At 72.3% G+C, this 57,311-nt stretch carries 45 protein-coding genes and 3 pseudogenes (2 of these 48 cut by a window edge); 25 read left to right on the top strand and 23 right to left on the bottom strand.

Features of this window, described 5'->3' with window-relative positions:
- Window positions 1–267 carry the final stretch of a class I SAM-dependent methyltransferase gene (locus ACH4S9_RS22100; RefSeq protein ID WP_398373628.1) on the top strand. Its footprint begins 588 nt before the window's first position, so the window shows 267 of its 855 coding nt (coding positions 589–855); the start codon falls outside the window, past its left edge; it ends in the stop codon at window positions 265–267.
- Window positions 264–1,106 (top strand): annotated as a pseudogene (locus tag ACH4S9_RS22095) (lysylphosphatidylglycerol synthase domain-containing protein); the annotation flags it as partial. The gene ACH4S9_RS22100 and the pseudogene ACH4S9_RS22095, both read left to right, overlap by 4 nt.
- A gap of 276 nt (window positions 1,107–1,382) precedes the next feature.
- On the opposite strand, the pseudogene ACH4S9_RS22090 reads toward ACH4S9_RS22095, so the two are convergent.
- A pseudogene (locus ACH4S9_RS22090) lies at window positions 1,383–2,036 on the bottom strand (RibD family protein); the annotation flags it as partial.
- The gene (locus tag ACH4S9_RS22085; RefSeq protein WP_358842391.1) at window positions 2,033–2,782 is read right to left on the bottom strand and encodes a creatininase family protein; all 750 of its coding nucleotides are present in this window, start codon (window positions 2,780–2,782) and stop codon (window positions 2,033–2,035) included. The pseudogene ACH4S9_RS22090 and the gene ACH4S9_RS22085, both read right to left, overlap by 4 nt.
- Window positions 2,783–2,952: 170 nt before the next feature.
- Here ACH4S9_RS22085 and ribA point away from each other — a divergent pair, with 170 nt between their 5' ends.
- The 10 genes from ribA to ACH4S9_RS22035 all read left to right on the top strand — a co-directional run bounded on the left by ribA (window position 2,953) and on the right by ACH4S9_RS22035 (window position 14,849).
- The gene (ribA, locus tag ACH4S9_RS22080; protein ID WP_311728669.1) at window positions 2,953–3,609 is read left to right on the top strand and encodes a GTP cyclohydrolase II; all 657 of its coding nucleotides are present in this window, start codon (window positions 2,953–2,955) and stop codon (window positions 3,607–3,609) included.
- A gap of 345 nt (window positions 3,610–3,954) precedes the next feature.
- Complete coding sequence (locus ACH4S9_RS22075; RefSeq protein WP_311728670.1) at window positions 3,955–4,551, top strand: antibiotic biosynthesis monooxygenase; 597 nt, start codon at window positions 3,955–3,957, stop codon at window positions 4,549–4,551.
- Window positions 4,552–4,621: 70 nt separating this feature from the next.
- Window positions 4,622–6,892 (top strand): aminodeoxychorismate synthase component I, encoded by a 2,271-nt coding sequence (gene pabB / locus ACH4S9_RS22070; RefSeq protein WP_398373627.1) that lies wholly within the window; start codon window positions 4,622–4,624, stop codon window positions 6,890–6,892.
- Window positions 6,889–8,457 carry an AMP-binding protein gene (locus ACH4S9_RS22065; protein ID WP_398373626.1) on the top strand — a complete coding sequence of 523 codons (1,569 nt, stop codon included), beginning with the start codon at window positions 6,889–6,891 and terminating at the stop codon, window positions 8,455–8,457. Before pabB ends, ACH4S9_RS22065 begins: the two co-directional genes overlap by 4 nt.
- 64 nt (window positions 8,458–8,521) lie before the next feature.
- Window positions 8,522–10,120 (top strand): class I adenylate-forming enzyme family protein, encoded by a 1,599-nt coding sequence (locus ACH4S9_RS22060; RefSeq protein ID WP_311728673.1) that lies wholly within the window; start codon window positions 8,522–8,524, stop codon window positions 10,118–10,120.
- 1 nt (window position 10,121) lies between these two features.
- A complete protein-coding gene (locus ACH4S9_RS22055; protein ID WP_311728674.1) occupies window positions 10,122–11,348 on the top strand; it encodes an FAD-dependent monooxygenase in 1,227 nt (408 codons plus the stop codon).
- A 14-nt stretch (window positions 11,349–11,362) separates the two neighbouring features.
- Window positions 11,363–12,229 carry an aminotransferase class IV gene (locus ACH4S9_RS22050; protein ID WP_398373625.1) on the top strand — a complete coding sequence of 289 codons (867 nt, stop codon included), beginning with the start codon at window positions 11,363–11,365 and terminating at the stop codon, window positions 12,227–12,229.
- Window positions 12,230–12,261: 32 nt separating this feature from the next.
- Window positions 12,262–12,699 carry a carboxymuconolactone decarboxylase family protein gene (locus ACH4S9_RS22045; protein ID WP_311728676.1) on the top strand — a complete coding sequence of 146 codons (438 nt, stop codon included), beginning with the start codon at window positions 12,262–12,264 and terminating at the stop codon, window positions 12,697–12,699.
- A gap of 76 nt (window positions 12,700–12,775) precedes the next feature.
- Complete coding sequence (locus ACH4S9_RS22040) at window positions 12,776–13,513, top strand: class I SAM-dependent methyltransferase (RefSeq protein WP_358842397.1); 738 nt, start codon at window positions 12,776–12,778, stop codon at window positions 13,511–13,513.
- A 160-nt stretch (window positions 13,514–13,673) separates the two neighbouring features.
- Window positions 13,674–14,849 carry an AI-2E family transporter gene (locus ACH4S9_RS22035; RefSeq protein WP_385345968.1) on the top strand — a complete coding sequence of 392 codons (1,176 nt, stop codon included), beginning with the start codon at window positions 13,674–13,676 and terminating at the stop codon, window positions 14,847–14,849.
- 7 nt (window positions 14,850–14,856) lie between these two features.
- Here ACH4S9_RS22035 and ACH4S9_RS22030 read toward each other — a convergent pair whose 3' ends face one another.
- The gene (locus tag ACH4S9_RS22030) at window positions 14,857–16,440 is read right to left on the bottom strand and encodes a hypothetical protein (RefSeq protein ID WP_398373624.1); all 1,584 of its coding nucleotides are present in this window, start codon (window positions 16,438–16,440) and stop codon (window positions 14,857–14,859) included.
- Window positions 16,437–17,351, bottom strand: a complete 915-nt coding sequence (locus ACH4S9_RS22025) for an ATP-binding cassette domain-containing protein (RefSeq protein ID WP_311728680.1) — start codon at window positions 17,349–17,351, stop codon at window positions 16,437–16,439. Before ACH4S9_RS22025 ends, ACH4S9_RS22030 begins: the two co-directional genes overlap by 4 nt.
- A 136-nt stretch (window positions 17,352–17,487) precedes the next feature.
- Here ACH4S9_RS22025 and ACH4S9_RS22020 point away from each other — a divergent pair, with 136 nt between their 5' ends.
- From ACH4S9_RS22020 to ACH4S9_RS22010, 3 genes are all read left to right on the top strand, one after another.
- Complete coding sequence (locus ACH4S9_RS22020) at window positions 17,488–18,756, top strand: sensor histidine kinase (RefSeq protein WP_398373623.1); 1,269 nt, start codon at window positions 17,488–17,490, stop codon at window positions 18,754–18,756.
- Window positions 18,753–19,433, top strand: a complete 681-nt coding sequence (locus tag ACH4S9_RS22015; RefSeq protein WP_311728682.1) for a response regulator transcription factor — start codon at window positions 18,753–18,755, stop codon at window positions 19,431–19,433. Before ACH4S9_RS22020 ends, ACH4S9_RS22015 begins: the two co-directional genes overlap by 4 nt.
- Before the next feature lie 209 nt (window positions 19,434–19,642).
- Window positions 19,643–20,824, top strand: coding sequence for a S1 family peptidase (locus ACH4S9_RS22010; protein WP_398373622.1), 1,182 nt, complete (start codon window positions 19,643–19,645; stop codon window positions 20,822–20,824).
- A gap of 71 nt (window positions 20,825–20,895) precedes the next feature.
- Here ACH4S9_RS22010 and ACH4S9_RS22005 read toward each other — a convergent pair whose 3' ends face one another.
- Window positions 20,896–22,239, bottom strand: coding sequence for a Gfo/Idh/MocA family protein (locus ACH4S9_RS22005; protein WP_398373620.1), 1,344 nt, complete (start codon window positions 22,237–22,239; stop codon window positions 20,896–20,898).
- A gap of 286 nt (window positions 22,240–22,525) precedes the next feature.
- Between ACH4S9_RS22005 and ACH4S9_RS22000 the strand changes: the two genes are divergently transcribed.
- Window positions 22,526–24,442, top strand: coding sequence for a glycoside hydrolase family 97 catalytic domain-containing protein (locus ACH4S9_RS22000; RefSeq protein ID WP_398373619.1), 1,917 nt, complete (start codon window positions 22,526–22,528; stop codon window positions 24,440–24,442).
- Between the two features lie 59 nt (window positions 24,443–24,501).
- Here ACH4S9_RS22000 and ACH4S9_RS21995 read toward each other — a convergent pair whose 3' ends face one another.
- From ACH4S9_RS21995 to ACH4S9_RS21960, 8 genes and pseudogenes are all read right to left on the bottom strand, one after another.
- Window positions 24,502–24,726 carry a DUF2277 domain-containing protein gene (locus tag ACH4S9_RS21995; protein WP_311728686.1) on the bottom strand — a complete coding sequence of 75 codons (225 nt, stop codon included), beginning with the start codon at window positions 24,724–24,726 and terminating at the stop codon, window positions 24,502–24,504.
- 37 nt (window positions 24,727–24,763) lie between these two features.
- On the bottom strand, window positions 24,764–26,167 hold the full coding sequence (gene sthA / locus ACH4S9_RS21990) for a Si-specific NAD(P)(+) transhydrogenase (RefSeq protein WP_358842406.1): 1,404 nt from the start codon (window positions 26,165–26,167) through the stop codon (window positions 24,764–24,766).
- Between the two features lie 111 nt (window positions 26,168–26,278).
- Window positions 26,279–28,627: a glycoside hydrolase family 65 protein gene (locus ACH4S9_RS21985; protein WP_385345956.1), complete on the bottom strand. Its 2,349-nt coding sequence runs from the start codon at window positions 28,625–28,627 to the stop codon at window positions 26,279–26,281.
- Window positions 28,624–29,370: a beta-phosphoglucomutase family hydrolase gene (locus ACH4S9_RS21980; protein WP_311728689.1), complete on the bottom strand. Its 747-nt coding sequence runs from the start codon at window positions 29,368–29,370 to the stop codon at window positions 28,624–28,626. The genes ACH4S9_RS21985 and ACH4S9_RS21980 overlap by 4 nt, the downstream gene beginning before the upstream one ends.
- Before the next feature lie 90 nt (window positions 29,371–29,460).
- Window positions 29,461–30,357: a Gfo/Idh/MocA family protein gene (locus tag ACH4S9_RS21975; protein WP_398373658.1), complete on the bottom strand. Its 897-nt coding sequence runs from the start codon at window positions 30,355–30,357 to the stop codon at window positions 29,461–29,463.
- A 209-nt stretch (window positions 30,358–30,566) separates the two neighbouring features.
- Window positions 30,567–31,380 (bottom strand): annotated as a pseudogene (locus tag ACH4S9_RS21970) (RNA-guided endonuclease InsQ/TnpB family protein); the annotation flags it as partial.
- A gap of 142 nt (window positions 31,381–31,522) precedes the next feature.
- Entirely contained in the window at window positions 31,523–31,900 is a 378-nt protein-coding gene (locus ACH4S9_RS21965) for a toxin Doc (protein ID WP_311728691.1), read from the bottom strand.
- Window positions 31,901–31,902: 2 nt separating this feature from the next.
- Window positions 31,903–32,148 carry a hypothetical protein gene (locus tag ACH4S9_RS21960; protein ID WP_014174261.1) on the bottom strand — a complete coding sequence of 82 codons (246 nt, stop codon included), beginning with the start codon at window positions 32,146–32,148 and terminating at the stop codon, window positions 31,903–31,905.
- Between the two features lie 140 nt (window positions 32,149–32,288).
- On the opposite strand from ACH4S9_RS21960, the gene ACH4S9_RS21955 reads away from it, so the two are divergent.
- On the top strand, window positions 32,289–33,272 hold the full coding sequence (locus ACH4S9_RS21955; protein WP_385345953.1) for an aldo/keto reductase: 984 nt from the start codon (window positions 32,289–32,291) through the stop codon (window positions 33,270–33,272).
- Between the two features lie 10 nt (window positions 33,273–33,282).
- Here the strand turns inward: ACH4S9_RS21955 and ACH4S9_RS21950 are convergent, their stop codons facing one another.
- The 3 genes from ACH4S9_RS21950 to ACH4S9_RS21940 form a co-directional block, all read right to left on the bottom strand.
- Window positions 33,283–35,205, bottom strand: a complete 1,923-nt coding sequence (locus ACH4S9_RS21950) for a cellulase family glycosylhydrolase (protein WP_398373618.1) — start codon at window positions 35,203–35,205, stop codon at window positions 33,283–33,285.
- A gap of 210 nt (window positions 35,206–35,415) precedes the next feature.
- Window positions 35,416–36,999 carry a glycosyl hydrolase 53 family protein gene (locus ACH4S9_RS21945; protein ID WP_398373617.1) on the bottom strand — a complete coding sequence of 528 codons (1,584 nt, stop codon included), beginning with the start codon at window positions 36,997–36,999 and terminating at the stop codon, window positions 35,416–35,418.
- A gap of 43 nt (window positions 37,000–37,042) precedes the next feature.
- The gene (locus ACH4S9_RS21940; protein ID WP_398373616.1) at window positions 37,043–39,040 is read right to left on the bottom strand and encodes a beta-galactosidase; all 1,998 of its coding nucleotides are present in this window, start codon (window positions 39,038–39,040) and stop codon (window positions 37,043–37,045) included.
- Between the two features lie 147 nt (window positions 39,041–39,187).
- On the opposite strand from ACH4S9_RS21940, the gene ACH4S9_RS21935 reads away from it, so the two are divergent.
- The 4 genes from ACH4S9_RS21935 to ACH4S9_RS21920 are packed head-to-tail and all read left to right on the top strand — an operon-like array spanning window position 39,188 to window position 43,354.
- Window positions 39,188–40,501, top strand: a complete 1,314-nt coding sequence (locus ACH4S9_RS21935) for an extracellular solute-binding protein (protein ID WP_311728695.1) — start codon at window positions 39,188–39,190, stop codon at window positions 40,499–40,501.
- On the top strand, window positions 40,498–41,433 hold the full coding sequence (locus ACH4S9_RS21930) for a sugar ABC transporter permease (protein ID WP_352131542.1): 936 nt from the start codon (window positions 40,498–40,500) through the stop codon (window positions 41,431–41,433). Before ACH4S9_RS21935 ends, ACH4S9_RS21930 begins: the two co-directional genes overlap by 4 nt.
- Window positions 41,430–42,281: a carbohydrate ABC transporter permease gene (locus ACH4S9_RS21925; RefSeq protein WP_398373615.1), complete on the top strand. Its 852-nt coding sequence runs from the start codon at window positions 41,430–41,432 to the stop codon at window positions 42,279–42,281. The genes ACH4S9_RS21930 and ACH4S9_RS21925 overlap by 4 nt, the downstream gene beginning before the upstream one ends.
- Before the next feature lie 35 nt (window positions 42,282–42,316).
- Window positions 42,317–43,354 carry a LacI family DNA-binding transcriptional regulator gene (locus ACH4S9_RS21920; protein WP_385345943.1) on the top strand — a complete coding sequence of 346 codons (1,038 nt, stop codon included), beginning with the start codon at window positions 42,317–42,319 and terminating at the stop codon, window positions 43,352–43,354.
- Between the two features lie 73 nt (window positions 43,355–43,427).
- Here ACH4S9_RS21920 and ACH4S9_RS21915 read toward each other — a convergent pair whose 3' ends face one another.
- The 3 genes from ACH4S9_RS21915 to ACH4S9_RS21905 form a co-directional block, all read right to left on the bottom strand.
- On the bottom strand, window positions 43,428–44,864 hold the full coding sequence (locus ACH4S9_RS21915; protein ID WP_385349404.1) for an FG-GAP-like repeat-containing protein: 1,437 nt from the start codon (window positions 44,862–44,864) through the stop codon (window positions 43,428–43,430).
- A gap of 87 nt (window positions 44,865–44,951) precedes the next feature.
- Entirely contained in the window at window positions 44,952–46,052 is a 1,101-nt protein-coding gene (locus ACH4S9_RS21910) for a CobW family GTP-binding protein (RefSeq protein WP_398373614.1), read from the bottom strand.
- A 66-nt stretch (window positions 46,053–46,118) separates the two neighbouring features.
- Window positions 46,119–46,766, bottom strand: coding sequence for a TetR/AcrR family transcriptional regulator (locus ACH4S9_RS21905; RefSeq protein WP_398373613.1), 648 nt, complete (start codon window positions 46,764–46,766; stop codon window positions 46,119–46,121).
- A 514-nt stretch (window positions 46,767–47,280) separates the two neighbouring features.
- On the opposite strand from ACH4S9_RS21905, the gene ACH4S9_RS21900 reads away from it, so the two are divergent.
- From ACH4S9_RS21900 to ACH4S9_RS21885, 4 genes are all read left to right on the top strand, one after another.
- Window positions 47,281–48,885, top strand: coding sequence for an amino acid adenylation domain-containing protein (locus ACH4S9_RS21900; RefSeq protein ID WP_398373612.1), 1,605 nt, complete (start codon window positions 47,281–47,283; stop codon window positions 48,883–48,885).
- Window positions 48,882–50,201, top strand: a complete 1,320-nt coding sequence (locus ACH4S9_RS21895; protein WP_398373611.1) for a hypothetical protein — start codon at window positions 48,882–48,884, stop codon at window positions 50,199–50,201. The genes ACH4S9_RS21900 and ACH4S9_RS21895 overlap by 4 nt, the downstream gene beginning before the upstream one ends.
- 9 nt (window positions 50,202–50,210) lie before the next feature.
- Window positions 50,211–50,978 (top strand): enoyl-CoA hydratase-related protein, encoded by a 768-nt coding sequence (locus ACH4S9_RS21890; protein WP_311728704.1) that lies wholly within the window; start codon window positions 50,211–50,213, stop codon window positions 50,976–50,978.
- A 71-nt stretch (window positions 50,979–51,049) separates the two neighbouring features.
- Window positions 51,050–51,853 (top strand): alpha/beta fold hydrolase, encoded by an 804-nt coding sequence (locus ACH4S9_RS21885; protein ID WP_398373610.1) that lies wholly within the window; start codon window positions 51,050–51,052, stop codon window positions 51,851–51,853.
- 73 nt (window positions 51,854–51,926) lie between these two features.
- On the opposite strand, the gene ACH4S9_RS21880 is transcribed toward ACH4S9_RS21885, so the two are convergent.
- The 4 genes from ACH4S9_RS21880 to ACH4S9_RS21865 form a co-directional block, all read right to left on the bottom strand.
- Window positions 51,927–52,934 carry an aldo/keto reductase gene (locus ACH4S9_RS21880; RefSeq protein ID WP_398373609.1) on the bottom strand — a complete coding sequence of 336 codons (1,008 nt, stop codon included), beginning with the start codon at window positions 52,932–52,934 and terminating at the stop codon, window positions 51,927–51,929.
- Window positions 52,935–52,995: 61 nt separating this feature from the next.
- Window positions 52,996–55,539: a beta-L-arabinofuranosidase domain-containing protein gene (locus ACH4S9_RS21875; protein ID WP_398373608.1), complete on the bottom strand. Its 2,544-nt coding sequence runs from the start codon at window positions 55,537–55,539 to the stop codon at window positions 52,996–52,998.
- Window positions 55,540–55,656: 117 nt separating this feature from the next.
- Window positions 55,657–57,105, bottom strand: a complete 1,449-nt coding sequence (locus ACH4S9_RS21870) for an RICIN domain-containing protein (RefSeq protein ID WP_385349422.1) — start codon at window positions 57,103–57,105, stop codon at window positions 55,657–55,659.
- Window positions 57,105–57,311 carry the end of a family 43 glycosylhydrolase gene (locus ACH4S9_RS21865; RefSeq protein WP_398373607.1) on the bottom strand. It continues 906 nt past the right edge of the window, so 207 of the gene's 1,113 nt are visible here — the last part of the coding sequence; its start codon lies beyond the right edge, outside the window; the stop codon is at window positions 57,105–57,107. The genes ACH4S9_RS21870 and ACH4S9_RS21865 overlap by 1 nt, the downstream gene beginning before the upstream one ends.

The following is a 57,311-nucleotide window of genomic DNA, read 5'->3' as shown; positions in this document are numbered from 1 at the left end:
GAGGCCTTCGCGGAACGGGGCGCGACGGTGCGGGTGCACAGCAGCCCGTGGCGGCTCGGCTCGGGTGAGTCCGCGCTGACGGCTCAGTGGCTGCGGGGCTGGGTCGGGGCCGCCGTCGAGCAGCGGCCGGAGCTCGCGCCGCGCGCCGAGGCGTATCTGGAGCGGCGTCTGGCGGAGTGCGCGGCGGGCGAGTTGCGGGTGGTGGTGCACCACAGCGACCTGCTGGCGCTGCCCGGGCCGCTGCCTTACGGGGGCGGGGTCTCATGAAGGCGGGGGCGCTGAAGGCCCGGCTCGGCACGGTCGCGGGAGCGGTCATCCTCGCCGTGGTGCTGTGGCGGGTGGGCACGGGCGCCTTTCTGGACGGCCTGCGCAGGATCGACGCCGTGACGCTCGTGGGCGCGCTCGGTCTCGGCCTGCTCACCACGGTCTTCAGCGCCTGGCGCTGGTGCGTGGTGGCCCGGGCGCTGGGCATCCGGCTGCCGCTGGGCCGGGCCGTCGCCGACTACTACCGGTCCCTGTTCCTGAACGCGGCGCTGCCCGGCGGTGTCCTCGGCGATGTGCACCGCGCGGTGCGGCACGGTCGCGACTCCGGCGACGTCGGCCGGGGGGTGCGCGCGGTGGTGCTGGAGCGGGCCGCGGGCCAGGTGGTTCTGGCCGTGGTCGGGGTGGCGGTCCTGCTGGCCCACCCGTCCGTGGCCGTGGCGGAGATCCGCCGCCTCGCTCACCACGTGGCGACGACGCCGGGCACCCTGGCGGTACTCGCCGTGGTGTGCGCCCTGGCGGTGGTGGCCGCCGTACGGCGGCGTGGCGGTCCGGGTACGTCGCGGTGGCGGCGGGCGGTCCGCGCCGCGCTGGCGGAGGCGCGGCGCGGACTGCTCGCCCGTGGGAGCTGGCCGGGGGTGGCGGTCTCGTCCGTCGTGGTGCTGGCCGGTTATCTGGGGATGTTCCTGCTGGCCGCCCGGGCCGCCGGATCAAGGGCCCCGGTGGCCGAGTTGCTGCCCTTGATGGTGCTGGCGCTGCTCGCCATGGCGCTGCCCCTGAACGTCGGCGGCTGGGGGCCCCGGGAGGGCGTCACCGCCTGGGCCTTCGGCGCCGCGGGACTGGGCGCGGCCCAGGGGCTGACCGTCGCCGTGGTGTACGGAGTGCTCAGCTTCGCGGCGAGCCTGCCCGGCTTCGGCGTGCTCGTGGCGCAGTGGTGTGCCGGGTTGCGCCGTCCGCAGATCGATCTCGAAGAGGGTGTCCTCGCCGAGGTGGGCACGGCGCATCGGCGGGCGGAGCGCCTCCCGCATGACGGTCGTACCGGCGAAGCGCAGCCCGGGGACGCCGTCGCCGAGCAGCACCGGGGCCACCGTGACGTAGAGCCGGTCCAGCGCCCGCTCGTGCAGGAACCGCGACACGGTGACGCCGCCGCCCTCGATCAGCACCCGGCCAAGGCCGCGGCGCGCCAGCGCCTCCACCAGGCGCCGGGGCGCGAACGCCTCGCTGTCCGGGAGGGTGAGTATGTCAACGCCGACGCTGTCGCCGTCGCCGTGCGCCGGGTGCCGGCCGTGGCCGCTGTCCGCGGCCACCACCCACAGGGTGGGAGCTGAGCCATCCGTGAACACCCGGCGTTGCGGTGGCACCCGGCCGTGCGGATCGAGGACGACGCGCACCGGGTTGGTCCCCGTGCAGGCGCGCACCGTGAGTTGGGGGTCGTCCGCGATGGCGGTCCCGGCTCCGACCACCACCGCGTCGGCGAGCGCGCGCAGGTGGTGCAGATGAGCGCGGTCCTCCTCCCCGGTGACATAGTCGGCGTCGCCCGTGCGGGTGGCGATGAAGCCGTCGAGGCTCTGGCCGAGTTGCGCGAAGGTGAGGCGCGGGCCGGCCAGGCACAGCGGCAGATAGCGGTCGGTGAGCGCCCGCGCCGCGGGCGAGGCCTCTTCCCGCCAGCGCCGGGCGCCGTCGGGGCCGCGGACCAGGCCGGCGGCCTCGGCGTCCGCCGCCGACCGGATGGCGCGCAGCCGCTCCCAGGCCGCCGCCTCGTCGAGCACGGTCATCGCGCCTCCTTCTCGGTCAGCAGGGAGAGGTATTCGGCGAAGGAATCGACGAGTGCGGTGAGGAGTTCCTTTCCCTTCCCGGCGGACGCCAGGGAAGGGCGGCCGATGACTCCGGATTCGGTGTAGGCCGGCATACCGAGGGTGAGCAGATGTCTACGGTCGTCGGCGAGGAAATCAGAGGATTCGTATCCGGGGCGGACGAGTTCGGGGTGAGCATGCAGGAGAATGGATGTCTCTACTTCCCCGGCATGCATATCGCTCGGCGCCGGGGTCTGGATTCCGGCCTCGGTGCGCGCGGTGTTCCAGTCCGCGGACCCCGGGAAAAGCGCCATGCGGGTACCGGTGGCGGCGGATTCCTGAACCACGTTGCGCAGCACGTAATTTCCGCCGTGCCCGTTGACCAGAACCAGGGCGTCGACACCGGATCGGCGGAGCGAATCGGCGATGTCCCGCACGACGGCGTGGAGGGTCGCGGCGGAAATGCTGACGGTTCCCGGCCAGGCCGCGTGCTCATGCGAACAAGAGATGGTGAGCGGGGGAAGGAGAAGGACCGGATATGCGGCGGCGATCTCCCGGGCTATGGTGCAGGCGATGACCGTGTCGGTCACCAGGGGCAGAAATGCGCCGTGTTGCTCGAAGCTGCCGATGGGGAGGACGGCGACGCCGGCCTTCCGGGCCCGTATGTCCTCGGTGGTGTCCGGCGGCAGCAGGCCCGGGGCCTGCGGTCGCGTTCCCGAACCGGTCATGTCTCTTTGGCCTTTCGCTCTGCGTTCCGTGTTTGTGCGCGGGATGCCAGGCTACGCGGTCCGGCGCACTTTCATCGACCGAACGTGATGAACCGGACAGCGAGTTGGTTTCCTTTGTCATTTTCGCGCACACCGCGAGTATTTTCCCGTTTTCCAGTTAGGATCAGAACATGACAGAAAGCGATGGCCCGTTCGGCGAGAACACTCGACCGTCAGGCGTCGAACGAGTGGCACAGGTCCAACTGTCCACCGAGTACGGCGTTTTCCGCGCGGTCGGCTACCTGGACTGCATTCGCGGAGACGAACAAGTGGCGCTGGTTTACGGCGATATCCAGGGAGACAGAGCGCTCACCCGCGTGCATTCGGAGTGTCTGACCGGAGACGCCTTCGGCTCACGGCATTGCGAGTGCGGCGATCAGCTGTCCGCGGCGCTGCGCGCGATCGTGAGCGAGGGACGCGGCGTTCTGATCTACCTCCAGGGTCACGAGGGGCGTGGCATCGGGCTGCTGGCCAAGCTCCGCGCGATGCAACTCCAGGCGGAGGGGCTGGACACGGTGGAGGCGAACCTCGCGCTGGGACTCCCGGTCGACGCCCGCGACTACCGGGTGGCGGCGGACATGCTGCACGACCTCGGCGTGCGGTCCGTGCGGCTGCTGTCGAACAACCCGCGCAAGCGGGAGGCGCTGGTACGGCATGGCATCAAGATCGCGGAGCAGGTGCCGCTGCTGATCCCGCCGCGCGAGGAGAACCTCGCCTATCTCCAGGCCAAAGCGGACCGCCTCGACCATCATCTGCCGCATCTGAACGGCATGGCCGAACGCTCCTGACAGAAGCGTGGCCGGGGGGCCGCCGCACGGAAACTCACCCGCCGCGGAAATATACACCGCGCGCCGCCCCTCGGTCCCGAGAAAACCTTTTTTCGCGGGCGGCTATCGCCAGAACCCCGGGTAACGCCCAGGTCACGGCCTTTCCTTCGCTTATTTATATCCGTTGGTGAGCATTTCGCTCGCAAAGCATGTCCGGTGTGCGACACTTCGAGTCGTCCGCAGCAAGGACCCACCGAGAAAGCGTTGTTCCGGCGGGCCGATGCGGCGGAAGAGGCCGTCGGCACGGCCTTTTGGCGACGGCCCGCAGTCGGGCCGTACGCTGCCCGGAAAGGAGTTGCGGCTGGAGTGGACAGTGAACCGGTCACGGTGACTGCCGCATACCGAGTGGACCCCGGCCAGGAGAGCGAGTTCTACGCCTGGGCCATTGCGATGCTGAATGTCACGGCCCGCCTTCCCGGTTATCTGGGCGGCGGCGTGCTGGGCTCCGGGCAGGGCCGCGCGGAGTGGCATGTCATCTACCGATTCGACAGAGAAGAATCCGCCCAGGCCTGGGAGTACTCGATGGAACGCGCCCGCTGGGCGGCCCGGGCGGGGTCCTTCGTGCAGGAGACCGGGGTGCAGCGCATGGCCGGTCTGAAGAACTGGTTCGAAGGGCCGGTGCGGCCACTGCCGCCGCCCCCCAAATGGAAGCTCTGGCTCGTGAATTTGAGTGCGGTTTTCCCTCCCGTCCTCATGTTCAATGTGTTGGTGATCCCATTTCTGGCCGACACCAATTTCCTGCTGCGGACCCTTGCACTCTGTCTTGGCGTGACCGCGATGGTGACCTGGCTTGTTATGCCGCGTCTGCAAATGCTCCTGAAGAAGTGGCTCTATCCGCCGCTTCAGTCGATTCGGGGGCGTCACAAGCGGGTGGCGGCGAACGGCCCACGTTCGCGCCGGTAAAGCGCGCGGACCACGGGGGCCCTGGCCGAGGCGATGGCCCGGCCGGTCGTAAAGCGAGGAGGCAATACAGATGGACGCGCTGAAGACGCTCCTGATCGACCATCACGACTCTTACACCTACAACCTCTTCCAGCTGCTCACGGAGGTGAACGGCGAGGAGCCGACGGTGGTCCTCCACGACGCGCCGGAGCTCCTGGACCTGGTCGACCGTTCAGCCCTGTCCACGTTCGACAACATCGTGGTGTCGCCCGGCCCCGGCCATCCGGCCGACTCGCGCGACTTCGGGGCCACCGCCCAGGTGATCGACCGGTCCCCGATCCCGGTCCTGGGGGTGTGTCTGGGCCACCAGGGCATCGCGCTCGGCGCCCAGGCCCGGGTGCTGCCGGCCCCCGAGCCCCGCCATGGACATCTCTCCCGGATCCGGCACGGTGAGCGCGGGCTGTTCCGCGGACTCCCCCAGGACTTCACGGCGGTGCGCTACCACTCGCTGTGCGTGGCGGAGCCGCTGCCGCTGCCCCTCCAGGCCATCGCCTGGTCCGAGGACGGTGTGCTGATGGCGCTGCGGCACCGCACCCGGCCGCTGTGGGGTGTGCAGTTCCATCCGGAGTCCGTCCTCACCGGATACGGCCACCGCATCCTGGCCAACTTCCGCGATCTGACCCGCGAATACGCGGCGATGCCCGCGGACGATTCGTCCTCGCCCCCGCGCGCCCGCCCCGCAGCCGGCCCGGTGAAACACCCGGCGTTCTCAGGCACGGCCGCCACGGCCACCACCGCTGCCGCATGCGAGACCACCGGGCAGCCGGTGGCCGCCGAGGACGGCGTCGGCTACCGGCTGCACTCCCGGTGGCTGGCCGTCCCCATCGACGCGGAGGCCGCCTTCACCCGCCTGTACGCGGACGCGCCGCGCGCGTTCTGGCTGGACAGCGCGCGGACGCGATCCGGCGAGGCCCGCTTCTCCTTCCTGGGCGACGGACGGGGCCCGCTGTCCGAGTTCGTCCGCTACGACGTGGACCGGGGCGAGTGCGAGGTCGAGCGGGCCGGGGAGCCCGCGACCCGGGTGCCCGGCAGCGTCTTCGACTACCTCAAGAAGGAGCTGGCGCGCCGCCACGTCGACGCCCCCACCCTCCCGTTCGACTTCGCCGGCGGCTACATCGGGTACTTCGGCTACGAGCTCAAGGCCGACTGCGGCTCCCCCAACCGGCACCGGGCGAAGACCCCCGACGCCTGCTGGCTGTTCGCCGACCGGTTCCTCGCGGTCGACCACCAGGAGGGCGTCACTTACGCCCTGTGTCTGACCGAGGACACCGCCGAGGGCCGGCGCGAGGCCGCCGAGTGGCTGGACGACACCATCACCACGCTCACCGGCATACCGGTGGGCGGCGAGCTCGCCCCGCCCCCGACGCCGTCCGCGGGCGACACCGCCGCCGTCGAGCCCTGGCTGGTGCGGGACCGGGAGCGCTACCTGGCCGACATCGAGGCCTGTCTGCGGGAGCTGCGGGCCGGGACGAGCTACGAGATCTGTCTCACCGACTCGGCCTGGCTGCCCGCTCCGGACGACTCGTACGCCTTCTACCGCGCCCTGCGCCGCGTCAACCCGGCACCCTACGCGGCCTTTCTGCGGTTCGGCGAGGCGGATGTGGCGTGCGCCTCCCCCGAGCGCTTTCTGCGCATCAAGCCCGACAGGACGGCCGAGGCCAGGCCGATCAAGGGAACGGCGCCGCGGGGCCGGAACGCCGACGAGGACGCCCGGGCCCGGGCCACCCTGGCCACCAGCCCGAAGACCCGCGCCGAGAACCTGATGATCGTCGATCTGCTCCGCAACGACCTGGGGCGCGTCTGCAAGCCGGGGACCGTGCGCGTCCCCGATCTGATGCACACCGAGAGCTACGCCACCGTGCACCAGTTGGTGTCCACCGTGCGCGGCCGGCTCCACGAGGACCGGGACGCCGTCGACTGTGTGCGGGCCTGCTTCCCCGGCGGCTCCATGACCGGCGCGCCCAAGACGCGGACCCTGGAGATCATCGACCACCTGGAGACCGAGGCGCGCGGTGTCTACTCCGGGGCGCTCGGCTTCCTCAGCTGCAACGGCGCGGCAGACCTCAACATCGTCATCCGCACCGCCGTGTTCACCGACGGCCGGATGCACATCGGCGCGGGCGGAGCCGTCGTCCTGGCGTCCGACCCGGCGGAGGAGTACCAGGAGATGCTGGTGAAGACGGCCGCGACGATGCGCGCCTACCACGCCGCGGGCGCCCTGCCCCCCGCGGAGCCCGGCCCGGCGCTCCTGGCCGCCGCCGCGCCCGGCGGCCGCACCCCCGCCGAGGAGGCGGACCGGTGACCGCCCCAGCCGCGCCCACGCCCAGGCCCGTGCCGGCGCCCGCACCCGCGCCCGCGCCCGCGCCCGCCAATCTGGCCGAGTACCTCGCGGTGCGCGCCGAGCGGGCGGGTTGGTCGGCCCGGCCCGCCTTCGTGGAGGGCCACCGTGTGTGGACCCACGGCGAGATCCATGACCTGGCCGCACGCGTCGCCACCGTGCTGGCACGGCGGGGAGTGGCGGCGGGCGACCGGATCCTGCTCGCCCTGCCCGACGGGGTCCCCTGGGTGAGCACTTTCCTGGCCACGGCGCGCCTGGGCGCGATCGCGGTCCTGGTCAACCCCGCGCTCACGGCCGACGAGCACCGCTTCATGGCCGAGAACTCCAAGGCGGTGCTCTGTGTCTCCGGGCCCGGCATCGAGGACCACTTCGAGGCGGATCGCTGGCTGGGGGCGGACCACCTGTCGGCGCAGGCCTGCACCGCTCCCCCGGCCACCGCCGCGCAGCCGGTGACCGCCCGCGCCCCGCTGTACATCCAGTACACCTCGGGGACCACCGGGCCGCCCAAGGGTGTGGTGCACTGCCACGGCGACCCGGCCGCCTACTGGGAGCTGATCGGCCAGGACGTCCTGGACATCGGCCCGCAGGACGTGACGTTCTCCGTGTCCAAGCTGTTCTACGCCTACGGGTTCGGCAGCGCCTTCGTCTTCCCCCTCTTCTCCGGGTCGTCCGCGGTGCTGACCGGGGGCCGTCCGGGACCGGCCCTCACCGACGACCTCGTCGCCCGCCACCGGGTGACCGTCCTGTACTCCGTGCCGTCCGCCTACGCGGCGCTGGTGGACGAGCGGGGCGCCGGGCACACGGCCTGCTTCTCCTCGGTGCGCGCGGCCGTCAGCGCCGGTGAGGGGCTGCCCATGACGCTGGGGGAACGGGTCGGCGAACTGCTCGGCGCGCCCGTCCTGGAGCAGATCGGCTCGACCGAGGCCGGGCACGCCTTCTGCGCCAACACGGTCTGGGACAACTCCCCCGGCACCGTGGGCCGTCCGGTGCCCCGGTTCGAACTGGAGGTGCGCGACGGCACCGGCGCCACCGTGCCGGACGGCGCGGACGGCGAACTGTGGGTGCGCGGCCCGACGGTGACCCCCGGCTATCTGGGGCTGCCGGAGGAGTCCAGGGCCCGGCTGGTCGGCGGCTGGCTGGGCACCCGGGACCGGGTGCGCCGTGAGCCGGACGGCAGCTACCGCCATCTGGGGCGGGTCGACGACCTGGAGATGGTCGGCGGGATCACGGTCTCGCCGCTGGAGGTCGAGAACGTGCTGCGGCATCACCCGTCGGTGCGGGAGGTCGCGGTGGCCGCTGTGCCCGACGACCGCGGGGCCACGCGGCTGCACGCGTTCGTGGTCCCCGCCCTGCCCGCGGGGAAGGGCCCGGGGATCGACGGGCGGGCGCTCAGCGCGGATCTGATCGCCCTGGCCCGGCAGCGGCTCGCCTCCTTCAAGGCTCCCCGCGCGGTGCATCTGGTGCCTTCGCTGCCGCGCACGCCGTCGGGCAAGCTCCGCCGCCATCTGGTGCGGCAGGGGTCCTGGTGAACGGCGGGCGCCCCGCGCCTGGGCCCGCCTTCGTGACGTACATCGAACGCGTAAGGAACCGGAAATGTTGCGACAGCTGATTCCCGAACACGGTTTCTACATCGGGCTGATGTTCCGGGAGGCAGCGGCCCGGCACGGCAATGTGCCGGTGACCCTGGACCGCCCCCTGGACATCGCCCCCGGGGCCGGTACGGAGCTGGGCTACGCCGAACTCGCGGACCTGGTCGACGACATGGCCGGGCGGCTGTGGGCGGCCGGCGTGCGGCCGACCGAGCATGTGGCGGTCCACAAGTCGGACAACGTCGACATCGCGCTGCTGGCCTGCGCGGTCTCGCGGATCGGCGCGGTGCCCGCGCTGTTGTCGCCCTCGCTGGACGGTGCGGTCACCGGGGTGCTGCTCGACCGGCTGCACGCGCCGTGGCTGATCACCGACCGCGCGACGCTCGAGGGTCCCCTGAGCGGGCTGGACACCGGGCTGGCGCGCGGTGTGCTGACGGTGGACGAGGCACCGGACGGCCCGGGACACGCCGTCGCGCTGGCGAAGTTCGGCGGGGCGCCGCGGCGGCCCGCCGTACGCCTCCACCCCAGGGAACCCTCCCTGATCACCCACAGCTCGGGGACCACCGGGATCCCGAAGCTGGCGGTGCACTGCCCGTACACCATGTGGAACCGGCTGGTGCCGCAGAAGGCGCTGGGCAGGCCGACCCGTGGCGAGCCCGCCGCGCTCCATATGTCGTATGTGCACTCCCGCTTCTACCATCTGCTGGGTGTGCTGCTGCACTTCGGCAGCCCGCTGCTGCTGCTCGTCGACCCGGACCCGGAGCAGGCCGGCCCGCTGCTCGCGGCGCACCGCCCCGGCATCGTCGAGACCCATCCCAACACCTTTGTGCTGTGGGAGGACCTGGCCACGGCTCCCGGCGCGCCGCTGTCCAACGTCCGGGCCTACGGCTCCACCTTCGACGCGATCCATCCGCGCACCGTACGGCGGCTGCTGGGCGCGTCCCGGCGCCGCGCGCCGCGTCTGGTGCAGCTGTACGGGCAGAGCGAGACGGGGCCGGTGGTGTTCCGCCGGCACACCCGCCGCGGCGTGGAACACGCGAGCGGGCGGCGGGTCGGCAACGCGATCCCCGGGTTCACCCGGATCCGGGTGGTGGACGAGCGCGGGCGCACGTGTCCGCCCGGCACTCCCGGGGCCATCGAGGCGCGCACCCGCGGCCGTATCCTCACCTACCTCGGCGCACCCGAGCAGTACGCCCGGCAAGTCGACCGGGGGTGGTGGCGGATGGGCGACATGGGCTACCGGGACCGGTGGGGCGGGCTGTATCTGATCGACCGGGAGGTCGACCAGATCCCCGAGCTGGACAGCAACCTGGAGATCGAGGACGCGCTGCTGTCGCGGCTCGGCGAGTTGCGCGAGGTGATCATCGTGCCCGGGCCGGACGAGCGGCCCGTGCCGCTGGTGTGCACACGCGGGGACAAGCCGCTGGAGGACGGCCGGTGGCAGCAGGCCACCGGGGACCTGCCGCGGCTGTCCGCGCCGGTGCACTGCCGGTTCCAGGACCTGCCGAGAACCGGCACCTGGAAGATCAAGCGACTGGAGATCGCCCGGCTGCTCGCCTCCGGTGAGCTGCCCACGCTCTCCCCGGCGCGGACCGGGGCCTGACGTGCCGGAGCGGCGGCCGGTCCTGGTGGTGGGCGCCGGGCCGGTGGGGATGACGGCCGCGCTGGCCCTCACCGCCCGCGGAGTGCCGGTCACCGTACTGGAGGCCGGGCCACGAGGGCGGGTGCGGCCCGGCAGCCGGGCGCTGTTCGTGCACCGGCAGTCGCTGCGGTTGCTGGAGCGGGGGCGGCCGGGACTGGGCGCGCGCATCGCGGCGTACGGGACGACCTGGCGCACCCGGCGCACGCTCTACCGCGGCCGCGAGGTGTTCGCGCGGACCAACTCCCCGGCCGCCGACGGCGGGGAACTGCCCGCCTTCGCCAGCCTCCGCCAGGTGGACACCGAGCGGTTTCTGTTCGAGGCGTGTGTCTCGGCGGGCGTGGAGTTCTGCTGGGACGCGGAGGTGAGCGACGCCCGGGTGGCCGGGGATGAGGTGGTGGTGTCCGCGGCCGACGGGCGGCGCTGGACGTCGGGCCATGTGGTGGCCGCCGACGGCGCGCGGTCCGCGGTGCGCCGGGCGCTGTACATCCCGCTGGAGGGCGACCGGTCCGAGGGATACCACGTGGTGGTGGACGTGGCGGAGCCGGGCGACGACGGGCTGCCGGTCGAGCGGGTCTTCCACTACGAGCATCCGGGCGTCGGCGGCCGCAGTGTGCTGCGGGTGCCGTTCACCGGCGGTTTCCAGGTGGATATCCAGTGCCGCGCCGACGACCCGCCGGAGTCCTTCGGCAGCGAGGAGGCGGTGCGCCGGTGGCTGCCGCCGCTGGTCGGCGAGCGGTACGGGGACCAGGTCCTGTGGGTGTCGCGGTATCACTTCCTGCGCAAGGTGGCCGCGTCGTTCGCCGACCCGAAAGGCCGGGTGCTGCTGATCGGAGAGGCGGCCCATCTGTTCCCGCCCTTCGGTGCGCGGGGGATGAACAGCGGGATGGCGGACGCCGTGGCGGCGGCCGAGGCGGTGGCGGCTGCGCGCCGCGATCCGTCGCGGGCGACGGCGGCCGTCGGCGAGTTCGCCGCGGCGCGGCGCGCCGCGGCGGTGTTCAACAGCGCGGCCGCCGGGACGGCGCTGGCGCACCTGCGGCCCCGGCGCTGGGGACGGGTCAGACAGCGCGCCGCGGCGGCGCTGGCCCCCGTGGTGCCCCGCTGCGGATCGTGGCTGGAGCACGCCCCCTACGGGCCGCGCCACGGACCGCCGGGCGCACTGCCCGGCAGCCCCTCGGCCGGTAGATACTGAACCCGGCTCGGATCATGAAGGAGCACGTGAGGATGGAGATGGCCGTGGTGTGGCAAGTCGGCCAGGACGTGGGGAGCGAGCCGGACATCCGGGCGCTGATGTGGTGCGAGGACCGCGGCCTGACGCCGTGCCGGCCTGTCCCGGACACCGCGCTGCTGGCCGCCGATTCATGGCTGGTCGACGAGGGGCGGGTGCGTGGCCTGGAGCGGCATCGCCACCGGTTCGTCGCGGCCTGCGCGGAGGCCACCGGCGACTCCCCGGCGCGGATCGAGAGGTTCTGGCAGGAGGCGATCGGCGCGCTGCCGCGCTCCGGTGCGTGGTTTCCGCGGGTGGAACTCGCCGGCCCCGAACCGGCCCGGCTGTTTCTGCGGATACGGCCCGCGCCGCCGCGTACCGGGAGCGTGGCCGTGTGGGTGGACGAGGAGGCCGACCCGCGGACCCTTCCCCGCCGCAAGGGGCCCGACCTGTCCCTCCTGGCCGAGCTGCGCGGGCGGGCCACCGGGCGCGGGGCGCAGGAGCTGATGCTCACCACGCCGGACGGGCTGGTGCTGGAGGGGACGACGGCGAACGTCCTGTGGTGGGAGGGGGACGTCCTGTGCCGTCCCTCCCCCGAGCTGCCGTTGCTCGCGGGCGTGACAACGGCCCTGATCGAGGAGCGGGCCACGCGGCTGGAGGTGGCGGTGGAGCACCGCCGGCCCACCGCGGCGGACCTGGACGGCCGTGAGGTGTGGTTCGTCAACGCCCTGCACGGCATCCGGCCGGTCACCGAGTGGCTCGGCAGCCCCCTGCGTGCGGGGCCGGCCCGGTACGCGGCCTCCTGGCAGTCCTGGCTCGACACGGCGGCGGAACCGCTGCCCACGACGAATGGAGATTTCCGATGACGATGGCTCCCGGTACGGCACCGACTCCCCGGATGAATCTGAAGCAGCTGACGCCCAAGGTCTCGTCGGCGATGGGCGAACTGCACGCGGCGGCGGCGCTGGCGGCAGCCGAGGCGGGGGTCGAGCCCGAGCTGCTGGAACTGATCAGGATCCGGGCCTCGCAGCTCAACGGCTGCGCCTTCTGCCTTGACCTGCACACCAAGGACGCCCGCGCCCACGGCGAGAGCGACCAGCGGCTCCACACGCTGAGCGCCTGGCGCGAGACGCCGTTCTTCACCGAGCGGGAGCGGGCCGCCCTCGCGCTGACCGAGGCGGTCACCTCGGTCCAGGACGGGCATGTGCCGGACGATGTCCACCGGGCCGCGTGCGAGGTGTGGGACGAGCCGCAGGTGGCGGCGATCATCTGGGCCGCCGTCGTCATCAACGCGTACAACCGCATCGCGATCAGCACCCGGATGATCCCGGGCTAGAGGGTGTCCGGCGGGTCGTCGCGCCCGTGAGGAAAACCAGATGCGGGCCGGGCGTGAGGGCTGGCAGTCTGCCGCGGTGAATCGTGAAAAGATCTCCAGACTCGCCCACGCCGACCACCCGATCGCTTCCCCCGTCGCCGACGACGCGGTGCGCCGGCTGCTCGAAGTGGGCCTGCCGCGCGGCGACGAACGGGTGCTCGACCTCGGCTGCGGCGGCGGGGAGTGGCTGCTGCGCGCGTTGGCCGCGAACCCCAAGGTGCGGGCCGAGGGCGTCGATGTCTCGGAACCCGCCCTGACCGACGCCCGCGCGGCGGCCGAGCGCCTCGGGGTCGCGGACCGGCTCGTCCTCCACCAGCAGGAGGCCGACGGGTTCACCTCCCCGCACTCCTTCGACCTCGTGCTCAGCGTCGGTGCCGCCCACGCCTTCGGCGGGCTGCTCCCCACGCTCGAGGCGGCACGCCGCCATCTGGCCCCCGGTGGGCGCGTCCTGATCGGTGACGGGTACTGGGAGCGCGAGCCGTCCCCGGAGGCCGTCGAGATGCTGGGCGAGTTCGACGACCTGGCGACCACCGTGGACCGGGTCGTCGCCGACGGATGGACCCCCGTCCACGGGCACGTCAGCACGCGCGGGGAGCTGGACGCGTACGAATGGGCCTGGACGGGGTCGCTGGCCGCCTGGGCGCTGGACCACCCCGAGGACCCCAGCAGCGCCCAGGCGCTCGAGACGGCCGCCGAACACCGCACCGAGTGGCTGCGCCACTACCGGGACTCCTTCGGCTTCGTCCATCTGATCCTGCGCAGGACCGAGGCATAACCCGGCGCGCCCGGCCCGCCCGCTCCGCCACGCCGCGGCCGATTGCCGTCATGGGGCGACACGTCCCTGATTGAATCGGCGTACACATCGGCACATACCGGCATGATTCAGATCCGTGCCGGCCGCGCGGGACCGGGACGCAGGAGGCGGTGGCTCCCAGGTGAGCAGCACATCTCGCCCACCGGACGGCCGACGCGCGCGGCGCGTGGTGCGGGGCAGCCGCCCCGGCGGAACGACCCCGGGGGCGGTGGCCCGGGCGCGCGCCGCCGCGCCGGACCGGAGGGCGGCCGGGCAGGGCGGGGGCGAACGCGTACACCCCGCGCTGCGCCTCGCGGCCGGGTACGCGTGGCGGCTGCTGGTGGTCGGGGCGCTCGTCTACGCGGCGTTCAAGGTGCTGGGGCGCTTCGAACTCGTCGCGGTCGCGGTGTTCCTGGGGCTGGTGGTGACCGCGCTGCTGCGGCCGCTGGCCGATCTGTGCGCGCGGGCGCTCCCCCGGCCGCTCGCGGTGGCGGTGGCGCTGATCGGCAGCATCGTCGTGGTGCTCGGTCTGCTGGCGCTGGTGGGCAGCGTGGCGGCCGCGGAGGCGGGCAAGCTGGTGGGCGAGTTCCGCGGCGGGGTGGGCCGGATCAGCCGCTGGCTGGAGCAGCCGCCGTTCCGGATCAGGCACGGCACGCTTCAGGGGCTGCACGAGCGGATCAGCACCTTCGTCTCCGCCCACCGGGGAGCGCTGATCAGCCGGGCGGTCAGCGGCGCCAACCGGGCCGTGGAAGCGCTCACCGGCGCGGCCCTGGCCCTGTTCTGCTCGGTGTTCTTCATCTACGGCGGCGACCGGATGTGGCTGTGGTTCCACGCCCAGCTGCCCGAGTCCGCCCGGTCGGTGTGGGACCGGGGGGCTCGGGCTGCGTGGACCACGTTCGCGGGCTATACGCGCGGCATCATCATCGTGGCGGCCGCCAACGCGACCATGGTGGGCATCGCCCTGTTCCTGCTGCGGGTGCCGCTGGCGCTGCCGCTGACGGTGCTGGTGTTCATCGCCACCTTCATCCCGCTGATCGGCGCGCCCATCGCGCTGGCCGTGGCGACCGTGGTGGCGCTGGCCGGGCGGGGCCCGGTCATCGCCGCGATCGTGCTGGTGCTCATCGTCGTCGTCGGCCAGATCGAGGGCCATGTGCTGCACCCGCTGGTGATGAGCTGGGCGGTGCAGCTGCACCCGGTGGTCGTGGCGATCTCGGTCATCGCCGGCAGCCTCGTCGCCGGGGTGATCGGCGCGATCGTGGCCGTGCCGCTGGTGTCGGTCGTCTGGTCCGTGGTGCGCACGCTGCGCTCCGAGCCCTGACGGCGGCTCAGCCCTTGCCGCGCCGCGCGGCACCGGCCGCGAAGACGGCGCCGAGCAGCAGCGCGGACAGGGCGGCGACGGCCGCCGCGGGCGGTCCGGCCGGGTGGCCGCCGGACCGGACCGCGCCCATGAAGTCGAGCAGCGGCAGTCCGTTGGCGGTCGCGTACCACAGCGGCAGATAGACGGCCTGGAAGAGCCGGTGGGTGCGGCTGAGCGTGCCCAGGGCCAGAGCCAGCGACGGGACGAAGAGCGCGCCACCGGCCCAGGCGCCGGCCCCGGCCCAGTCGGCCGCCGCGACGAACCGCACCAGCGGGGCGAGTGCGGCCAGCGCCGTGACCGCGAGCCCGGACAGCCATTCGGCGAGCGTTCCACGGCGCCGTGCCGGGTAGGCGCCGAGCAGCGACTCCACGCCGTACTCGTGGCGCTGGGTGCCCAGGCGGGACCAGATGAGGACGGGCCAGATCCAGGCCGCCGGGAGGACGAACCGGGGTATCGCCGAGAGCGGCGCCACCAGACCGGCGACCGTGATGGCCGCGGCGACCGCCCACCACCACGGCGGGGTGCCCTGAAGGAGGATGCGGAGCTCGCCGGCCAGCAGCCGCCCGAGGGCGCCGCCCGGGCGCACCGCGGTGCGCGGCGGCCCGGTGAACACCGGCGCCGTCGGGTCCGCCGCGGGCGCGGCCGGGGGTGTGCCGTCCGGCCGGGCCCGCCGGGGCGGCGGTGCCGCGCCGCCGCGGGCGGGGTCGAACCGGCCGAACCAGAGGGCGGGGAGCAGCGCCACCAGAGCCCCCGCCAGGACCAGGGTCAGCCGCGCGGCCACGAACTCCGTGCCCGGGGTGAACCCCTGCCATTCGAAGGTCCGCAGCGGCCGGTCGATGTAGGTCAGGCCCAGGCTGAACTCCTGGCCGGACAGATCGAGGCCACGGGCCGTCATGTCGCCGTGCATCGAGGCGACGACGCCGTGCACCCCGAGGCCGCCGAGCGGTGCGCCGGGCCCCTGGCCGCCGAACGCGACGGCCAGCCACACGAAGAACCAGATGACGTTTCCGAGCCCCTTGCGCAGCAGGGGCGTGGCGTCGAACAGCAGCGCGGCCGCGGCCGTTGCCGCCACCAGGGGGAGGGTGATCAGTGCGAAGGGCAACAGCAGCGGGCCGGGTTCGACGGTGTCGGACTCGCCGCGGGCCAGTTGCATCACCGGCGCGGTGAGCGCGAGCACCGCCGCCATGGAGCCGAGCACCATCGCGTTGCTGAGGAATTTCGCCGCGAGGTAGCCGGAGCCGCGCAGCGGTGTCGCGGCGAGGAGCCGGCCCACGCCGGTGGCCTCGTCCCGGGCGACGGTGCCGCGTACGACGTAGAAGCCGCCGAGCGTCAGCCACAGCGCCCCGGCCAGCGCGGTTGCCATGCCGGTGTAGGCGCTGTTGTAGACGCCGCGGTAGTCGCCGAGCTGCATGATGACCCAGCGGGTGCCGGGGTCCGGCACGGCCAGGTAGCCGAGGCCGACCGCGGCCGCCAGGGTCAGCGCGTAGGCGGGGCGCCGGGCCCGCTCCCGGAAGTCGGCGAGGGCGAGCCTGCCGAGCCGGCCGGCCGTCATCGCCGCGCCTCCCACCGCGGGTCGGCGAGGGGGACGTCCGGTTGGACGTCCGGCTGATGGATGACGGCGAGGTAGGCGTCCTCCAGATCCGGGGCCACCGGTTCCGCGTCCGGGTACGGCGCCTCGGGGGCCAGCAGCCGCAGCCGTACCCCGGCGGCCGTGCGCACGGCGCGGCTGACCGGGTAGCGCGTCTGTGCGGCGGCGGCCTGCTCGGGGCCGACCAGCGCCTCCCACACCTGCCCGGCCACCTCGCCCAGCAGCTCCTCGGGGGTGCCGCGGCGCCGCAGCCGCCCGTGGGCGACCACCGCGATGTCGGACGCCACCGATTCGACGTCGGAGACGATGTGTGTGGACAGCATCACCACCCGGTCGGCGGCCAGTTCGCTGAGCAGGTTGCGGAAGCGCACCCGCTCCTGCGGGTCGAGGCCGGCGGTCGGCTCGTCGACGACGATCACCCGCGGGTCGCCGAGCAGGGTCTGCGCGATGCCCACCCGGCGCAGCATCCCGCCGGAGTATCCGCCCAGGGGGCGTCCGGCCGCCTCGGTGAGGTTGACGAGTTCGAGCAGTTCGTCGATGCGGGCGCGCGCGGCGCGGGCCGCGATGCCCTTCGCCGCGGCGAGGTAGGAGAGGAATTCCCGCGCGGTCAGGTGGGGGTAGACGCCGAAGTCCTGCGGCAGATAGCCGAGCGCCCGGCGCAGGACGTCCGGCCGCGCCACCGCGTCCACCCCGTCGTACAGGACTCTTCCGGCGGTGGGGCGGGTGATGGTGGCGGCCATCCGCATCAGAGAGGACTTTCCTGCGCCGTTGGGGCCCAGCAGACCCAGCAGGCCGGGGCCCAGACGGAGCGTCATGTGGTCGACGGCGCGTTTTCCGCCCCGGTAGACCTTGCTGACATCGATCAGTTCGAGCATGGGGCCACTGTCGCCGGGCGGGGTGTGCGGGCGCTTCGCGGCGGGGAGGGAATTCCGCTTCCCCCGGTCGGGGGAAGGCGTCTCTGGCTCTCAGGGGGGAGGCGGATCGTGTGGGGTGGCCACGATACTTGTGCCCGTGTGGAGAGCGCCCGACTGGAAATGGCCCTGGTGGCAGGCGATCGGCTGTGCGGACACCGTGCGGGGCTGGGCGTACGCGCTGACCGGCGCGGCCTGGAGCCTGCCGCCGATCGCGGTGGCGCTCGCCGTGGCGGCGGGGGCGGCGCGGTCGTGGCCGGCGGGGCTTCGCTGGGTGTGTTTCGGCGCCGTGTTCGCGGCGCTGCTCGCGGCCGCCGGCCGCCTGCGCGCGGTGCGCGCGAGGTGTGTCCGCCTGGCCAACCGGCTGCTTCGCACCGGCCTGCCCGCGCCCGTCGCGTCCCCCGGCGCCGGCCGGCCCGATGTGCTGCGCACCCCGGCGTGGCTGGCGCTGCACATGGCGGTGGGCTGGGCGGTGGTGGCCGTGACGGGTCTGCTGGTGATGGCGGCGGCGGTGCTGCCCGCGGTCTGGCTCGGCGGTGGCGAGCGGATCGCCCTGCTCGGTCTGTCGGTGCGGGTGGCGGGCGGCTGGCGGGGCGGGTGGGCCCCGTTCGCCGCGGTCGGCTTCCTCGCGGTGGCGGCGTGGGTCTGCGCGGGCGCGGTGGCCGTCCTGCGGTCGGCGGCCCCGGCCCTGCTCGGCCCCCGGCCGGCCGAGCGGCTGGCCGCGCTCGAGGAGCGGACGCGCCTGCTGGCCGGGCGCAACCGGCTGGCCCAGGAGTTGCACGACTCCATCGGGCACACCCTCACGGCCGCCACCATCCAGGCCGCCGTGGCGGCGGAGTTGATGGAGCGGGAGCCGGAGGCGGCCCGGCGCGCGCTCAGCAGCATCGAGGAGTCCTCCAGGAGCGCGATGGACGACCTGGACCATGTGCTCGGTGTGCTGCGGGAGGGCAAGGCCCCGACGGCCCCGCAGCACACCCTGGGCGATCTGCACGCCCTGCTGGAGCGGGTGCGGCTGACCGGCACCGAGGTGCGCGCCGACATCGACGGCGACTGGGCGCGGGTCCCGGCGGCCGTGTCCCGGGAGGCCTACCGCATCGTCCAGGAAGGGCTGACGAACGCCCTGCGCCATGCCCACCGGGCGCCGGTGACGCTGCGCGTGGCAGTGACGGACGACTGGCTGGAGGCGGAGCTCAGCAACCCGATGGCGGGCGCCCGCGCGCTCGGGCTCACCCGGCCCGGGCGGCGGGGGCAGGGCCTGGCCGGGATCGCCGAGCGGGTGCGGCTGCTGCGCGGCGAGGTCACCACCGGGCCCGCGCCGGACGGCCGGTGGCGGCTGCTGGCCCGGATACCGCTACGGTCGGCGCCATGAACGACGCGCCCGTGAACGACGCGCCCGTGACCGTGCTCATCGCCGACGACGAGGAGCTGACCCGCACCGGGCTGCGGGCGCTGCTGTCGGCCAAGCCGGACCTGGAGGTGGTGGGCGAGGCGGCGGACGGCGGGGAGGTGCTGCCCCTGGTCCGGGCCACCCGCCCGGATGTGGTGCTGATGGATGTGCGGATGCCCGGGATGGACGGCATCGAGGCGACCCGGCGGCTGCGGTCGGCCCTGGACGACCCGCCGAAGGTCGTGGTGATCACGACCTTCGAGAGCGATGACCACGTCTATGACGCACTGCGGGCGGGCGCCGACGGCTTCCTCCTCAAGCGCACCCCGGCGCAGGCGATCGCCCACGCGATACGGCTGGTGGCCACGGGTGACTCGGTGCTCTTCCCCGACGCCGTGCGCAGGCTGGTGGCGGCCCGTCCGCTGCCCCCGGCCGGCCCGCCCGCCGGCCAGGCGCCGCTGACCGTCCGTGAGACCGAGATCCTGCGGCTCATGGCGACCGGCCTGTCCAACCCGGATATCGCGGGCCACCTGACGGTCAGTCTGGAGACCGTCAAGACGCATGTGAGCAATCTGCTGACCAAGCTGGGCGCCCAGAACCGCACCCAGGCCGTGATCCTGGCCTATGAGTCCGGCCTGGTCGTCCCCGGTGGCCGCTGAGCCGACGGAGGCTCCGGCCGGGACGGGCCGGAGCGCATGGCGCCTGGGAGAACCCCTAGAGGTTTCCCCCGAGCGGCCCCACCGCCCGCCATTGGTATGGACATATCAAGTCCGCGCACTCTAGGCTCCTCCGCGATCGGCCATGAGAGCGCTCTCAGGTCTCCCCCTGTTCTGCCCTCGTCCCGCAGTGCGACAGAAGGAGAACTGCCATGCGACGCACGACCGCCGTCCGTGTCGGCCTGTCCGCCCTACTCGTCCTCGGCTCCCTCTCGGGGGCCGGAGCCGCGCTCTCCACCGCCACGGCGGCTCCGAGCTCCGACTCGTCCGCGCCCTCCACGAAGCTCGTCAGCGCCCTCGGCCGCGATCTGGGGCTGACGGAGGGCCAGGCGCGGACCCGGCTGAGCCAGGAAGCGACGGCCATGAAGCTGGCACCGAAGGCCGAGCGCGCCGCGGGCAAGGCGTTCGGCGGTTCCTGGTTCGACGCGGACACCGGAAAGCTGGTCGTCGGCGTCACCGGCGAGAAGCAGGCCGAGGCCGTGCGGGCGACCGGCGCCACCGCCCAAACCGTCCGGCACACCGCGAAGGAGCTCGACGCGGTGAAGGCGAGACTCGACGACAAGGCCGGGAAGAAGGCAGCCCCGGCCGGGGTGAGCAGCTGGCGCGTCGACCCGAAGGCGGGCAGCGTGGTGATCTCCGTACGCCGGGGGTCCGAGGGCGACGCCGCCGTACGCGCGTTCGTCGACGAGGCGAAGAACCAGGCCGAGCGGGCGGGTTCGGTCCCGGTCGCGGTCGAGAAGGCCGCCGCGCAGGCGCCGGCCACCCTGGCCGCAGGCACGGTCGGCGGCGACCCGTACTACACCGGCAACGTCCGCTGCTCCATCGGCTTCTCGGTGCAGGGCGGCTTCGTCACGGCCGGACACTGTAGCGGGGCCGGCGCCTCCGTCAACGGCTGGGACGGCTCGTACATCGGCAACTTCCGGGGCTCGTCCTTCCCCGGCAACGACTACGCGTGGGTCAGCGTCGGCAGCGGCTGGTGGACCGTCCCGGTGGTGCTCGGCTGGGGCACGGTGCCCGACGCGCTGGTCCGCGGCTCCGCGGAGGCCCCGGTGGGCGCCTCGATCTGCCGCTCCGGGTCCACCACCCACTGGCGCTGCGGCACGGTGCTGGCCAAGAACGAGACGGTGAACTACAGCCAGGGCGCGGTGTACCAGATGACCAAGACCAATGTGTGCGCCGAGGGCGGTGACTCGGGCGGTTCGTTCATCAGCGGCGACCAGGCCCAGGGCGTGACCTCCGGCGGCTGGGGCAACTGCTCCAGCGGCGGCGAGACCTGGTTCCAGCCGGTGAACGAGATCCTGTCGGTGTACGGACTGCGGCTGCACACCGCCTGAGTGCCGAGCGCCTGAGGGCAGACGTGGGAGGCGGGCCGTGTCCGGCCCGCCTCCCACTGTCGGCTATCGGGTCACACCCGCACCACGTCCGCGATGTCCATGGGGAGCCCGGTGGCGAAGGACCGGTTGGCCGCCAGGCCCGCGGCCAGGGCGAGCGCCCCGTCCACCTCGTTCGCCCGCAGCCCGGCCGCGTCGCCGGTGTCGGGCGCGGCCTCGGGGTCGGCGGACCCGTAGAGGGCGTCCAGCATGCGGGCGTCGCCGCCGCCGTGTCCGGCGTGGTCGAAGTCCGTGACGGCCACCTCGTGCGGGGGCTCCCACAGCGGGTGAACGGTGATGCGGTGGCCGCCCGCGTTGGCGAGGGCGGTGTCGCCGTGGACCGCGCCCTTGGCGGAGGCGAGACGGGCCCGGGGCGGCTGCCACAGGCTCTCCTCGACCTGAAGCTCGAGGCGGCCGCGGGTGCCGTTGAACATCACCCGGTAGCCCTCCCACGGCGAGTAGGCGGTGAGGTGGTACGTCATGGTGGCGCCGGTGGAGTAGCGCACGAGGAGCGCCATGTCGTCCTCGATGGTGATGTCGTCGCCGAAGACGTTGCGGTCGCGCAGATAGCCGTCCTCGGCCTCCGCCCGCAGATACAGGGAGTTCAGCGCCTCGTTGTCCTCCAGGTGGACGGCGAAGGGGTCGTCGGCCGCGGCCTGCGCCCCATGGGCCCGGTCGTAGTCGCGCCGGAAGCCGGTGCGCTCCCCCGCCTCCCGGCCGTAGAAGGCGAGCCGCCCGTAGCCGAAGACCTGCTCGGGGCGGGCGCCGAGCCACCAGTTGACGAGGTCGAAGTGGTGGCTGGACTTGTGCACCATCAGGCCGCCGCTGTTGGCCTTCTCGCGGTGCCAGCGGCGGAAGTAGTCGGCGCCGTGGCGCACGTCGAGCAGCCACTCGAAGTGCACGGACAGCACATCGCCGACGGCGCCTTCGGCCAGCAGCCCGCGCACCCGCTCATGGACGGGGTTGAAGCGGTAGTTGAAGGCCACGGAGAGGCTGTTGCCGGTGCGGCGCACCGCCTCCAGGATGCGGGCGCATCGCTCGGCGTCGACGGTCATGGGCTTCTCGGTGACGACGCGCGCGCCGTGCTCCAGGGCGGGGACGATGTAGTGGTCGTGGAGCGCGTCCACGGTGGTGACCAGCACCTCGTCGATGTCCTCGGTGCGCAGCAGCCGTTCGAAGTCCTCAGCGCCGTACGCGGTGGCCGCCGGGCGGCCCGCGGCGGCGAGCAGGTCGTTGTGGTGGGCGATCCGCACCGGGTTGGGGTCGCACAGGGCGGCGACATGCAGTTGCGGGCGGCGGGAGAAGGCTTCGGTGAAGGTCTGTGCTCGGTGGCCGGTGCCGACGATGGCGACGCGCCTGGCTGGGGTGGTGGCGGCCATGCGATTCCTCTCCCGCTGCTGGGCTGATTGAAGATCCAGGGAAGAGTTGCATTCGTTTGCAGACCCGTCAATGGTCATGGGGGAAGTGACGGGGCGTCTGCCGCGGCCATGGGATGAAACGTGTGGGAACGATTGCAGGGATGCCTGCGACGGCGCATACGCATGACTATCGGCCACTATAGATCCGATCTATTGCGCCACCTCTCCCCTTCTTTCCCCTTAACGGCGCCCAACCCCTCCCCAGTTATCGGATGACTGGGTAACGTATCGGGCTCGGGAGGCAATCATGGCGAGATCTGTCAGACGCACCACCCTGGCTCTTCTGCTCAGCGGCGTGCTCTCGATGACGCTGTTCGTCTCGGCACCCGCACATGCCCAGGACTCCGCGTGGACCGTGAGCGGCCCCTCGGCGCGCTCCGGCCCGCAGGCCCGGCTGCAACTCGACTCGGCCACGGGCGCCCTGACGCTCCAGGTGTCGCGGGGCGGCCGTACCGTGCTCGAACCCTCGCCCGTCGGCATCCGCACCGAGAGGGCGGATCTGTCGCGGGGACTGCGTTTCCTGGGGCGCGAGCGCCATGTGGTCGCGGAGCGCTACCGGACCACCGCCGGCAAGGACCGCTCGCGCGACGTACGCATGACCGAGACGAGATTCCGGTTCCGCGGCGGCGAGGGCACCCGGCTCGACGTCGTGGTCCGGGTCTCGGACGACGGCGTCGCCTACCGCTATGTCCTGCCGAAGGGCAGCGGGGACGTCCTCGGCGAGACCTCGGCCTTCACCCTGCCGGCGGACGCGACCGCGTGGCTGGGCGCCTACCGGCGCGACAACGAGAACCTGTTCAACGAGTACCCGGCGGCCACCGCGCCGACCGGCGAGTACATGGCACAGGCGCTGTTCGAGACGCGGGGCGGCTACGCCCTGATCGCCGAGTCCGACCTGACCGGCCGCTACTCCGCCGCCCGCCTGGTGCACGAGGCGGGCCAACCCACCTATCGCATCGGGCTGTGGGACGAGCGCGTGGAGTCCGACGGCGGGCTGAGCACACCGTGGCGGGCGCTGGTCGTGGGCGACCTCGCGACCGTCACGGAGTCCACTTTCACCGACGACCTCGCGCCCGCCTCGCGGGTCGCCGACACCTCGTGGATCCGGCCGGGGCCCGCCCTGTGGACCTGGCTGGCCGGGGGGCGCCCGGCCGGGCAGAGCCTGGCCATGCAGAAGGAGTATGTGGACTACGCGGCCCAGCGCGGCTGGCCGTATGTCGTGGTCGACGCGGGCTGGTACTTCGACCCGGACCAGTGGGACGTGACCGACCCCGACTGGCAGACGAACAGCTGGATGCCGGAGCTCGTCGGGTACGCGCGGGAGCGCGGCGTCGGCATCCAGGTCTGGATGCACCAGCGCGACCTGGACACGGCCGAGGAGCGCGCGCAGTGGCTGCCCGCCCTGGAGCGCTGGGGCGTGAAGGGCGTGAAGATCGACTTCATGGACTCCGAGTCCCAGGCCACGCTGCGCTGGTACGACGAGATCCTCCCGGCCACCGCCGCCCACCACCTGCTCGTCAACTTCCACGGCTCCACGATCCCCAAGGGCATCCAGCGCACCTGGCCGCAGGTGATGACGATGGAGGGGGTCAACGGCGAGGAGAAGCGCGTCAACACCGCGCAGCACCTGGCCATCCTCCCCTTCACCCGCAATGTCATCGGCTCCATGGACTTCACCCCCGGGGCCTTCCACCGCCCGCAGCGCCCGAACGCGGCCTCGGACGCCGGGGAGCTGGGGCTGTCCGTGCTGTACGAGTCGGGCATCCAGAACCTCGCGGGCACCCCCGAGTCGTACGACGCGCGCCCGCTCGCCCGGGGCTTCCTCGAACAGCTCCCCGCGGCCTGGGACCGCACCCGGCTGCTCGCCGGGCGGCCGGGCGACAGCGCGGTGCTGGCCCGGGAGAGCGGCGGGCGGTGGTTCATCGGCGGCACCTTCGCCGGTGCCGCCCGCACCGCCGAGGTGCCGCTGCGGCTGGGGCCGGGCACCTGGCGGGTCGATCTGGTCCTCGACGGCCCGGACGGGCTGGGCGGCCTGGTCCGTGAGTCTCGGGTGGTGCGCGGCGGGGACACCCTGTCCGTACCGGTCGTCGCGGACGGCGGCTTCGCGGCCATCGCCTGCCGCCCGCAGCCCGGCCGCACCAGCTGCGACCGGCCCGCTTCCTGAGCCGGGAGCACGGTACGCGCCCCCGCCCGCCGCGGCGGGCGGGGGCGGCGAGGGGGCGCTCAGCTCGCGCGGCCACCGCCGCCGCGCACCTCGATGCCGTCGAGAAGCCTGCGGGTGGCCTCCGCCACCGCCTCGACGGCCTGGTCGAACGCCTCGCGGTTGTGGGCGGCGGGCGCGCGGAACCCGGACACCTTGCGGACGTACTGGAGGGCGGCCGCCCTGATGTCCTCGTCGTGGAGCTCGGGCGTCATGGGCGGGCGGAGTGTCTTGATGCTGCGGCACATGCCTCCAGTGTGCGCCCCGGCACTGACAACAGGGGCTTCAGTCCCCGAGGTGGTCGATCTCCCGCATCTTGTTGGTCGCGTCCAGGGCCGCGACCTTGTAGGACTCGGCGAAGGTCGGGTAGTTGAACACCGCGTCGACCAGGTAGTCGACGGTGCCGCCGCAGCCCATCACCGCCTGGCCGATGTGGATGAGCTCGGTGGCGCCGGTGCCGAAGCAGTGCACCCCCAGCAGCCGCCGGTCCTCCGGGGACACCAGCAGCTTGAGCATGCCGTGCGAGTCGCCGACGATCTGGCCGCGGGCCAGCTCGCGGTAGCGCGAGACGCCGACCTCGAAGGGCACGCACGCGTCGGTGAGCTGGTCCTCGGTGCGGCCGATGAAGCTGATCTCGGGGATGGTGTAGATGCCGATGGGCTGGAGGTCGTGGATGGGGTTCACCGGCTCGTCGCAGGCGTGGTACGCGGCGCTGCGGCCCTGCTCCATCGAGGTGGCGGCGAGCGCGGGGAAGCCGATGACGTCGCCGACGGCATAGATGTGGGGCACGGCCGTGCGGTAGTGCTCGTCCACCGTGATCCGGCCCCGCTTGTCGGCGGTGAGACCGGCCCGGCCGAGGTCGAGTTCGTCGGTCAGCCCCTGGCGTCCGGCGGAGTACATGACCGCGTCGGCGGGGATCTTCTTCCCGCTCTCCAGCACGGTCAGGGCGCCGCGGGCGTGGCGCTCGACCGCGGCGACCGTCTCGCCGAAGCGGAAGGTGACGGCCAGGTCCCGCAGCCGGTACTTCAGCGCCTCGACCACCTCGACATCGCAGAAGTCCAGCATGCCCTCGCGCTGCTCGACCACCGTGACCTTGCTGCCCAGGGCGGCGAACATGGAGGCGTACTCGATGCCGATCACCCCGGCGCCCACGATGACCATGGAGCGCGGCACCCGCTCCATGTTCAGGACGCTGTCGGAGTCCATGATCGTCCGTTCGTCGAACGCCACGGTCGCCGGGCGCGCCGGCCGGGTGCCGGTGGCGATCACGATGTGCTGCGCGGTCAGCAGCTGTTCGTGGCCGTCGGCGTCGCGGACGGCCACGGTGTGGTCGTCCACGAAGCGTCCGGTCCCCGCGAAGAGCGCGACCCGGTTGCGGGACAACTGGCTGCGGATGACGTCCACTTCGCGGCTGACCACGTGCTGGGTACGGGCGGTCAGGTCGGCGACGGTGATCTCGTCCTTGAGCCGGTAGCTCTGGCCGTACAGATCGCGCTGGGTCAGGCCGGTGAGGTAGAGCACCGCCTCCCGTAGGGTCTTGGAGGGCACGGTCCCGGTGTGTATGGAGACACCGCCGACCATGTCGGGCCGGTCGACCACGGCCACGCGGCGGCCCAGTTTGGCCGCGGCGATGGCGGCTTTCTGGCCACCCGGGCCGGATCCGATCACGAGCATGTCAAAGTCGGGCACCCGAGAAGTCTGGCACCCGCCGCCGCCCGCCCGGAAGAGCGAAGGCCCCGGAAGATCGAGGGCTCCGGCAGATCGAGGGCTCCGGCAGAGCGGGACGCCCGCCCCGCGGCCTCAGGCGCGGCGGTCGGGGCGGCGGCCGGGGGGCTGGCGCGGCTCGGGGCGGGTGGTGGGCTCGGGGATCTTGCGCCTCTGCGACGACTTCTCGGTGACGGTGAGCGGCCGGCCGTAGTGGCGGATCTCCAGCGGGGCGCCGCGCACCATGGTGTAGACGGCGGCGGTCTCGGTGATCTCCACCCGCACACTTCTGCCCAGCCATTGAACGGTGAAGGCCAGCCGGGCCAGCTTCTCCGCCGGCAGCTTGGGGGAGAAGTCGAGGGTGCCCTCGCAGTGGCGCATGCCGCCGAACCCGGCCACCAGCGCGATCCAGGTGCCGGCCAGCGAGGCGATGTGCAGTCCGTCACGGGTGTTGTGCTCCAGGTCCCTGAGGTCCATCAGGGCGGCCTCGCCCAAGTAGTCGTAGGCCAGGCGCAGATGGCCCACCTCCGCGGCCATGACGGCCTGGGCGCAGGCGGACAGGGAGGAGTCGCGGACGTTCAGCCCCTCGTAGTAGGCGAAGTTGCGCGCCTTCTCCTCCACGGTGAAGGCGTCGCCGCGCAGATACATCGCCAGTACCAGGTCGGCCTGTTTGACGACCTGCTTGCGGTACAGGTCGAAGTAGGGGAAGTGCATCATCAGCGGGTACTGGTCGGGGTGTGTGCCCTCGAAGTCCCACACCTGGTGGTCGGTGAAGTCGGCCGACTGCTCATGGACGCCCAGGGTTTTGTTGTACGGGATCGTCATGGCCTCGGCGGCGTCCCGCCAGGCCGCGGCCTCCTCGTCGTCCACCCCCAGCGAGGCGCCCTGGTCCCGGTGGCGTTCGACGATGTCCGCGGCGGCGCGCAGGTTCGACTGGGCCATGAGGTTGGTGTAGACGTTGTCGTCGCCGAGCGCGCTGTACTCGTCGGGACCGGTCACCCCGTCGATGTGGAAGCGGCCGTGGTGGTCGTGGTGGCCCAGCGAGCGCCACAGCCGGGCCGTCTCCACCAGCAGTTCCACCGCGCTGTCGCGTTCGAACTCCTCGTCGCCGGTGGCCGAGACATAGCGCACCACGGCGTCGGCCACATCGGCGTTGACGTGGAAGGCCGCCGTGCCGGCCGGCCAGTACCCGGAGCACTCGGAGCCGTCGATGGTGCGCCAGGGGAAGGCGGCGCCGTGGTGGCCGAGCTGGCGGGCCCGCTCCCGGGCGGCGGGCAGCGTGGACTGCCGCCAGCGCAGGGCCTCGGCGACGGATTCGGGGAAGGTGTAGGTGAGCAGCGGCAGCACGAAGGTGTCGGTGTCCCAGAAGGAGTGTCCGTCGTAGCCCGCCCCGGTGAGGCCCTTGGCGGGGATGGCCCGCTCCTCCGCGCGGGCCCCGGCCTGGAGCACATGGAAAAGGCCGAAGCGCACGGCCTGCTGGATCTCGGCGTCGCCCTCGACCTCGACGTCCGCGCGGTTCCAGAAGTCCTCGAGCCAGCCCCGCTGCTGGTCCACCAGACCGTCCCAGCCGGTGCTCGCGGCGCCGGCCAGCGCGGCCTCCACCTGGTCCCGGACGGCGGGCAGCGAGCGGGCGCCGGACCAGCCGTAGGCGACCAGCTTCTCCAGCCGCAGCACCTCGCCCGGCTGGAGCACCGAGGTGACGGTGAGGCGGGCGACGTCCTCGCTGCTCTCGCCCGAGCTGCGGGTGGGCGGCGGTCCGCTGATGAAGTGGTCGGCGGCGGAGGCTACCCGCAGCCGGCTGGCCTCGGTGCAGTGGATCAGGCGCAGCCGCAGGTCCCAGGCGGCGTGCTCCTCGGGCCGCAGGGGGGACTCCAGGGCGGCGGCGGCCCGGGGGTCGCCGGCCCGCTGCGGCAGTTGCTCGTTGGCGACCAGCTCCGACTGGACGACCACCCGGATCTCGGCGTCCACGGCCTCCACCTGGTAGGCGACGGCGGCGATCGCCCGCTGGGTGAGGGAGACCAGCCGGGTGGAGCGCAGCTTCACGGTGACGCCGGAGGGGGAGGTCCATTCGCAGGTGCGGTGCAGCAGCCCGCCGCGCAGGTCGAGCACGCGCTCGTGGGAGCGCAGCCGCCCGTAGCGCAGGTCGAAGGGCTCGTCGTCCACCAACAGCCTGATGATCTTGCCATTGGTGACGTTGATCATGGTCTGGCCGGACTCGGGGTAGCCGTATCCGGCCTCGGCGTACGGCAGCGGGCGCAGCTCGTGCACGCCGTTGAGATAGGAGCCGGGCAGGCCGTGCGGCTCGCCCTCGTCCAGATTGCCGCGCCAGCCGACGTGCCCGTTGGAGAGCGCGAAGAGGGACTCGCTCTGCGGCAGCACATCGAGGTGGAGCTCGGTCTCGCGCAGCACCCACGGGTCGACGGCGTACCAGGAATCGGTGATCACGAGGCGCCCTCCTCCAGCAGCTCGGCGAGGTCCCGCACCACGATGTCCGCGCCGTGGGCGCGCAGCGCCTCGGCCTGGCCGACCCGGTCGACGCCCACGACCCGGCCGAAGTGTCCGGCGCGGCCGGCCTCCATGCCCGCCAGCGCGTCCTCGAAGACCGCGGCGGCCGCAGGGGCGACGTCCAGTTCACGGGCGGCCGCGAGGAAGGTGTCCGGGTGCGGCTTGCCCGCCAGCCCGCGCTCGGCGGCGACCACGCCGTCGACACGAACCTCGAAGAGGTGCTCAATTTTCGCGGAGATCAGGACATCGCGGCAGTTGGCGCTCGAGGAGACGACCGCGGTGCGCAGGCCCGCGGCGCGGACCGCCTCGACGAAGCGCACCGACCCCGGATACGCCTCGACCCCCTCTTTCCGGATCTTCTCCAGGACCAGGGCGTTCTTGCGGGTGCCCAGGCCGTGCACCGTGTCCAGGCCGGGCGGGTCCTGGTCCGTCCCCTCGGGGAGCTCGATGCCCCGGGAGGCGAGGAAGGTGCGCACCCCGTCGGCGCGGGGCCGCCCGTCGACGTACTCGTCGTAGTCGCCGACCTTGTCGAAGGGGCGGAAGTCAGGGCCCTCGCGGCGGCGGAGGAAGTCGTCGAACATCTCCTTCCACGCCGCCGCGTGGATCACGGCGGTGCGGGTCAGCACCCCGTCGAGGTCGAACAGGCAGGCCCGGACGGTTTGCGGTAGGCGCAGCTCGGTCATGGCTCCCGGTTCCCCAGCAGCCGCCGAAGTATGCGGCGAGCGGGGTGCGGGCGCACGACGGCCGCGGGCGGGCGGCGGACCTGAGGCGGGTCAGCGCGGAGCGACGGTGCGGCCGGTGCGGCGCGAGGCGTCGGCGGCCTCCAGGACGGCCACCACCTCACGGCCGAACCGCACGTCACAGGGGTCGCCGGTCCCGGTGCCGGCGCTGCGCAGCAGCCGGTCCGTGGCCGCGGTGAACGCCTCGACGGCGGTGATCCCGGTGTCGGGCACCTCCGCCACGCCCAGCTCGCCGTAGAAGTCGCAGCTGTGCGCGACGGCGGCGGGCCGGGCGTCGAGGGTGAGCGCGAGCGTGCCGACCGCGCCGGAGCGGTGCCGCAGCAGCACATGCGCCGCGCCGCGCGGCCCGCCGACCGCGGTGACCTCGGCGACCGGGCCCAGGACGGGCAGCAGGACGGACAGGGCGTGCGGGCCGACGTCCCACAGGCCGCCGCGTTCCTTCCGCCACGGGGAGTCCCCGTAGGGGTTGCCGGGCCGGAAGATGGCGGCGAAGGCCGTCGCCCGGCCGCCGTCCCAGCCTCCGGCGGCCGCGGCCCCGGTCAGGAACTCCTCGACGGGTGGCGCGAAGCGGCGGGTGAAGAACACCACGGAGGCCAGCTCGCGCTCCTCGACGGCGCGCACCACGCGGTCGGCTTCCTCGGTGGTGAACGCGAGCGGCTTGTCGAGCAGCAGATGGCACCCGGCGCGGGCGGCGCGCAGCGCCAGGTCGCTCTGGATGTCCGGCGGCAGGGCCACGGCGACCGCGTCGACGTCGGCGATCAGCTCATCGGGCCGGTCGTAGGCCCGGGTGCCGTACCGCTCGGCCAGCGCCCGCGCCTTGGCCGGGTCACGGCCCCAGACGCCCGCCAGCTCCGCCTCGGGGTGCGCGGCGAGGGCCGCGCCCTGTGTCTCGGCCGCCCAGTGGCCGGTGCCCAGCAGTCCGAACCGCAATGCCGCCCCTTTTCTCCCGGTGCCCCGGCCGCCTTCTCCGGGTGCTCCGTCCGTTGCCGGGCGCGATCCTACGCCGCGGGGCGCCGACCGCGGGAGGGGGCTCTCGGGGCCGGCGGCCCGGCCGCGGCGGTGGCAGTGCGAGCCGGTGGACCGCCGGCGGCAGCTCAGGGCTGAGCGCCGCGCTGTACGGCACCGGGCGGACGGTGCTGCGCGACGCCGCCCGGCCTTTGAGGAAGCGCCGTTCGGCAGGAATCCGCCGGGCGCTTCGGGGTCGGACTTCGGTTTGGGCGCACGAACCATGTTCGCGATGTTCAGGCGCTCGTGACCTATCCGGTCGTACCCGCGGACCATCGCAAGCGCGGTCTTGTGCGCGTGGTCGGTGCGCTGACGGCGCACCTTGCGGTGCAGGCCGGCAACCTTCTCCACCGCCCGGCGGTGCCTGGCGCCGCGCTGGTCGCGGCGTCGGTTGCGCGGGAACCCCTTGAGTGCCCGCTGAGCCTCGGCCAGGGCATCGGCGCTGCGCTTCCCGTGTCCGGGGTTTTCGACGTGGGCGCCCTGGGAGGTGGTGAGGAAGTGAGTGACACCCATATCGATGCCGGTCACGGCGCCAGTGGCGGGCAATGGTTCGGCAGGCACGCTGTCGCAGGCGAGGATGACGTACCACTGCCGCCCCTCGCGCTTCACGCTGACGGTCTTGACCCGGCCCTTGACCGCACGGTGCTGGTGCACACGGACGTGCCCGACACCCTGGAAGCGGACACGGGTCACCAGGTCGTGCGGGGTCGAGTCCCACCGGCAGCCGTCCCCGTCCTTCGGGAAGTCCACGGTGTCGAACCAGTTCACCCCCCGGAAACGCGGGTATCCGGGCTTCTCCCCGCCCCTGACCCGGCGGAAGAACGCCTGAAACGCCCTGTCCAGACGGCGAAGCGTGGCCTGCTGCGAGCTGAAGGACCAGCAGCCCTGCCGCTCCGGGTCGAACGCCCGGATCTCCCTCAGCTGCGCCGACTGCTGCCCGTAGCCGATGCCCGTCGTTGCTGATCCACCCGGCGGGCACCTGGTACAACCGCCCCACCGCGGCCACCGCCGTGGCCAACCTCTTCCTCGCCGGGGACTATGTACGGACATGGACCTGGCAACGATGACCTCGGCTGACGGCGGGGGCGGCTCAGATCCGCCAGGAGCGGATGCGGCCCGCCGCGTCGAAGACATCGGCCTTGCCGGACAGGATGTCGCGGACCAGGTCGATCAGCGCGCCGTACGGCGGATCGATGCCCTCGCCGGAGGCGTGCATATAGGCGACGGCCGTGGCGCTGGCGAACCGCGCGTTGCTCCCCGGGAGCGGGCGCAGCAGCGCGATGGTGTGCAGCAGCGCCGCGGCCCGCCACGCGGGGTCCGGGTCGACCCCCAGGCGTGGCGGGTCGACGCGATGCCGGGCCACGGCGGCGACCAGGCCGGAGAAGTCGGAGATGGTCGGCTGTTCCGGCATGACCTCCTCGTGGCGCTGGAGCAGCCAGGGGACGTCGATATGCAGTAGCGGGGCCATGGTCAGGCGGCCTGTCCCGGGTCGTGGGGGCGGTGTTCATCGTCGGGGAACGCGTCGGCGAACGCCTGCGCGTTGTCCGCGAAGAAGCGCCGGAAGACCTCGGCGCCCTCCTGGAGCGCCCGATGGCGGGCGATGTCGGCGACGGTCGCCTCCCGGACGAGGGCCTTCATCGTGGTGCCACGCTCCTTGGCGATCTGGCGGAGGTCCTCAAGTTCCCGATCGCTGAATTCCACGTTGAGAGCTGACATGCTCCCAGCCTACTTGCCAGGTACCCCGACAGCAATCGCCGCAGGTCAAATATTGTTTTTGTAGGTACTTGACAAGGTTGCGGGAGGGTTTGGCGCGGGGTGCGGATACGGTGAGCCGGACCACAGGAGAGAGAGGGACCATGGAGCAGCGTGAGTTCGCCCGGATCGGCCGGACGGTGTCCGTCGTCGGGCTGGGCACCTGGCAGCTGGGCGCGGACTGGGGCGAGGTCCGCGAGGACGACGCGCTGGCCGTGCTGGACGCGGCCGTCGAGTCGGGGGTGACCTTCTTCGACACCGCCGATGTGTACGGGGACGGGCGCAGCGAGCAGCTCATCGGGCGCTATCTGCGAAGCCGCCCGGACGCGCGGATCTTCGTGGCGACCAAGATGGGGCGGCGGCTGCCGCAGGTGGCGGAGAACTACACGCTGGACAACTTCCTGGCCTGGACGGACCGTTCGCGCGCCAACCTCGGGGTGGACACGCTGGATCTGGTGCAGCTGCACTGCCCGCCGTCGTCGGTACACTCCTCCGCCGCCGTCTTCGACGCGCTGGACACTCTGGTGGACCGGGGGCGTGTCGCGGCGTACGGGGTGAGCGTGGAGACCTGCGAGGAGGCGCTGGCGGCGATCGAGCGCCCGGGGACGGCGAGCGTGCAGATCATTCTCAATCCGTTCCGGCTCAAGCCGCTGGAGCGGGTGCTGCCCGCGGCCGCCGCGGCCGGGGTGGGGATCATCGCGCGGGTGCCGCTGGCGTCGGGTCTGCTGTCCGGCCGGTACACCAAGGACACGGTGTTCGCAGAGAACGACCACCGCACGTACAACCGCCATGGCGAGATGTTCGACCAGGGCGAGACCTTCTCGGGCGTGGACTTCGCGGAGGGTGTCGAGGCGGCGGTGGAGTTCGGGGAGCTGGCCCCCGAGGGTGCGACGCCCGCGCAGACCGCGCTGCGGTGGGTCGTCCAGCAGCCGGGGGTGACCTCGGTCATCCCGGGGGCGCGCTCGCCCGAGCAGGCGCGGGCGAACGGCGCGGCGGCGGCGCTGCCCGCGCTGGAGCCGGGCACGCTGGACGCGGTCCGCGAGCTGTACGACCGGCGGATCCGCGCCCAGGTGCACCACCGCTGGTGATGCCGGTGGGTCAGTTCGGGAAGCCGGCGGCCTGCGCCCACCCGCTGAGCTCGCGCTGCGCCGCGGCGCGCAGCTCGGCCGAGGGGGCGGCGGTGCCGTCGGCGACCAGCGCGTAGTGGAGGGTTCCGGCGCCGGGCGGCGCGGAGAGCAGCAGCCGCCGGGCGTCGGTGCCGCCGCTCTCCGCCGCGGTGGCCACGGGGTGGTCGGCGGTGTGTCCGTGCGCGGTGTAGGCGGGCGGGCCGGTGACGGTGCCCAGGTCGGAGACCACGGTGGTGGTGGCGGGGTCGAAGTCGCGGGGCAGATGCAGTTCGGTGGGGGCCTCGGTGGCGCTGTTCTGGCGCCACACCAGCATCCCGTAGCGGCCGGAGCCGACCAGCCGTGCCACATTGGGCAGGCTGCTGGGGACGCGGTCCCAGCTCAGGGTGGTGGAGCCGTCGCGCGAGCGGTCCTCGAAGGTGAAGGCGAGGGTGCGGCCCGCGACCGCGGTCGGGTAGACGCGGTCCAGGAGCCGGGCGTCCTGGCGGAGCACGGCCGCCCCCGTGTCGTCGAGGCGGACGGCCGACAGGTCCTCGTCGTTCCAGGCGTCGCCGTCGGTGAGGATCTTGTCGGGGTTGCCGTTCATCGCCTCGTGGTGGCGCCCGTTGTACAGGTCCCACTGCCACTGGTTGGCGGACAGGACCGGGCCGGAGGCGGCGGCCTTGCTCCACCAGGTGGCGCCGCCGAGCCGGGAGTCCAGCGCCTGGTACAGGCCCTTGACCACGGTCGGCGCCTTGTCGGAGGTGAAGCCGGTCAGCGGGTGTCCGTACTCGCTGACGACGGCGGTGGTGCCGAGCGCGGAGGCGCGGTCGCGCACGGTGGCGAAGTCGGTGGAGTACTGGCCGTCCTGGGCCTTGCCGGGCATGAAGACGCCGGAGATGGCCTTCTGGTCGTAGAAGTGCGTGTTGAACACATAGCGGGAGCCGATGGCGCCGGCGTCGAGCAGTCCGCCCTCGTGGCGCTGGAAGTCGATGTTGGAGTTCCAGAACAGGTTGGGCTCGACGAAGGCGGGCTTGTCGGTCCAGCCGGCGGCGTCCATGCGCGCCCGGAACTTCTCATAGAACGGCCACAGGACGTCCTTCTCCCAGGCGCGGCTGGACTGGCCGCTGTCGTAGCGGCCCGCGTACGGCTCGTTGTACGGATCGAAGCCGACGACGCGGGCGAACTCGTCCGCGGTCAGATGGCCGGCGAGGTAGGCCATCGTCTTCTCGGCGGTGGCCAGGAAGGCGTCCTGGACCCGGACGGGCCCGGCGGAGGTCTCGAGGGTGCGGTTCTTCCAGAAGTCGCGGGTGGCGTCCTGGACGGCCGGGTTCTGGGTGATGTTCTGGCCCCAGTGGACACAGATGCCGCAGGACTCCTTGGCGTAGCCGCCGGCCTTGACGACCCACTGGGGCGCGCCGTCGCCCGAGTACCAGCTGTCCTTGTCGAACAGGTGGCGGGAGTAGAGGTCCTGGTGGAAGTCGGGGTAGATCCGGATCCCGGCGTCCAGGAAGGCCCGCATCTGCTCGGTGGCCCTGCGCAGATACTCCTCGTCGACCTTGCCGGGCTCGGGCTCGGCGTGGGCCCAGGACAGCAGGAAGCGGACGGAGTTGGCGCCGGTGAGGCCGCGCATGGCCTGGGCGGACTTCCGGGCGTCGGCGGCGTCCGCGAACGGCAGGCCGTCGTTCTCCGCCAGCTTGACCTCGCCGGAGACATTGAATCCGCGCAGGACGACCTCGCGCCCGTGGCCGTCGGTGAACCGGCCGCTCTGTACGGAGATCCGGTCCGCGGCCGGGCCGTCGGACCAGGGCGGCTCGGCAGCGGCCGCCGTGCCGCCCGGGGCGGTGACCGCCGCCATCAGCAGCAGGGCGGCCGCCCCGAGCAGTCGTGCGCGGCCCGTTCGGAGACGAACTCTCATCCCGTGCGTCACTGTGGTCGCCATGAACCTACCGTCGGGTAAACATGAGCATCCGTCAACATATTCGGCGCACGAAGGCGGATGAGCCCCTCCTCCCGCTCAGTCCCGGAGCGCTTCTACGCACGGGCTTCCCTCGTCACTGCTCGCTCCTTCGTCGCTGCGCGGCTCCTCAGTCCAGCCCGCGCAGCGCTCCGAAACACGCTCACCCGGTCAGCGGTGGCCGAACCAGTCCATCGCGGGCAGGGCCTTGTCGCCGTAGTCGAACAGCGCCTGGTTCTCCCAGGCGTTACCGGAGCCCGGGTCGGTGGGGTCCCAGCCGCTGCCCTTGACCGCGGTCCAGGCCGGCTCCCAGTAGACGACGCCGAGCCCCCGGCCACCCGGCACCGCCTCCACCACGTTCATCACATCGCGCAGGTTGGCGGCCTGCCCCGCGGGGGTGGCGGGGTAGCCGTCGACGAGCTGGTCGGCGGTGGCGACGTTGTTCGCCAGGCCGTCGTCGTTCGCGAGGGTGTGGGCGTAGGCGGTCTCGGCGACCAGCACCGGCTTGCCGTAGCGGGCCGCCACATCGTCCAGGTTGGCCTGGAGATCGGACAGCGGGCCGTGCCAGTAGCCGTAGTACGACAGGGCGATGACGTCGAACGGCACCTTCTGCGCGACCGCCTGGTCGAACCACCACCTCGTGCCCCCGTTGTCCCCGCCCTTGGCCAGGTGCAGCGCGACCCTGGTGTCGGACGAGACGGCCTTGGCGGCGTTGGCACCGGAGGTGAGCAACCCGGCGAGTTGCGAGAAGTTGCTCGTGGAGCCCTCGGGCCAGAGCATGCCGCCGTTGATCTCGTTGCCGATCTGGACCATGTCGGCCGTGGTGCCCTGCGCCTTGAGCGCGCTGAGCACGTCGTACGTGTGGTCGTACACGTCCTGCTTGAGCCGGCTGTAGTCGTGCCCGGCCCAGGCGGCGGGCTTGGTCTGCTTGCCGGGGTCGGCCCAGCTGTCGGAGTAGTGGAAGTCGATCAGCAGCTTCATGCCCTGGGCCTTGGCACGCTTGGCCGTGGCCGCCACCCTGGCCTTGGTGTTGTAGCCGTCGGCCGGGTTCACCCACACCTTCAGCCGCGCGTAGTTCATACCGGAGGCGCGCAGGATGGCCAGGGCGTCGCCGCTCGTGCCGTTGGCGGAGCGGTAAGTGGCGCCGAAGGCCTCGTTCTTCGCGAGGGTGGACACGTCCCCGCCCTTGATCGCGAGCCCCGTGCCGCCTTTGGTGAAGGTGAGGTCGTCCAGGTTGGCCCACTCCCCCGCGTGGGCGTCGGAGTTGAGGCTGATGGTGCACTGGCCACTGGTGACCGTGACCGAGGTGACCAGGCGGATCCACCTGCCGTTCGGGGTAGGCGGCAGATCGGTACGCTGCTCGGCGCCGCCGCAGTCGCGCAGGGCGAGGTACGCGGCGTTCTGTCCGCCGCTGGAGCGCACCCAGGCAGTGAGGGTGTACGTGCCGTTCGCGAGGCCGGAAAGATACTGGTAGGTCTGCACCTTGTACGCCGAGGAGGACCAGTGGGACAGCCGGTAGCCGCCGCTGTGGCCACCGGCCTCGGAGTAGGAGGCGTTGTTGTTGCCGGTGGCGGAGTAGGTGCTCCAGCCGGACGGGGTGGCGGTGCCGGTGCCGTCGGCCTCGAATCCGGTATTGGCCAGGGTGCTCGCGGCGTGTGCGGCCGGCGCGGGGAGCGCGGTCAGCAGCAGCGCGCCGAGGGCGGGGAGCGCGGCGGTTCGCAGCAGGGTGCGGGTGGTGCTCCGTATGTCGTGCATCGTCGAGTCCCTTCGACAATGAGCGAGTGGGGGTATGGGCAGTTCAGCCGTCCAGGCGCAGCACGCGGACGGTGCCCGCGGGCACCGCGAGGTGTCCGGCGCTGCGCTCGCCGGTGAGCAGTTCGGTGCCGGGCGTGGGGTGGGACACCTTGGCGTCGGTGTCGCCGTGGTTGATCGCGAAGAGGTAGCTGCCGCTGTCGCCGGTGCGGTGCACCACCTCCACGTCGCGGGGCAGGTCGGGGCGGTCCGCGAGGCCCGCGTCGGCGCAGACGGGGGCGAGCAGGGTCGCCAGGTCGTGGGGGGCGAGCCGGGTGGAGAGGTACCAGGCGGTGCCCCGGCCGAGCCGGTGGCGGGTGACGGCGGGGTGGCCGGCGGCGAAGCCGTCGGCGTAGGTCCACACGGTCTCGGCACCGCGCTCCACCACGATCTCGGTCCAGACATCGCCGGTGAGTTCGGCCCCGCCTGGACCGGTCAGGCGCACCCGCCCGCCCTCGGCGAGCGGGGAGAACTCCTCGACCACCAGGCCCAGGACGTCGCGCAGCGCGCCGGGGTAGGGGCCGGGGTGCACGGCGTCGTGTTCGTCGACGATGCCGGAGAAACAGGAGACGATCAGGGTGCCGCCGCCCTCGACATACGCGCGCAGGTTGTCCCCGGCGCGTGCGGTGGCGAGGTAGAGGGCGGGCACGACGACGAGCGGATAGCCGCTCAGGTCGGCCTCGGGGTGGGCGAAGTCGACGGTGAGGTGGCGGTCGTAGAGGGCCTCGTAGAAGCTGTCGGCGCGTTCGCGCGCGTCCAGGTCCTCGCTCGGCCGCCACTCCAGCCGCTGCGCCCACCAGGACTGCCAGTCCCAGACCATCGCCGCGTCGGCCACCGTGCGGCTGCCCCGCACCTCGCCCAGCTTGGCGAGGTCCGCCCCGAGCGCCACGACCTCGCGCCATACGCGGCTGTCGGTGCCGGCGTGCGGGAGCATCGCCGAGTGGAACTTCTCCGCGCCGCGCCGTGACTGGCGCCACTGGAAGAACAGGGCGCCCTCGGAGCCGCGGGCCACGTGCCCCAGGCTGTTGCGGGCCATCTCCCCGGGCCGCTTGGCGGGGTTGCGCGGCTGCCAGCTGACGCCGCTGGTGGAGTGTTCGAGCAGCAGCCAGGGCGCGCCGCCGGCGACGGAGCGGGTCAGGTCGGCGGCCATGGCGAGGTTGACGTGGGTGCGGCGGCCGTCGGTGATCAGATAGTGGTCGTTGGTGACCAGGTCGACCTCCCGGCCCCAGGCCCAGTAGTCGGCCGAGTCGCACTGGCTGAGCGCGGTCATGAAGTTGGTGGTGACCGGGATGCCCGGGGACAGCCGGCGCAGGATGTCGCGCTCGGCGGTGAAGTTGGCGCGCATGGTGGCGTCGGCGAAGCGGGCGTAGTCGAGCCGCTGGGCGGGGTTGGCGACGGTGGGGGTGGCGCGCGGCGGGTTGATCTCCTCGAACGCGCCGTAGCGCTGGCCCCAGAAGGCGGTACCCCAGGCGTCGTTGAGCGCGTCCAGGGTGCCGTAACGCTCGCGCAGCCAGTGGCGGAAGCCGTCCGCGCAGGTGTCGCAGTAGCAGGCGCCCACCGGCACTCCGTACTCGTTGTGCACGTGCCACAGGGCGAGCGCGGGGTGGTCGCCATAGCGCCGGGCGAGCTGTTCGGTGATGGCGGCCGCGGCCCGGCGGTAGGCGGGCGAGCTGTGGCAGATGGCACCGCGTGAGCCGAACTCGTAGCGCACGCCCTCCCGGCTGACCGGCAGGGCCTCGGGGTGGGCGCGGTAGAACCAGGCGGGCGGGGCCACGGTGGGCGTGCCGAGGTCGACGGCGATGCCGGCCTCGTGGAGCAGGGCCAGCAGCCGGTCCAGCCAGCCGAAGTCGTGGCGTCCGGGCTCGGGTTCCAGCAGCGCCCAGGAGAAGATGCCGACGCTGACCATGGTGACCCCGGCCTCGCGCATCAGCCGGATGTCCTCGGGCCAGAGGGATTCGGGCCACTGCTCGGGGTTGTAGTCGCCGCCATAGGCGAGGCCGACCATCAGACCTCCACTCCTGGGAATCACTGGGAACGTGCACAGACCACAGAGCAGCGGCCGCCCCCAGATAACCGCATGGCAACGAGCATTGACAAGCGTCAACCATGTTTCTCTACTGTGAACGCTCACAGATCGCCCAGGGAGGCATTCGTGAACCATCACCCCGTCAACCTTCGCTTCGTCGCGGTATCGGTCGCGGCCGCCTTGTCGGCCACCGGCCTGCTCACCGGCTGCGGTTCGTCCGGTGACTCGGCCGATTCGAACGGTCCGGTCGAGCTGACCTACTGGGCCTGGGCACCCGACCTCGACAAGGTCGCGGCGATCTGGAACCAGGACCACCCGGACATCAAGGTGACGGTCAAGAAGCAGGCGTCCGGCGACGACCTCGTCACCAAGATCATCACAGCCGCCAAGGCACACAAGGCCCCGGACCTGGTGCAGGCCGAGTACCAGGCGCTGCCCACCCTGGTCAGCAACGACGTCCTGGCCGACATATCCGGTCAGGTGGGCGACGCCGAGGGCGAGTTCCCCGCGGGCGTCTGGCGCCAGGTCACCCTCGGCTCGGACGCGGTCTACGCCCTGCCCCAGGACTCCGGGCCGATGATGCTGTACTACCGCAAGGACCTGTTCCGGCAGTACGGCCTCCAGGTCCCCACCACCTGGGAGGAGTTCGCGGCCACCGCCCGCAAGCTCAAGGAGAAGGCCCCCGACAAGGCCCTCACCACCTTCTCCGCCAATGACTCCGGGCTCTTCGCGGGCCTCGCCCAGCAGGCCGGCGCCAGTTGGTGGACCACCCAGGGCGACAAGTGGAAGGTGGCCATCGACGGCGCCGCCACCCGCAAGGTCGCGAACTTCTGGGGCGGCCTGGTCAAGGAGGGGGCCATCGACAACCAGCCGATGTACACCCCGGCCTGGAACAAGGCGCTCAACACCGGCAAGCAGATCGCCTGGGTCAGCGCGGTGTGGGCCCCCGGCACCCTCAAGACCGCGGCCCCCGACACCCAGGGCACATGGGCCATGGCACCCCTCCCCCAGTGGAGCGAGGGCTCGAACTGGACCGGCAGCTGGGGCGGCTCCTCCACCGCCGTCACCAACGACAGCGCGCACAAGGACGCCGCCGCGAAGTTCGCGAAGTGGCTCAACACCGACCCGAAGGCGGTCGCAGCGCTGGTTAAGGAGAGCGACGTCTACCCGGCCGCCACCGCCGCGCAGACCGGCGACGCGCTGAAGAAGGCGCCTGACTTCTTCCCCGGCCAGCCCGACTTCTACGCCGAGGTCGCCAAGATCACCGAGGGCATCGCGCCCGCCGCCTGGGGGCCGAACGTCAACGTCGCGTACGCGTCCTTCAACGACAACTTCGGCAAGGCCGCCAAGAACAAGTCCGATTTCGGCGCCGCGCTGGCGGCCATGCAGCAGGCCACCGTCGCCGATCTGAAGAAGCACGGCTTCGAGGTCGCCGAGTGACCCTGCGCCCTCTGGGGCACGGTCCGCGCCGCGCCCCCTATGTCTTCCTCCTCCCCGCGATCCTGCTCTTCGCAGGCCTGTTCGCGCTGCCCATCGGCTACGCCCTCTACCTCAGCCTCCGCAAGATCGACGTCAAGGGCCTGGGCCTCGGCAAGGGCTCCCGTGAGGAGGTGTGGGCCGGTCTCTCCAACTACACCGACGCGCTGCACGACCCGGAACTGCTCGACGGCGCCCGGCGCGTCCTCGGCTACGGCCTGATCGTCGTGCCCACGATGCTGGGCCTGGCCCTGCTGTTCGCGCTGCTGCTCGACGCCGACCGGCGGGGCCGCAAGGACACCCTGCTGCGCGGCTTCTCACGGCTGGCGATCTTCCTTCCGTACGCGATCCCCGGTGTGGTCGCCGCGCTGCTGTGGGGGTTCCTCTACCTGCCCGATGTGAGCCCGTTCCACTATCTGCTCGGCAAGGCGGGGCTGCCGCGGCCCGAGCTGCTGGACGGCGGCGGACTCTATGCGTCCATGTCCAATATCGCGGTGTGGGGCGGCACCGGCTTCAACATGATCGTGATCTACACCTCGCTGCGCTCCATACCCGCCGAGGTCTACGAGGCGGCCCGGCTCGACGGGTGCTCCCAGCTCCAGATCGCGCTGCGCATCAAGATCCCCATGGTGACCCCGTCCCTGGTGCTCACCTTCTTCTTCTCGATCATCGCCACCATGCAGGTGTTCAACGAGCCGACCACCCTCAAACCGCTCACCAACTCGGTCTCCACCACTTGGAGCCCCCTGATGGTGGTCCATCAGAAGGCCTTCGTCGAGGGCGATGTGTACGCGGCCGCCGCGACCTCGTTGATCATCGCGGTCGTCACCCTGGTCCTGTCCTTCGGTTTCCTGAGGGTCGCGGGCGCCCGCACCCGCCAGGGAGGCTCCCGATGAGCACCACCACGGCCGTCCGCGCCCGCCCCTCCTGGATCCCCACCGCCCTGTTGCTGCTCGGCGCCGTCTACTGTCTGCTGCCGGTCGCCTGGGTCGTGATCGCCTCCACCAAGAGCGGACCCGAGCTCTTCTCCACGTTCACCTTCCTGCCGGGCAGCGGATTCGCGGACAACATCGCCGACCTGTCCGCGTACCGCGACGGCGTGTACTGGAAGTGGATGGCCAACTCGCTGCTGTACGCGGGGCTCGGCGCGCTGCTGTCCTGCGCCGTCTCGGCCCTGTCCGGCTACGCCCTGGCGCGCTACCGGTTCCGTGGCCGCGAGGCCATCTTCAACATCCTGCTGACCGGTGTGCTGATGCCCCCGGTGATCCTCGCCGTGCCGCAGTACCTGCTGCTGGCCAGGGCCGACATGGCCGACACCTATCTGTCGGTGCTGCTGCCGAACATCCTGTCGCCGTACGGGATCTATCTGGCGCGGATCTACGCGTCCGCGGCCGTCCCCGCCGAGATGGTCGAGGCGGGGCGGGTGGACGGCGCGGGAGAGTGGCGGATCTTCCGCTCGGTGGCGCTGCCGATGATGCGGCCCGGCCTGGTCACGGTCTTCCTCTTCCAGTTCGTGACCATCTGGAACAACTTCCTGCTGCCGTACATCATGCTGGGCGACGACGAGAAGTTCCCGGTCACCCTGGGGCTGTTCACCCTGCTGCGGCAGGGCGCCGCCACCCCGGCCCTGTACACCCTCGTCATCACCGGAGCGCTGCTGGCGATCATCCCGCTCATCGCGCTGTTCCTGGTCATCCAGCGGTTCTGGAGTCTGGATCTGCTCTCCGGGGCCGTAAAGTCCTGACCGACGAAGCGATGTCTGGAGAGATAAGAACGCGCATGAGCCGCACCGGCAACAGCACCCCCGGCCGACGACGGCCGCCGACCATCCATGACGTGGCGCGCGAGGCCGGGGTCTCGCGCGGCACCGTCTCGCGCGTCCTCAACGGCGGGCACTATGTGAGCCCGGCGGCGCTGGAGGCGGTCAACGCCGCCATCCGCAGGACCGGCTATGTCGTCAACCGGCACGCCCGTTCGCTGATCACCGGCCGGTCGGACTCGGTGGCCTTCCTGCTCACCGAGCCACAGGAGCGGTTCTTCGAGGACCCCAACTTCAGTGTGCTGCTGCGCGGCTGCACCCAGGCGCTGGCCGCACACGACATCACGCTGCTGCTGATGAGCGCGAGCGACGAGCCGGAGCGACGGCGGATCATGCGCTTTCTCACCGGCGGCCATGTCGACGGGGTGCTGCTGGTCTCCAGCCACTCCGGCGACCCGCTCGCCACCCGGCTGCGGAAGGCCGGGGTGCCGCTGGTGGCCTGCGGCAAACCGCTGGTCCCCAGCCCGGAGATCGCCTACGTCGCCGCCGACGACCGGGCCGGGGCCCGCGACATGGTGCGCCATCTGCTGGACAGCGGGCGCCGCCGCATAGCGACCGTCACCGGCCCGCTGGACACCCCCGGCGGCGTCGACCGGCTCGCCGGATACCGCGAGGAGCTCGCGGCGGCGGGCCTGGCGGCGGACGAGGAGCTGGTGGTCTCCGGCGACTACAGCCGCGCCGGCGGCGAGCGGGCGGCGGCCGAGCTGCTGGAGCGGGCGCCCGACCTGGACGCCGTCTTCGTCGCCTCGGACCTGATGGCCCAGGGCGTGCTGGCCGCGCTGCGGCGGACCGGGCGGCGGGTGCCCCAGGACGTCGCCGTGGCCGGGTTCGACGACTCCCCCGCCGCGCTGGCCGCCAGCCCCGGTCTGACCACGATCCGCCAGCCGTGGGAGCGGATCACCGCCGAGATGGTGCGGGTGCTGCTGGCGCAGATCGGCGGCGAGAAGCCGTCCGGGGTCATCCTCCCCACCGAACTCGTGATCCGGGAATCGGCCTGAGGCGCTGAGGCGCGGGCGCCGTGTGTACCGCGGCGCCCGCGCCCCTCCCGCTGTGCGGCCGTGTGGCGGCGCGCTACCGCGCGAAGCCGCGGCCCAGCTGCGCGCCCGCCTCGGGGCCGCCCAGCGCGTTCGGCCCGAAGGAGACGACCCCGGTGGTGGTCAGCCCGCCCGTACCGCCGCGCAGCACCCAGGCCGCGCCGCTCGAGGTGTAGGTGCCGTCCTCGTCGGGCGCGCCGACGGCCAGGTCGTCCTTGCCGTCGCCGTCGGTGTCCCCGAGCCGCACGGCCGCACCGAAGTGGTCCCCGGCCTCCGCGACGCCCGGGACGCCCGCGGTGTCCTGGGTGAAGGCCTGGGCGCCGGTGCCGCTGAGCCCGCCCGCGCCGCCGTAGAGCTGGACGACGCTGCCCGCGTCCACGCCGCCGTCCAGGTCCTCGTACGGGATGCCGACCGCGATGTCCGCGTATCCGTCGCCGTTGACGTCACCGGCGCTCAGCGAGTAGCCGAACTGGTCGCCGTCCTCGTTCACCCCGGGCACGCCCGCGGTGTTCTGGTCGATGACCTTGGTGCGGGTGGCGCCGGGGCCGCTCGCGGAGCCGTAGAGGACCTTGATGGTGCCGTGGTCGTACGGGAGGTTCTCCACCACGTTGCCGGGGACGGTCCGGATGATCAGGTCGGCGTAGCCGTCCTTGTCGACGTCGCCGATGGTGCCCGAGGCTGCGTGGTCGATCCGGGTCGGTGCCGAGCCCAGGCCACTCGCGCCGCCCTTCCAGTACAGGCTCGCCTCGGACATCTCCTCGAAGGCGTGGTTGGTGACCAGGTCGTCGGAGCCGTCGCCGTTGATGTCGCCCGCGACCATCTCGGTCGGGCCGAAGGTGCGGCCCGTGTTCAGGGTGTTCGCGGTGGCCGCGGCGCCCTGGCGGGTGAACGGGCCGTACAGGACGCGCAGTTCGCCCTCGCCGGTGCCCTCCGCGACCAGGTCGGCGTGGCCGTCGCCGTTGAAGTCGCCTCCGGTCAGGCCAGGGCCGTCGGTGCTGGTCTGGTCGGACAGCGCGGTGCCGCCCGTCAGCCCGCCCGCCGAGCCCCACAGGACGGTGACGGGCGAGTCGCCCTGGGACTGCACGGCCAGGTCGGTGTAGCCGTCGCCGTCCAGGTCCCGGGCGACCGTGCGGTAGCCGAACCAGGCCCCGTCCGCCGGGTCGCCGGGGACACCCGCGGTCGCCCGGCTGATGATCTGCCGGTGGGTGGTATCCGCCCCGGTGGCCGAGCCGTAGACCACCGCGACATAGCCGGCGCGGGTCTTGCCGCCGACCGTGGCGGCGGGGGCCGAGACGACGAGGTCCGGGTGGCCGTCCTTGTTGAAGTCGGCCCGCGGCGCGGCCCCGGCGAGGGAGGTGCCGGTGGCGCCCCGCTCGGCGGCGCCCGCGGCCGAAGCGGACAGTAAGGCCGGGGTGGTCACAAGTGCGGCCACCATCGCGCAGCGCACGGCGGTGGCAATGGAGCGATGACGCACAAGTCCTCCTGCTGTTGGTACAGGTTTCATCTCGGGTACACCCTGGAGGACTGCCGATCGGCGGCGACGGTTGTGCGCCGGGCGCGATCAATCTGTGTGTGACGCGTCGGCCGGCACGGGCTCCTCGACGTCCGGCTCATCCGCGCCCAGCTCGTCCGTCCGCTCCTGGACGTACCGCAGGATGCCCATCATGTGCTGGTCGGCGATGGTCTCCGGGGCGGCGGCCACACAGTCCGTCAGCTCCTTGGTGAGGGCCTCGGCGTCGATTCCGGCGCCGATCATCACCAGTTGGGTCATCCGCGCCTCGCCGGGCGCCCACTCCGAGGGATGGAAGCGGAGGTAGGAGCCGACCGCGTGCAAGGCGAACTTCCGGTCGTGGCCCGGGGCGGCGAAGTGGATGAACCCCTTCATCCGGTAGAGCCCGGCGGGCCGGCCGTCGAGGAACTCCAGGAACCGGCGTGGGTCGAGCGGCCGGTCGGCGGTGAATTCCACGCTCTGGTACGCGTGGTGGAGGTGTTCGTGCCAGTCGTGCTCGTCCGTGCACACCTCGGCGAAGGAGAGCTGGCGGTAGCGCTCCCCGCCCGGTGCGCCGGGGCCGCGGTCGAAGAGGAAGCCGGGGTCCACGCGCCCGTGTTCGGCGGTGACCACGGGGGCGCCCGGGGCGATGCGGGCCAGCGTCTCCAGCACCCGGGCGCGCTCCTGCTCCGAAACGCGGTCGGCCTTGTTGAGCACCACCGCGTCGGCGGCGCGCACATGGCGGTCGAGCTCCGGGTGGCGCTCGCGGGTGTTCTCGAACTCCGCGGCGTCGACGACCTCGATCAGCCCGCCGTACAGGATGTGCTCGTTCTCGCTGGAGAGCAGCGTACGGATCATGCTCTGCGGCTCGGCCAGACCGCTGGCCTCGATCACGATGACCTCGATGCCGAGCGACGGCTCGGTGAGCCGGGCCAGCATCTCGTCCATCTCGGTGGAGTCCGCGGCGCAGCACAGACAGCCGTTCTCGATCGGGATCATGGAGTCGACCTGGCCGGCGACGGCCATCGCGTCGATGTTGATGCTCCCGAAGTCGTTGACGATGACCCCGATGCGGGTGTCCACGCTGCCGCGCAGCAGGTGGTTGAGCATGGTGGTCTTTCCGGAGCCCAGGAAACCAGTGACGAGAACGACCGGGATCCGCCTGGTGGTCAAGGTTGCGACTCCGTTGCAGCGATGCGTGTGCGGCGACTCATGGGGGGGTGGTTGAGGCCGCTCATCCTATCCGGCGTACGGGGCGAGCCCGGACCGCAGCATGGCGAAGGCCCGGTCGGCGGCGGCCACCGCGCCCGGGTGGACCTCGTCCGCGGTCGCACCGGCGTCGATCCGGCGCCAGTTGTCCAGGGCGAGGATCCGCTGGACCGCGATGATCTGCCCCGCCGCGAGCCGCGGCGTCAGGTCGTCCGGCTCGCCGCCCCCCGTCGGCGCCACGCCCAGCGCCGCGGCCAGCGCCGCCTCCGATCTGCTGACGTAGTCGAACAGCCGGGCCACCAGGCTGGGCGTGCCGTACAGCAGCCGGTGGTACGCCAGGACACCCTCCGCGTCGCTCAGGCCGGTGACCGGGTCGCGCCGCTCCAACCCGGTCAGGAAGTGCTGCCGCAGCGCGGCCAGAGGCGACTGCCCCGCCGGGCGCTCCCGCACCACCCGGCCCGCCTCGTCCTCGTGGTCGGCGAACCGGTGCAGCACCAGGTCCTCCTTGGTCGGGAAGTAGCGGAAGAGGGTGGGCTTGGACACCTCGGCCGCGGCGGCCACATCGGCGACGGACACCTGGTCGAAGCCGTGCCGCAGAAACAGGGAGATCGCCGTTTCGGAGATCGTCCGGTACGTCCGCTGCTTCTTGCGTTCCCGCAGGCCCGTCTCACCGCTCATGGGACGCAACCGTAACCCCCGCAGGGGCGATGACCAGTCTCGGCCACGCGCGCCGCCCCGGCGGTCGAACGGTTCCTCGTCCGCAGCCGTGCTCGCTCCACCGCCAGGTCGGCATCAACTCCGCAAGCCATACCATTCCGCGCCACTGGACTCTAGTGGGATCCTGGCCGACTTGCGCCTGTCAGCCGTCTTCCGCAGCCACCCGCCGGGTCCTTAAGCTCTCAACAAGAGAGACGGCTGATGCACCTGCGCCACACGATGCCCGTGTGACCCGGGCCGGGCCCCGCGCACCACGATCAGCGCCGAGCGCCGACTCTTCGACACACACGGCTCGTCGCCTGCCCCACACCCGCCGCCCCTGGCGAGCTCCGGCACGTTCAGTCGAATTTCAAGTCGAACACTGCACGATATACCGAACATCTGGCTTGGCACGCCGGCCACGTGCGCCCCCATGCCCGGACAAAGCGGCACACACCGGCGGTTGGCCCCCATCACCGCGGAGGGAATCGACACCATGCACCAGGAACCGAGCGAACGGGCCGCGGCACCGGCCTGGTCCGCACACCCGCTGCACGAGCTGTCCGAGGACGACCGCCACCTCTTCCAGAGATTCGGCCGGGGCCCGGTGGCGGCGGTGCCCCACGCCTGTGTCCACCACGCCTTCGAACGGCACGCCGCCACCGATCCGTTCGCCCTCGCGGCCGAACACCTCGGCGCCACCATCACCTACGGAGAGCTGGACCGGCAGGCGAACCGGCTGGCGGCACATCTGGCCGGGCTCGGTGTGCGCCCCGGCGACCATGTCGCGTTATGCGTGCGGCGCTCCATCCCCATGCTGGTCGGCCTGCTGGCCGTGCTGAAGGCCGGAGCCGCGTACGTACCGCAGGACGCCGGGCTCACCCCACGCCCCCAGCTGGACCATGTCATCCGCACCTCCCGGGCCCGGGTGATCCTCACGACGTCCGGCTTCGCGGAGCGGATACCGGTGCCCGAGGGCCATGTCCTCGTCGCGATCGACACCGTGATGGCGGAGCCGCTGGACCGCGCCCGGGACACCGTCGCGTTCCGGCCCGCCCGGCCGCCGCGGGGCGACGACGGGTGCTATGTGCTGTTCACCTCCGGCACCACCGGACGGCCCAACGGGGTCACCGTCACCCACCGCAACGTCTGCAACATCCTGCTGACCGCCCCCGGCGACCTCGGCATGCGACCGGGAACGCGGGTGGGCCAGATCCTCAATGTGGCGTTCGACATGGCCGCGTGGGAGATCCTGGGCTGCCTGAGCCACGGCGCCACGCTGGTCATCCGCGGCAAGGACATCGCCGAGACCGTACGGCGGGTGGACGTGGTCATCGCCACCCCGACCGTGCTCAGCCGGCTCGACCCCGACCAGTGCCGGCAGGTGCGGGTGGCGGCCGTGGCCGGGGAGCCGTGCCCGCGCCGGCTCGCCGACCGGTGGGCCCGCTTCTGCGCCTTCTACAACGCGTGCGGCCCGACCGAGACCACCATCGTCAACACCATGCAGCGCCACGACCCGGCCGCGCTGCGGCTGACCATCGGCCGTCCCACCCCCAACAACACCGTGTACGTCCTGGGCCCCGACCGCCGGCCCTGCGCCATCGGCGAGACGGGCGAGATGTGGGCGGGCGGCGACGGGGTGTCCGCCGGGTACCTCCGCAACCCCGAGCTGAACGCCGAGCGCTATGTGCCCGACCCCTTCCTGGGTGGGGGCCGGATGATGTTCCGCACCCGCGATCTGGGCCGCTGGACACCCGACGGCGAGCTGGAACACCTGGGCAGAACCGATGACCAGGTGAAGGTGCGCGGGTTCCGCGTGGAGTTGGACTCCGTCTCGGCGGTACTGGAGTCACTGCCCGGCTGCGCCCGCGCGGTGACGCTGAAGCCGGACGACACCGGCCTGGTGTCCTTTGTCTCGCCCGCCCACCTCGACCCCGAGGCGGCGCGGCGTGCCGTCGCCACGGCCCTCCCCTACTACTGCGTGCCGCGGGCGGTGCACCCGATGGCGGCGCTGCCGCTCACCAGCCGCGGCAAGGTCGACAAGGTGGCGCTGCTGCGGCTGGCCGCCGAGCGCCGGACGAGTGGCGAGGTGGCGTCGTGACCACTGCCCGCACCGCGGCCCCGGCGCACCAGGCACAGGTGGCGCTGCCGCCGCCGACCTCGCTGCCGCGACGGCTCCTCAAGCATCCGCGCCTGATGCACTACAACCGGCTGATCCTGCTGGTGTGGACGGTCAACCTGGCCTTTCTCGCCACTCGCCCGGACGGGGGCCTCGGGCCGCGGACCCTCTCCCACGCCGCGCTGGCGAACTTCCTGCTGGCGATCGTGGTCCGCCAGCAGTACGTCATCAATCTGCTGTTCCGGCTCGCCACCGCGGCGCCCACCAGCTGGCCGCTGCGGATCCGTTGGGCCCTGGCCAAGGTCTACCACTTCGGCGGGCTGCACGTCGGCGGGGCCACCGCCGGCGCCCTGTGGTTCCTGGCCCTGGTCGGCTCCCTCACCCGGCACGGGGCGCCGGCCGCCACGCTCGCCGTCTCGTACGCGCTGCTCGGGCTGCTGGTGGCCATCGTGGCCACCGCGCTGCCGCCCTTCCGGGCGCGGTTCCACGACCACTTCGAGAAGGCACACCGCTTCGGCGGCTGGGCGGCGCTCGCGCTGCTGTGGGCGCAGACCGTGCTGACCACGCTCGACGAGCGGGGCGGCGGCTCCGCCGCGGACGCCCTGCTGACGGCCCCCGAGCTGTGGACCGTGGCCGTGCTGACCTTCAGCGTGGCCCTGCCGTGGCTGCGGCTGCGCCGGGTGCCGGTGGCCATCGAGCGCCCCTCCTCGCATGTGGCGCTCGTCCGCTTCGACCACGGCGTGACACCGTTCGCCGGGTCGTCCACGGCCGTCAGCCGCAACCCGCTGCTGGAGTGGCACTCGTTCGCCAATGTGCCCGCCCCCGGCCAGGCGGGGTTCCGCCTCACCATCTCCCGCGCCGGGGACTGGACCGGGAAGTTCATCGACGACCTGCCCTCCCACGTCTGGGTCAAGGGCATCACCACGGCGGGCGTGGCCAACATCGAGACCCTGTTCACCAAGGTGATCTATGTGGCCACCGGCAGCGGCATCGGCCCGTGCCTGCCCCATCTGCTGGCCCGCGAGGTCCCGGCCCGCCTGGTCTGGGCCACCCGCGATCCGCGCCGGACCTACGGCGACGGGCTGGTCGACGAGATCCTCGCGGTCCAGCCCGACGCCCTGATCTGGGACACCTCCGAACACGGCAAGCCCGACATGGTCGAGCTGGCCTACGCCGCGTACGCCGAGTTCGGGGCGGAGGCGGTGATCTGCATCTCCAACAAGAAGCTGACCTGGCAGGTCGTCCACGGCATGGAGCGCCGCGGGATCCCCGCGTACGGCGCCATCTGGGACTCGTAGGGAGACACCATGGATGTCATCAAGATCGAACAGCATGGGCGTGTGGTCACCGCGCGGCTGCACCGCCCCACCGTGCTCAACGCGCTGAACAGCGAGGTGATGACGGAGCTGGTCGCGGCGCTGTCACCGCTGGACCTCGACCCGGACGTCGGCTGCTTCGTGATCACCGGGTCCGAGCGGGCCTTCGCCGCGGGGGCCGACATCAAGGAGATGGCGGCCAAGTCCTTCGCCGAGATGGCCGAGGAGGACTTCTTCGCGGGCTGGGAGGGGTTCGCCGCGCTGCGCACCCCGAAGATCGCCGCCGTCCGCGGCTATGCCCTGGGCGGCGGCTGCGAGCTGGCCATGATGTGCGATCTGATCCTGGCGGGCGAGTCCGCGGTGTTCGGCCAGCCGGAGATCAAGCTGGGCGTGATCCCGGGCATCGGCGGCACGCAGCGGCTGACCGGTCTGGTGGGCAAGGCCAAGGCGATGGATCTGATCCTCACCGGCCGGACGATGGACGCCCGGGAGGCCGAGCGCTGCGGACTGGTCTCCCGCGTGGTGCCGGACGAACGCCTCGCGCAGGAGGTGGCGGAGGCGGCCGCGGCCATCGCGTCGTACGGCAGGACCGCGGTCAGGGCCGCCCGCGAGGCGGTGGAGCGGGCCCTGGAGGTGGGGCTGCGCGAGGGGCTGCTGTTCGAACGGCGGACGTTCCACGCCCTGTTCGCCACCGAGGACCAGTCCGAGGGCATGCGGGCGTTTCTCGACAAGCGGGCCCCGCGCTTCACCGGCCACTGAGCCGGCAGCGCGGGCGAAAGCGCTTTCTGGCAGGATCTGCCGCAGCCGTCCCCGACCAGAAGGAAGCCAGCATGACCACGCGCCCGTCCGCCGTGCCGCTCCACTGCGACCGGGGCGGTACGGGCGCTCCCCCGCTGCTGCTGGTGCACGGCTGGGGCGGCGACGCCGGGGAGTGGGCACCGCACCTGGCCGCGTGGTCGCGCCGGCACCGTGTGCTCGCCCCGGACCTGCGCGGCCACGGTCGCTCCCCCGCGCCCCGCGAGGGCTACGGGCCGCGGGACTTCGCCGCCGATCTCGCGGCCCTGCTGCACCGCCTGGACACCGGTCCGGTCGTCGCCGTCGGCCACTCGATGGGCGGGCAGATCGTCACCGCCCTGGCCGTCGAGCACCCCGCGCTGGTACGGGCCGTGGTGGTGCTGGACCCGGCGTACGGCGCGGACGAGGCGGAGCTGGCCCGGGTGCCCGCCGAGCAGGAGGCGCTGCGCGCCGAGGGGGCCGGGTGGGCGCTGAAGTTCGTCCGCGGGGCTTTCGGGCCGCACACCCCGCCCGGGGTGCGGGCCCGCCATGAGCGGCTGATGGCGGCCATGGACCCGGAGGTGCTCGCCCGCTGCCGCGACGGGATGTATCTGGCGCCGGACGCCTTCGGGGCGCGGGCGGCGGCGCGGGCGTATCTGACGCGCCGCCGCTGCCCGGTGCTGGGCGTGTACTCGAGCGAGGCGGCGGCCGACTGGGAGCGCGCCGCGCTCGCCCACCCGTACTCCCGCGTCGAGGCATGGCCGGAGTGCGGCCACTATCTGCACGAGGACCGGCCGGAGGCGTTGATCGAGCTGGTCGAGGAGTGGACCGCCGGGCTCGGCGGGCCCGGGGCCGCGTAGCCCCTGTCCGGGCGGGTCCGGCCGGCGCCCCGTCCGGGCGGCTGAGGGGCGCCGGCCGGACGGGGCGGGGCGGTCAGGGGATCGCGACGCCGTTCTCGGCCGAGAGCCGGTCGATCTCGGCCAGTTCGGCGTCGGTGAACGCCGGCGAGTCGAGCACCGCCACGTTCTGCTCCAGCTGGGCGACGCTGCTCGCGCCGATCAGCACGGACACCACCCGCGGATCGCGCAGCACCCAGGCCAGCGCCAGCTGGGCGAGGGTCTGGCCACGGCCCTCGGCGAGCTTGTTGAGGGCGTGCAGCAGAGCGAGCCGCTGCTGGGTGAGCACCTCGCGCTTGAGGAAGTGGCCGACCGCCATGCGGGAGTCGGCGGGCACCCCGTTGAGATAGCGGTCGGTGAGCTGTCCCTGGGCGAGCGGCGAGAAGGCGATCACGCCGACCCCCGCCCGCTCGGAGGCCTCCAGTACCCCGCCCTCCACGTCGCGGTGGAGGAGGGAGTACGGGTGCTGGTTGATCAGGTACGGGGTGCGCAGCTCCTTCAGGATGGCGGTGGCCCGCTCGATGGCCTCGGGCGGATAGTTGGACAGGCCCGCGTAGAGCGCCTTGCCCTGCCGCACCGCGGTGTCCAGCGCGCCCATCGTCTCCTCGAGGGGCGTGTCCGGGTCGAAGCGGTGGGAGTAGAAGACGTCGACGTAGTCCAGGCCCATCCGGGTCAGGGACTGGTCGAGGCTGGCCAGGACGTACTTGCGCGAGCCGAATTCGCCGTACGGGCCCGGCCACATCAGGTAGCCGGCCTTGCTCGCGATGAACAGCTCGTCGCGGTACGGGCGGAAGTCCTGGGCGAAGATCGTGCCGAAGTTGGACTCGGCGCTGCCGGGCGGTGGGCCGTAGTTGTTGGCCAGATCGATGTGGGTGACGCCGAGGTCGAAGGCGCGGCGCAGGACCGCGCGCTGGGTCTCGAGCGGATGGGTGTCGCCGAAGTTGTGCCACAGACCGAGGGAAACCTTCGGCAGCAGCACCCCGCTGCGCCCACAGCGCTGGTACTGCATGGTTCCGTAGCGGTTCTCGGCGGCGAGATAGACCATGTGCGTCGTCCTCGTTCCCGTTCTGTTCTTGTCTCGTTTTCGACCTTGGTGTCAATCGTGGTCATTGTGCCAGGGCCGTGACCTCCGCCGCGGTCAGCGTCTTGCCGTAGACGCGGACGTCGTCGAGCGCGCCCTTGAGGTACGGGTCGGGGTACTGGGACTTGCCGAGGTAGGCGGCGCGGATGTGGTTGCCGAAGTGGCGGGGCTCCACGGTGATCTGCGCGTTGCGGCCCACCTCGCGTCCGTTCACATACAGCACGGCGGTGCCCGCTCCGTAGGTCACGGCGACATGGGTCCACTGGCCGGTCGGCAGCGGGTCGGCCTCGATGCGCTGTTCTGCACCACCTCCGCCCGCGGTGATGGCGAAGCGCAGCTTGCCGGAGTCGGCGCGCGGGGTGAGGAACATGTTGGCGGTCACGCCCGTCCCGATGTCGAAGATCCGGGTCCATGCCGTGTCCTGGCCGTCCAGCCGCACCCAGAGCGCCACGCTGTACGCGGTGGCCCCGGCCAGGAGGTCGTCGGCGAGGGCGACGTATCCGTCGGTGCCGCCCAGCGCGACGGCGCCACCGGTCCGCCCGGCCGTCCAGGAGGCGCCGCCGGTGAGCGTGGCGGTCTTGCCGTTGCCGGTGGCGTCGGCGGCGCTGGTCCCGCCGGTCTCGTCGAAGCGGTGCCAGGCGGCGAAGGCGGGCGGCGGGGTGGGCGGCTCGCCGGTCAGCCAGTACACGTTGTAGTTCTGGTGGTGGACACGGGCGACCGGGAGCAGGGTGACGGTCTCGCCACTCGCGGTGGCGGTGAACTTCAGCGTGGCGCCGGACTGCTGCCGCACCGAGTCCTTCACCAGCCGCGGCATGGTCATATTGGGGCGGTTGCCGTACGCCCCGGCGAGCACGACCGGCCCGTACAGCACGGCCTGGACGTCCGGGTCATCGGGCGTGGGGTCGAGCTTCAGCGCCATCGGCAGGGTCACCTCGACGCGGTCGCCGGCCTTCCAGGTGCGGTCGATGACCAGCCAGCTGCCGGGTTTGGGCTGGTCGGGGAGGGTGGTGCCGTTGAGCGCCGCGCGGGCGCCGGTGGCCCAGGAGGGGATGCGCACCCGCAGTTCGAGGGAGGCCGTGCCGGAGGCCACGGTGAGGGTGGTGGTCTGCTGGTCGGGGAAGCCGGTGGTCTGGCGCCAGGTGATGTCCTTCTCCTGCCAGCGCAGCTCGGAGGGGATGAACAGGTTCACCAGCAGGCTGCGGTCCGCGTAGGTGTAGATGGTGTCGGCGCACTTGGCCTGGGTCTCCATGCCGCTGCCGTGGTCGCAGGAGAAGTTGTTGTAGTCCGTGGAGTACTGGTTCGGGTCGGTGCCCATGAAGGACGGCTGCTGTTTGAAGGCTCCGGGTGCCAGGCCGGTGTAGTAGATGTTGAAGCCGTGGGCCGAGTCCGGGTCCTGCTCGCCCAGCATCTGGTTGAGGAGGGTGCGCTCGTAGTAGTCGAGCAGGTCGGTGCGGTCGGGCGCGTGGAAGTGGATCAGCCGGGTGAGCTTGAGCATGTTGTAGCTGTTGCAGTTCTCGCAGCAGTTGTTGGACAGCTGGGCGGCGATGGCGTCGGGCTCGTGGAACGCCTCGCCGTTGCTGTTGCCACCGATGACATAGGTGTGGTGGTCGGTGACGATCTTCCAGAAGTTCTCGCCGATGGTGCGGTAGCGGCCGGCCAGGCCCTGTTCCCACAGCCGCAGGGCGCCGACCATCTTGGGGATCTGGGTGTTGGCGTGCAACCCGGCGAGCTGGTCCTCGTTGCGGGCGAGCGGGTCGAAGACACGGGCGTGGGTGAAGCGCTCGGCGACCCTCAGCCACCGGGTGTCGCCGGTGATCGCGTGCAGATCGGCCAGCACCTCGTTCATGCCGCCGAACTCGGTCTGTAGCACCCGCTGCATCTGGTCGTAGCCGAGCCTGCCGGTGCGCGTGTCCACCCAGGCGGCCTGGCGCAGCACGACGTCCAGGGCCTCGGCGTTGCCCGCCAGCCGGTGCTGGTCGACCAGCCCGGCCATGATCTTGTGGATGGTGTAGTACGGCGCCCACACCCCGGAGCCGGACTCCAGCCGGTCGAAGAAGTCCTCCGGGAAGGCCGAGAGATAGCCCTGGCCATAGCCCGCTGCCGGGGATTTCGCCTGGCAGGCGGCGAGCGCGGACACCAGCTTGCGGCTCTTGTCCAGCAGCGCGGTGTCGCCCGTGTTGGCGTAGGTGAGGGCAAGACCGGACAGCAGATGGCCGGTGCTGTGGCCGCGCAGCTCGGTGGTCGGGCTCTCCCAGCCGCCGCAGGCCTGGGCGCTGCTGGGCAGGCCGACGTTGAGCCGGAAAGTGTGGAGCAGCCGGTCGATGTCGACGAACCGCAGATAGGCCGTGTTGCGGGACTGGTTGTCCTTGAAGGGGCCCGGCAGCAGGGTGACGGAGCCGAGCGGGAAGGGCCGGACGGCGGTGACCGCCCGCGCCCGGCCGCGGGGTGCGGCCGAGGCGGCCGGGGCGGCCGCCAGGGCCGTGCCACCGGCCGCTGCCGTGAGCGCGACGGCCGCGGCGCCGGACGCCGTGGTGGCGAGGAAGTGCCGTCTGTCGACTGGTTCGTTCATGTTCTTCCCTCACAGAGGTTCGAAATTACGAACAATGTCCGACATGTTGCGCACGGTGACGCTACCGGCCCCTCCCTGGAAGTCAACAGTCCCAGCCGCACCAGGGCACCGGACCGGTCAGCCGCGCTTCCACTGCTGGTTGGTCCCGCCGGTGCAGGTCCACTGCACGAGGGCGGCCTTGTCCGCGGTGGACTCGTCCGCGACGTCCAGACACTTGCCGCTGCTCCGGGAGGTCAGCCGGACATACCCGTCGCCGGTGTCCGTGGCCTGCCACTGCTGGCCGGCCGCCGTGCCGCAGGACGACTGGACGACCTTGGCGCCGTCGTCGGCGGAGCCGCCGCTGACGGTCAGGCACTGGGAGCTGTGCCGGGCGATCAGCTGGACATAGCCGCCTCCGGCGTCCTTGGACCAGAACAGCTGGTTGCCGCCGCCGTTGCAGGTGTACTGCACGGCCGCGGTGCCGTCCGTCTGCGAGGCGGAGGTGATGTCGGCGCATTTGCCGCTGTGCCGCGCGACGAGGGTGCGGTACGGCCCGCCGGAGCCGGTCACGGTGCCCGCCTCGGTGTCGACGGCCAGCTGCGGAAACCAGTCCATCGTCATGGTGCGGGAGGTCGGGAAGGACAGCGGCAGCCACACATAGCGGGAGTCGTTGACCTTGCCGCCGAAGGAGTTGCCCCAGCGGTCGCCCAGATACAGATAGGACGTCGCCCCGTCGCCCTGTACCGGCAGGACGTACGCGGTCTGGGAGCCGTACGCGGTGGCGTCGCCGATGTTCGCCATCTCGGTCCACGGCCCGGCCAGGTCGGTCGCGGTGGCGTACTTCTGCTGGTTGGGATTCCAGCCGGTGGCGCCGGAGGTCAGCATGAAGTAGACATTGCCGCGCTTGAAGAGCGCGGGCGCCTCGCGGTGGCCGCCGGGCCACGGGTTGGCCACCAGGCTCGCCACACCCGTGTAGTCGTCGGTCAGCCGGTAGATCTGGAGGTCGTAGTTCTCCCGGGCCGCCGAGACCATGTATCCGGTGCCGTCGTTGTCCTGGAACAGTGTGATATCCCGCGACATGTGCTGGTCGAGCGGGCGGAAGCTGCCCCGCCAGGTGTAGTCGCCGTCGACGGTCGGGGAGGTGGCGACCGCGGCGCGCGCCTCGCCGTAGTCGGTGCCGTTCTCCTTGTGCATCCACATGACGAACTGCTTGGTCCGCTGGTTGTAGAGGACCTTGGGGCGCTCGATATTGGCCTTCGCCAGCTCGGGGTCGGTCGCCTGCGTCAGGACGTGCCGGCGGAACTCCCAGCTCTTGAGGTCCTTCGAGCGGTAGGCGGACACATAGCGGAAGGTGTTGTCGGTGTTCCGGTTCTCGCCGAACCAGTAGTAGTAGGCGCCGACCTTGATGGCTCCGCCGCCGTGGGCGTGCACCGGATCGCCCGAGGTGGTGGCGAACTGCGTTCCATTGAGGACGGTCACCGGGGCGGCCTGGGCGCCGGAGGCGCCCATCAGCGGGGCCAGCAGGGCCGCGCACACGGCGGCCACGAGCGCCCAGAGGCGGGGGCGCCTCATCCGCGGGGCGGGCATCACGCAGTCTCCTTCGGGTGGATCGCCGTCCCCTGCCCGCGCGCGGGCGCGTCGGCCACCGGTATGCCGAAGTCCGGGGTGCCGTCGGCCTTCCAGGGCAGGGTCTGGATGCGGGTGTGCCGGTTGGGGTCGTACAGCGGATCGCCGGCGATGTCCTTGTACTGGCGCGCGTGGTAGACGAGGACATCGGTGCGGCCGTCCTCGGC

The sequence above is a fragment of the Streptomyces sp. NPDC021225 genome (assembly GCF_044332865.1).
In the GTDB taxonomy this organism is placed as follows: Bacteria; Actinomycetota; Actinomycetes; order Streptomycetales; family Streptomycetaceae; genus Streptomyces.
Note: the sequence above shows the minus strand (reverse complement) of the source record. Positions and strands in the feature narration are given on the sequence as shown.

Bases quoted from the DNA above. Each gene is read 5' to 3' on its own strand.
- ACH4S9_RS22085 (WP_358842391.1), bottom strand. From the start codon at position 2,782: ATGACCGGTTCGGGAACGCGACCGCAGGCCCCGGGCCTGCTGCCGCCG.
- ribA (WP_311728669.1), top strand. From the start codon at position 2,953: ATGACAGAAAGCGATGGCCCGTTCGGCGAGAACACTCGACCGTCAGGC.
- pabB (WP_398373627.1), top strand. From the start codon at position 4,622: ATGGACGCGCTGAAGACGCTCCTGATCGACCATCACGACTCTTACACC.
- ACH4S9_RS22060 (WP_311728673.1), top strand. From the start codon at position 8,522: ATGTTGCGACAGCTGATTCCCGAACACGGTTTCTACATCGGGCTGATG.
- ACH4S9_RS22050 (WP_398373625.1), top strand. From the start codon at position 11,363: ATGAAGGAGCACGTGAGGATGGAGATGGCCGTGGTGTGGCAAGTCGGC.
- ACH4S9_RS22045 (WP_311728676.1), top strand. From the start codon at position 12,262: ATGAATCTGAAGCAGCTGACGCCCAAGGTCTCGTCGGCGATGGGCGAA.
- ACH4S9_RS22030 (WP_398373624.1), bottom strand. From the start codon at position 16,440: ATGACGGCCGGCCGGCTCGGCAGGCTCGCCCTCGCCGACTTCCGGGAG.
- ACH4S9_RS22025 (WP_311728680.1), bottom strand. From the start codon at position 17,351: ATGCTCGAACTGATCGATGTCAGCAAGGTCTACCGGGGCGGAAAACGC.
- ACH4S9_RS22015 (WP_311728682.1), top strand. From the start codon at position 18,753: ATGAACGACGCGCCCGTGAACGACGCGCCCGTGACCGTGCTCATCGCC.
- ACH4S9_RS22010 (WP_398373622.1), top strand. From the start codon at position 19,643: ATGCGACGCACGACCGCCGTCCGTGTCGGCCTGTCCGCCCTACTCGTC.
- ACH4S9_RS22005 (WP_398373620.1), bottom strand. From the start codon at position 22,239: ATGGCCGCCACCACCCCAGCCAGGCGCGTCGCCATCGTCGGCACCGGC.
- ACH4S9_RS22000 (WP_398373619.1), top strand. From the start codon at position 22,526: ATGGCGAGATCTGTCAGACGCACCACCCTGGCTCTTCTGCTCAGCGGC.
- ACH4S9_RS21995 (WP_311728686.1), bottom strand. From the start codon at position 24,726: ATGTGCCGCAGCATCAAGACACTCCGCCCGCCCATGACGCCCGAGCTC.
- ACH4S9_RS21980 (WP_311728689.1), bottom strand. From the start codon at position 29,370: ATGACCGAGCTGCGCCTACCGCAAACCGTCCGGGCCTGCCTGTTCGAC.
- ACH4S9_RS21965 (WP_311728691.1), bottom strand. From the start codon at position 31,900: ATGGCCCCGCTACTGCATATCGACGTCCCCTGGCTGCTCCAGCGCCAC.
- ACH4S9_RS21960 (WP_014174261.1), bottom strand. From the start codon at position 32,148: ATGTCAGCTCTCAACGTGGAATTCAGCGATCGGGAACTTGAGGACCTC.
- ACH4S9_RS21955 (WP_385345953.1), top strand. From the start codon at position 32,289: ATGGAGCAGCGTGAGTTCGCCCGGATCGGCCGGACGGTGTCCGTCGTC.
- ACH4S9_RS21950 (WP_398373618.1), bottom strand. From the start codon at position 35,205: ATGAGAGTTCGTCTCCGAACGGGCCGCGCACGACTGCTCGGGGCGGCC.
- ACH4S9_RS21945 (WP_398373617.1), bottom strand. From the start codon at position 36,999: ATGCACGACATACGGAGCACCACCCGCACCCTGCTGCGAACCGCCGCG.
- ACH4S9_RS21940 (WP_398373616.1), bottom strand. From the start codon at position 39,040: ATGGTCGGCCTCGCCTATGGCGGCGACTACAACCCCGAGCAGTGGCCC.
- ACH4S9_RS21925 (WP_398373615.1), top strand. From the start codon at position 41,430: ATGAGCACCACCACGGCCGTCCGCGCCCGCCCCTCCTGGATCCCCACC.
- ACH4S9_RS21920 (WP_385345943.1), top strand. From the start codon at position 42,317: ATGAGCCGCACCGGCAACAGCACCCCCGGCCGACGACGGCCGCCGACC.
- ACH4S9_RS21905 (WP_398373613.1), bottom strand. From the start codon at position 46,766: ATGAGCGGTGAGACGGGCCTGCGGGAACGCAAGAAGCAGCGGACGTAC.
- ACH4S9_RS21900 (WP_398373612.1), top strand. From the start codon at position 47,281: ATGCACCAGGAACCGAGCGAACGGGCCGCGGCACCGGCCTGGTCCGCA.
- ACH4S9_RS21890 (WP_311728704.1), top strand. From the start codon at position 50,211: ATGGATGTCATCAAGATCGAACAGCATGGGCGTGTGGTCACCGCGCGG.
- ACH4S9_RS21885 (WP_398373610.1), top strand. From the start codon at position 51,050: ATGACCACGCGCCCGTCCGCCGTGCCGCTCCACTGCGACCGGGGCGGT.
- ACH4S9_RS21880 (WP_398373609.1), bottom strand. From the start codon at position 52,934: ATGGTCTATCTCGCCGCCGAGAACCGCTACGGAACCATGCAGTACCAG.
- ACH4S9_RS21875 (WP_398373608.1), bottom strand. From the start codon at position 55,539: ATGAACGAACCAGTCGACAGACGGCACTTCCTCGCCACCACGGCGTCC.
- ACH4S9_RS21870 (WP_385349422.1), bottom strand. From the start codon at position 57,105: ATGCCCGCCCCGCGGATGAGGCGCCCCCGCCTCTGGGCGCTCGTGGCC.